Source organism: Intestinirhabdus alba, from assembly GCF_009711095.1.
Taxonomy (GTDB): Bacteria; Pseudomonadota; Gammaproteobacteria; order Enterobacterales; family Enterobacteriaceae; genus Intestinirhabdus; species Intestinirhabdus alba.
Genome location: NZ_WMJZ01000011.1, coordinates 1 through 57,671, shown reverse-complemented (window position 1 = coordinate 57,671; position 57,671 = coordinate 1). Strand labels below are relative to the sequence as shown.

Annotated in this window: 51 protein-coding genes and 3 pseudogenes (1 of these 54 running past the window's edge); 46 read left to right on the top strand and 8 right to left on the bottom strand. The window is 59.2% G+C overall.

Going from position 1 to position 57,671, the window contains the following annotated elements:
* The 6 genes from pabC to ptsG form a co-directional block, all read left to right on the top strand.
* Positions 1–55: the end of an aminodeoxychorismate lyase gene (pabC, locus tag GJV78_RS09785; protein ID WP_155108168.1), read on the top strand. It extends 761 nt beyond the left edge of the window; only the last 55 of its 816 coding nucleotides appear in the window; the start codon falls outside the window, past its left edge; it ends in the stop codon at positions 53–55.
* Positions 52–1,074 carry a cell division protein YceG gene (gene yceG / locus GJV78_RS09780; protein WP_155108167.1) on the top strand — a complete coding sequence of 341 codons (1,023 nt, stop codon included), beginning with the start codon at positions 52–54 and terminating at the stop codon, positions 1,072–1,074. The genes pabC and yceG overlap by 4 nt, the downstream gene beginning before the upstream one ends.
* Positions 1,064–1,705 carry a dTMP kinase gene (tmk, locus tag GJV78_RS09775; protein WP_155108166.1) on the top strand — a complete coding sequence of 214 codons (642 nt, stop codon included), beginning with the start codon at positions 1,064–1,066 and terminating at the stop codon, positions 1,703–1,705. Before yceG ends, tmk begins: the two co-directional genes overlap by 11 nt.
* On the top strand, positions 1,702–2,706 hold the full coding sequence (gene holB, locus GJV78_RS09770) for a DNA polymerase III subunit delta' (protein WP_155108165.1): 1,005 nt from the start codon (positions 1,702–1,704) through the stop codon (positions 2,704–2,706). The genes tmk and holB overlap by 4 nt, the downstream gene beginning before the upstream one ends.
* A gap of 10 nt (positions 2,707–2,716) precedes the next feature.
* Positions 2,717–3,514: a metal-dependent hydrolase gene (locus tag GJV78_RS09765; RefSeq protein ID WP_155108164.1), complete on the top strand. Its 798-nt coding sequence runs from the start codon at positions 2,717–2,719 to the stop codon at positions 3,512–3,514.
* A 292-nt stretch (positions 3,515–3,806) separates the two neighbouring features.
* Entirely contained in the window at positions 3,807–5,240 is a 1,434-nt protein-coding gene (ptsG, locus tag GJV78_RS09760) for a PTS glucose transporter subunit IIBC (protein ID WP_155108163.1), read from the top strand.
* 222 nt (positions 5,241–5,462) lie between these two features.
* Here ptsG and fhuE read toward each other — a convergent pair.
* Positions 5,463–7,618: pseudogene (fhuE, locus tag GJV78_RS09755) on the bottom strand (ferric-rhodotorulic acid/ferric-coprogen receptor FhuE).
* 669 nt (positions 7,619–8,287) lie between these two features.
* Here fhuE and hinT point away from each other — a divergent pair.
* The 11 genes from hinT to GJV78_RS09700 all read left to right on the top strand — a co-directional run bounded on the left by hinT (position 8,288) and on the right by GJV78_RS09700 (position 18,927).
* A complete protein-coding gene (gene hinT / locus GJV78_RS09750) occupies positions 8,288–8,647 on the top strand; it encodes a purine nucleoside phosphoramidase (protein ID WP_167519500.1) in 360 nt (119 codons plus the stop codon).
* Between the two features lie 2 nt (positions 8,648–8,649).
* Complete coding sequence (locus GJV78_RS09745; protein WP_155108161.1) at positions 8,650–9,021, top strand: YcfL family protein; 372 nt, start codon at positions 8,650–8,652, stop codon at positions 9,019–9,021.
* Between the two features lie 13 nt (positions 9,022–9,034).
* Positions 9,035–9,670, top strand: a complete 636-nt coding sequence (gene lpoB / locus GJV78_RS09740; protein WP_155108160.1) for a penicillin-binding protein activator LpoB — start codon at positions 9,035–9,037, stop codon at positions 9,668–9,670.
* A complete protein-coding gene (gene thiK / locus GJV78_RS09735; RefSeq protein WP_167519499.1) occupies positions 9,651–10,472 on the top strand; it encodes a thiamine kinase in 822 nt (273 codons plus the stop codon). The genes lpoB and thiK overlap by 20 nt, the downstream gene beginning before the upstream one ends.
* A gap of 11 nt (positions 10,473–10,483) precedes the next feature.
* Positions 10,484–11,524 (top strand): beta-N-acetylhexosaminidase, encoded by a 1,041-nt coding sequence (gene nagZ / locus GJV78_RS09730; RefSeq protein ID WP_167519491.1) that lies wholly within the window; start codon positions 10,484–10,486, stop codon positions 11,522–11,524.
* A 118-nt stretch (positions 11,525–11,642) separates the two neighbouring features.
* Positions 11,643–12,185, top strand: coding sequence for an alpha/beta hydrolase YcfP (ycfP, locus tag GJV78_RS09725; RefSeq protein WP_155108157.1), 543 nt, complete (start codon positions 11,643–11,645; stop codon positions 12,183–12,185).
* Between the two features lie 1,288 nt (positions 12,186–13,473).
* On the top strand, positions 13,474–14,502 hold the full coding sequence (pdxA, locus tag GJV78_RS09720) for a 4-hydroxythreonine-4-phosphate dehydrogenase PdxA (protein ID WP_155108156.1): 1,029 nt from the start codon (positions 13,474–13,476) through the stop codon (positions 14,500–14,502).
* Positions 14,503–14,638: 136 nt separating this feature from the next.
* Entirely contained in the window at positions 14,639–16,357 is a 1,719-nt protein-coding gene (locus GJV78_RS09715) for a four-carbon acid sugar kinase family protein (protein WP_155108155.1), read from the top strand.
* A 406-nt stretch (positions 16,358–16,763) separates the two neighbouring features.
* Positions 16,764–17,771, top strand: coding sequence for a 2-keto-3-deoxygluconate permease (locus GJV78_RS09710; RefSeq protein WP_155108154.1), 1,008 nt, complete (start codon positions 16,764–16,766; stop codon positions 17,769–17,771).
* Between the two features lie 5 nt (positions 17,772–17,776).
* Positions 17,777–18,145: a PTS glucitol/sorbitol transporter subunit IIA gene (locus GJV78_RS09705; RefSeq protein ID WP_155108153.1), complete on the top strand. Its 369-nt coding sequence runs from the start codon at positions 17,777–17,779 to the stop codon at positions 18,143–18,145.
* Between the two features lie 137 nt (positions 18,146–18,282).
* Positions 18,283–18,927 (top strand): YecA/YgfB family protein, encoded by a 645-nt coding sequence (locus GJV78_RS09700; RefSeq protein WP_155108152.1) that lies wholly within the window; start codon positions 18,283–18,285, stop codon positions 18,925–18,927.
* 72 nt (positions 18,928–18,999) lie between these two features.
* Here the strand turns inward: GJV78_RS09700 and tyrP are convergent, their stop codons facing one another.
* Positions 19,000–20,211 (bottom strand): tyrosine transporter TyrP, encoded by a 1,212-nt coding sequence (gene tyrP / locus GJV78_RS09695; RefSeq protein WP_167519490.1) that lies wholly within the window; start codon positions 20,209–20,211, stop codon positions 19,000–19,002.
* Positions 20,212–20,407: 196 nt separating this feature from the next.
* Between tyrP and GJV78_RS09690 the strand changes: the two genes are divergently transcribed.
* Positions 20,408–20,647 carry a YecH family metal-binding protein gene (locus GJV78_RS09690; protein WP_155108150.1) on the top strand — a complete coding sequence of 80 codons (240 nt, stop codon included), beginning with the start codon at positions 20,408–20,410 and terminating at the stop codon, positions 20,645–20,647.
* A gap of 254 nt (positions 20,648–20,901) precedes the next feature.
* Here the strand turns inward: GJV78_RS09690 and ftnA are convergent, their stop codons facing one another.
* A complete protein-coding gene (ftnA, locus tag GJV78_RS09685) occupies positions 20,902–21,399 on the bottom strand; it encodes a non-heme ferritin (RefSeq protein ID WP_155108149.1) in 498 nt (165 codons plus the stop codon).
* A 173-nt stretch (positions 21,400–21,572) separates the two neighbouring features.
* Entirely contained in the window at positions 21,573–21,893 is a 321-nt protein-coding gene (yecR, locus tag GJV78_RS09680) for a YecR family lipoprotein (protein WP_155108148.1), read from the bottom strand.
* Positions 21,894–22,470: 577 nt separating this feature from the next.
* On the opposite strand from yecR, the gene GJV78_RS09675 reads away from it, so the two are divergent.
* Positions 22,471–23,109, top strand: coding sequence for an RpiB/LacA/LacB family sugar-phosphate isomerase (locus GJV78_RS09675; RefSeq protein WP_155108147.1), 639 nt, complete (start codon positions 22,471–22,473; stop codon positions 23,107–23,109).
* Between the two features lie 89 nt (positions 23,110–23,198).
* Here GJV78_RS09675 and GJV78_RS09670 read toward each other — a convergent pair whose 3' ends face one another.
* A complete protein-coding gene (locus tag GJV78_RS09670) occupies positions 23,199–24,623 on the bottom strand; it encodes an MFS transporter (RefSeq protein WP_155108146.1) in 1,425 nt (474 codons plus the stop codon).
* Positions 24,624–24,835: 212 nt separating this feature from the next.
* On the opposite strand from GJV78_RS09670, the gene azuC reads away from it, so the two are divergent.
* The gene (gene azuC, locus GJV78_RS09665) at positions 24,836–24,919 is read left to right on the top strand and encodes a stress response protein AzuC (protein ID WP_155108237.1); all 84 of its coding nucleotides are present in this window, start codon (positions 24,836–24,838) and stop codon (positions 24,917–24,919) included.
* A 315-nt stretch (positions 24,920–25,234) separates the two neighbouring features.
* On the opposite strand, the gene GJV78_RS09660 is transcribed toward azuC, so the two are convergent.
* Complete coding sequence (locus tag GJV78_RS09660; protein ID WP_155108236.1) at positions 25,235–25,738, bottom strand: non-heme ferritin-like protein; 504 nt, start codon at positions 25,736–25,738, stop codon at positions 25,235–25,237.
* A 1,097-nt stretch (positions 25,739–26,835) separates the two neighbouring features.
* Here GJV78_RS09660 and otsB point away from each other — a divergent pair.
* Both otsB and otsA read left to right on the top strand, forming a co-directional pair.
* Positions 26,836–27,639, top strand: coding sequence for a trehalose-phosphatase (otsB, locus tag GJV78_RS09655; RefSeq protein WP_167519488.1), 804 nt, complete (start codon positions 26,836–26,838; stop codon positions 27,637–27,639).
* Positions 27,614–29,020, top strand: a complete 1,407-nt coding sequence (otsA, locus tag GJV78_RS09650) for an alpha,alpha-trehalose-phosphate synthase (protein WP_155108145.1) — start codon at positions 27,614–27,616, stop codon at positions 29,018–29,020. Before otsB ends, otsA begins: the two co-directional genes overlap by 26 nt.
* Positions 29,021–29,026: 6 nt before the next feature.
* Here otsA and uspC read toward each other — a convergent pair whose 3' ends face one another.
* Positions 29,027–29,455 carry a universal stress protein UspC gene (gene uspC / locus GJV78_RS09645; protein ID WP_155108144.1) on the bottom strand — a complete coding sequence of 143 codons (429 nt, stop codon included), beginning with the start codon at positions 29,453–29,455 and terminating at the stop codon, positions 29,027–29,029.
* Between the two features lie 778 nt (positions 29,456–30,233).
* Between uspC and flhD the strand changes: the two genes are divergently transcribed.
* From flhD to bglB, 21 genes are all read left to right on the top strand, one after another.
* Positions 30,234–30,584: a flagellar transcriptional regulator FlhD gene (flhD, locus tag GJV78_RS09640; protein ID WP_167519487.1), complete on the top strand. Its 351-nt coding sequence runs from the start codon at positions 30,234–30,236 to the stop codon at positions 30,582–30,584.
* A gap of 3 nt (positions 30,585–30,587) precedes the next feature.
* Positions 30,588–31,166: a flagellar transcriptional regulator FlhC gene (gene flhC, locus GJV78_RS09635; RefSeq protein WP_155108142.1), complete on the top strand. Its 579-nt coding sequence runs from the start codon at positions 30,588–30,590 to the stop codon at positions 31,164–31,166.
* A gap of 125 nt (positions 31,167–31,291) precedes the next feature.
* Positions 31,292–32,179 carry a flagellar motor stator protein MotA gene (gene motA / locus GJV78_RS09630; protein WP_167519486.1) on the top strand — a complete coding sequence of 296 codons (888 nt, stop codon included), beginning with the start codon at positions 31,292–31,294 and terminating at the stop codon, positions 32,177–32,179.
* Positions 32,176–33,105 carry a flagellar motor protein MotB gene (motB, locus tag GJV78_RS09625; protein ID WP_155108141.1) on the top strand — a complete coding sequence of 310 codons (930 nt, stop codon included), beginning with the start codon at positions 32,176–32,178 and terminating at the stop codon, positions 33,103–33,105. Before motA ends, motB begins: the two co-directional genes overlap by 4 nt.
* Positions 33,106–33,109: 4 nt before the next feature.
* Complete coding sequence (gene cheA, locus GJV78_RS09620; protein ID WP_167519485.1) at positions 33,110–35,167, top strand: chemotaxis protein CheA; 2,058 nt, start codon at positions 33,110–33,112, stop codon at positions 35,165–35,167.
* A 19-nt stretch (positions 35,168–35,186) separates the two neighbouring features.
* Complete coding sequence (gene cheW / locus GJV78_RS09615) at positions 35,187–35,690, top strand: chemotaxis protein CheW (protein WP_155108140.1); 504 nt, start codon at positions 35,187–35,189, stop codon at positions 35,688–35,690.
* 426 nt (positions 35,691–36,116) lie between these two features.
* On the top strand, positions 36,117–36,686 hold the full coding sequence (locus tag GJV78_RS09610) for a Csu type fimbrial protein (RefSeq protein ID WP_155108139.1): 570 nt from the start codon (positions 36,117–36,119) through the stop codon (positions 36,684–36,686).
* Between the two features lie 87 nt (positions 36,687–36,773).
* A complete protein-coding gene (locus GJV78_RS09605; protein ID WP_456237475.1) occupies positions 36,774–37,241 on the top strand; it encodes a Csu type fimbrial protein in 468 nt (155 codons plus the stop codon).
* 16 nt (positions 37,242–37,257) lie between these two features.
* Positions 37,258–38,016, top strand: a complete 759-nt coding sequence (locus GJV78_RS09600; RefSeq protein WP_155108137.1) for a fimbrial biogenesis chaperone — start codon at positions 37,258–37,260, stop codon at positions 38,014–38,016.
* The gene (locus tag GJV78_RS09595) at positions 37,992–40,379 is read left to right on the top strand and encodes a fimbria/pilus outer membrane usher protein (RefSeq protein WP_155108136.1); all 2,388 of its coding nucleotides are present in this window, start codon (positions 37,992–37,994) and stop codon (positions 40,377–40,379) included. The genes GJV78_RS09600 and GJV78_RS09595 overlap by 25 nt, the downstream gene beginning before the upstream one ends.
* Positions 40,379–41,344 carry a Csu type fimbrial protein gene (locus GJV78_RS09590; RefSeq protein ID WP_155108135.1) on the top strand — a complete coding sequence of 322 codons (966 nt, stop codon included), beginning with the start codon at positions 40,379–40,381 and terminating at the stop codon, positions 41,342–41,344. Before GJV78_RS09595 ends, GJV78_RS09590 begins: the two co-directional genes overlap by 1 nt.
* Positions 41,345–41,424: 80 nt before the next feature.
* The gene (gene tar, locus GJV78_RS09585; RefSeq protein ID WP_155108134.1) at positions 41,425–43,092 is read left to right on the top strand and encodes a methyl-accepting chemotaxis protein II; all 1,668 of its coding nucleotides are present in this window, start codon (positions 41,425–41,427) and stop codon (positions 43,090–43,092) included.
* A 95-nt stretch (positions 43,093–43,187) separates the two neighbouring features.
* Positions 43,188–44,054 (top strand): protein-glutamate O-methyltransferase CheR, encoded by an 867-nt coding sequence (gene cheR, locus GJV78_RS09580; protein WP_155108133.1) that lies wholly within the window; start codon positions 43,188–43,190, stop codon positions 44,052–44,054.
* Entirely contained in the window at positions 44,051–45,100 is a 1,050-nt protein-coding gene (locus GJV78_RS09575; protein WP_155108132.1) for a protein-glutamate methylesterase/protein-glutamine glutaminase, read from the top strand. Before cheR ends, GJV78_RS09575 begins: the two co-directional genes overlap by 4 nt.
* A gap of 17 nt (positions 45,101–45,117) precedes the next feature.
* Entirely contained in the window at positions 45,118–45,507 is a 390-nt protein-coding gene (gene cheY, locus GJV78_RS09570; protein ID WP_155108131.1) for a chemotaxis response regulator CheY, read from the top strand.
* A 10-nt stretch (positions 45,508–45,517) separates the two neighbouring features.
* A complete protein-coding gene (gene cheZ / locus GJV78_RS09565) occupies positions 45,518–46,162 on the top strand; it encodes a protein phosphatase CheZ (RefSeq protein ID WP_155108130.1) in 645 nt (214 codons plus the stop codon).
* A gap of 201 nt (positions 46,163–46,363) precedes the next feature.
* Positions 46,364–47,512 (top strand): flagellar biosynthesis protein FlhB, encoded by a 1,149-nt coding sequence (gene flhB, locus GJV78_RS09560; RefSeq protein ID WP_167519484.1) that lies wholly within the window; start codon positions 46,364–46,366, stop codon positions 47,510–47,512.
* On the top strand, positions 47,505–49,583 hold the full coding sequence (gene flhA, locus GJV78_RS09555; RefSeq protein WP_155108129.1) for a flagellar biosynthesis protein FlhA: 2,079 nt from the start codon (positions 47,505–47,507) through the stop codon (positions 49,581–49,583). The genes flhB and flhA overlap by 8 nt, the downstream gene beginning before the upstream one ends.
* Positions 49,580–49,975, top strand: coding sequence for a flagellar protein FlhE (gene flhE / locus GJV78_RS09550; protein ID WP_330998797.1), 396 nt, complete (start codon positions 49,580–49,582; stop codon positions 49,973–49,975). Before flhA ends, flhE begins: the two co-directional genes overlap by 4 nt.
* Positions 49,976–50,362: 387 nt before the next feature.
* Positions 50,363–51,943, top strand: coding sequence for an MFS transporter (locus GJV78_RS09545; RefSeq protein ID WP_155108128.1), 1,581 nt, complete (start codon positions 50,363–50,365; stop codon positions 51,941–51,943).
* Between the two features lie 4 nt (positions 51,944–51,947).
* On the top strand, positions 51,948–53,087 hold the full coding sequence (bglB, locus tag GJV78_RS09540; RefSeq protein ID WP_155108127.1) for a beta-galactosidase BglB: 1,140 nt from the start codon (positions 51,948–51,950) through the stop codon (positions 53,085–53,087).
* 238 nt (positions 53,088–53,325) lie between these two features.
* Here bglB and argS read toward each other — a convergent pair whose 3' ends face one another.
* Positions 53,326–55,059, bottom strand: a complete 1,734-nt coding sequence (gene argS, locus GJV78_RS09535; protein WP_167519482.1) for an arginine--tRNA ligase — start codon at positions 55,057–55,059, stop codon at positions 53,326–53,328.
* Between the two features lie 190 nt (positions 55,060–55,249).
* Between argS and GJV78_RS09530 the strand changes: the two genes are divergently transcribed.
* The 3 genes and pseudogenes from GJV78_RS09530 to GJV78_RS24120 form a co-directional block, all read left to right on the top strand.
* Entirely contained in the window at positions 55,250–55,825 is a 576-nt protein-coding gene (locus tag GJV78_RS09530; protein ID WP_155108126.1) for a VOC family protein, read from the top strand.
* A gap of 359 nt (positions 55,826–56,184) precedes the next feature.
* A pseudogene (locus GJV78_RS09525) lies at positions 56,185–56,461 on the top strand (copper homeostasis protein CutC); the annotation flags it as partial.
* 1,100 nt (positions 56,462–57,561) lie between these two features.
* Positions 57,562–57,671 (top strand): annotated as a pseudogene (locus GJV78_RS24120) (type VI secretion system tip protein VgrG); the annotation flags it as partial.

Below are 57,671 nucleotides of genomic sequence, written 5' to 3'. Positions count from 1 at the left end.
GCGAGCGCTGTTTAATTTTTTAGCCCCACTTTGCGAGCATCCGAATTCGTTATGAAAAAAGTTTTAGGTGTTGTCCTTTTACTGCTGGTGATCCTGGGTATCGCCGCGGGTCTGGGAATAGGGAAAGTTCGTCAGCTGGCGGACAGCAGGCTATTGATTGATGATGAAATGATTTTTACCCTCAGGCCGGGCACCGGCCGGCTGGCGCTGGGGGAGAGGCTGTATGCAGACAAAATTATCAACCGCCCGCGGGTATTTCAGTGGCTGCTACGCATTGAGCCGGATCTGGCGCATTTTAAGGCCGGCACCTACCGGCTGACGCCGGGAATGACCGTTCGCCAGATGCTGCAGCTGCTTAAAAGCGGAAAAGAGGCGCAGTTTCCGCTACGGCTGGTGGAAGGGATGCGCCTGAGTGATTACCTCAGGCAGCTGCGGGCGGCACCGTACGTTAAACACACCCTGAGCGACGACGACTACGCGACCGTGGCCCGGGCGCTGAAGCTGGAGGAGTCCGGGCGGCTGGAGGGTTGGTTCTGGCCTGACACCTGGATGTATACCGCCGGAACAACCGACGTGGCGCTGCTTAAGCGCGCCCACCAGAAGATGGTTAAGGTTGTCGACAGCGTCTGGGCGACCCGGGCGCAGGGGCTGCCCTATAAGGATCGGGAGCAGCTGGTGACCATGGCGTCCATTATTGAAAAAGAGACGGCGGTTGCCAGCGAGCGCGACAGGGTGGCCTCGGTGTTTGTGAACCGCCTGCGGATCGGGATGCGTCTGCAGACCGATCCAACGGTGATTTACGGCATGGGGGAGCGCTATAATGGCAACCTGACCCGCACCGATCTGGAGAGGCCGACCGCCTATAACACCTATACCATTTCCGGCCTGCCGCCCGGACCGATCGCCATGCCGGGGGAGGCCTCGCTGAAGGCGGCGGCCCATCCGGCGAAAACGCCGTATCTCTATTTTGTGGCCGACGGCAAAGGCGGCCACACGTTCAATACCAACCTCGCTGGCCATAACCGGTCCGTGCGGGACTACCTGAAGGTGCTTAGAAATAAAAATGCACAGTAATTATATCGTCATCGAGGGGCTGGAGGGTGCCGGAAAAACCACCGCGCGCGAGGTGGTGGTCGACACCCTTAAAGCGCTGGGCGTCCGCGATCTCATCTTTACCCGCGAGCCGGGCGGTACGCAGCTTGCGGAAAAGCTGAGAAGCCTGGTGCTGGATATTAAATCCGCGGGCGACGAAGTGATTGTCGATAAAGCCGAAGTGCTGATGTTTTATGCCGCCCGCGTACAGCTGGTGGAAACGGTTATCAAACCCGCGCTGGCGAGCGGTGCCTGGGTTATCGGCGATCGTCACGATCTCTCCACCCAGGCCTACCAGGGCGGCGGGCGCGGCGTCGATCGGCAGATGCTGGCGACGCTGCGCGACGCGGTGCTCGGCGACTTCCGGCCGGATCTGACGCTCTACCTTGATGTGACGCCGGAGGTGGGGCTGAAGCGCGCCCGCGCCCGCGGCGAGCTGGATCGCATTGAGCAGGAGTCTTTTACGTTTTTCAATCGCACCCGGGCGCGCTACCTGGAGCTGGCCGCGCAGAGTGATGATATTCTTACCATTGACGCCACGCGGCCGCTGGAAGAGGTGAAAACGGCGATTCGTGCTGCCGTCACGACGTGGGTGAAGGAGCAGAACCCATGAAATGGTATCCGTGGCTGCGCCCGGACTTCGAAACCCTGGTGGCGGGCTATCAGGCGGGAAGGGGCCACCATGCGCTACTAATTCAGGCGCTGCCCGGCATGGGCGACGATGCGCTAATTTACGCCCTGAGCCGCTGGCTGCTGTGCCAGCGGCCGGAGGGCCATAAAAGCTGCGGCCGCTGCCGTGGCTGCCAGCTGATGCAGGCGGGCACCCATCCCGATTACTATTCACTGGCACCGGAAAAGGGCAAAAGCGCGCTGGGCATTGACGCGGTGCGTGAAGTCAGCGAAAAGCTATACGAACATTCCCGCCTTGGCGGAGGAAAGGTCGTATGGATCGCCGATGCGGCGCTGCTGACGGACGCCGCTGGCAATGCGCTGTTGAAGACCCTTGAGGAGCCGCCCGCTGAAACCTGGTTCTTCCTCGCCAGCAGAGAGCCAGCCCGTCTGTTGACCACCCTGCGCAGCCGCTGTCGGCTGCACCACCTGGCACCGCCGCCTGAGCAGTATGCCGTGGGCTGGCTTGCGCGAGAAGTGACAGCGTCACAGGCGTCGCTGCTGACGGCGCTGCGTCTGAGCGCAGGCTCGCCGGGAGCTGCGCTGATGCTGCTGCAGTCCGACGGCTGGAGCCAGCGCGAAACCCTGCGCCAGGCGCTGGCGGAGTGCCTGCAGAGCGGAGAGTGGTATACGCTTCTGCCGGCCCTGAACCATGAGCAGGCACCCGCCAGGCTACACTGGCTGGCGACGCTGCTGCTGGATGCGCTCAAGCATCAGCAGGGCGTGTCGCACTCTATTAACGTTGACGCCGTGCCGCTGATTACCACCCTTGCCGACCTGATATCCGCAGCGCGCCTGCAGGCGATACTCAGCGATCTGTGCCGCTGCCGTGAGCAGCTCCTCAACGTCGCCGGCGTCAACCGGGAGCTGCTGTTAACCGATCTTCTTCTCCGTACAGAGCACTATCTGCGACCGGGGGTCGCGCTGCCTGTTTCCCATCTTTGAGAGAGACATTATGTTGTTAGTCGACTCGCACTGCCATCTTGATGGCCTTGATTATCACTCCCTGCATAAGGATGTGGACGACGTGCTGGCGAAAGCCGCCGCCCGCGACGTGAACTTTTTTCTGGCGGTGGCGACCACCCTGCCGGGCTACCGCAGTATGCGTGAGCGGGTTGGCGAACGTCATAACGTCGTTTTCTCCTGCGGCGTACATCCGCTAAACCAGGATGAAGAGTATGACGTGGAGGCGCTGCGCCGCCTGGCCGCGGAGGAGGGCGTCGTGGCGCTGGGTGAGACCGGGCTGGACTATTTCTATACCCCGGAAACCAAAGCGCGACAGCAGGCGTCGTTCATCAACCATATCCGCATCGGCCGCGAGCTGAACAAGCCGGTGATTATCCATACCCGCGACGCGCGGGCGGATACCCTGGCCATCCTGGGCGAAGAAAACGTGACGGATTGTGGCGGCGTACTACACTGTTTTACAGAGGATAAAGAAACGGCGGGTAAGCTATTGGATCTGGGTTTATATATCTCATTTTCCGGGATTGTGACCTTCCGTAACGCCGGGCAGCTGCGCGAGGCCGCGCGCTATGTACCGCTGGATCGTCTGCTGGTGGAGACCGATTCGCCGTATCTCGCCCCGGTACCGCATCGCGGGAAAGAGAACCAGCCGGCGATGGTTCGTGACGTTGCGGAGTTTCTGGCTGAGCTGAAAGGCGTTGCCGTTGCGGAGCTGGCGCAGATCACCACTGAAAACTTCGCCCGTCTGTTCCACATCGACGCCTCCCGCCTGTGCTCTGCTCGCTGAGCTATTTTTTTTAAGCTCGTAATTAATCATTAAAGATAATACTATTCACCGCCTGAAATTGGGCGGTGAATGAGCGTTTAGAAACAACAAGAAACGTTTTTTGTCACATTGTGCAACTTTACCGGTCGTCAGGACTTGAAACGTGATAGTCATCAAACAAAATCAGCATTAATTATTTTAGTCTGCGTAATAAATAAAGGGCGCTTAGATGCTCTGTACACGGCGAAGTCTCTCCCCCTTCGCCCGGGCGTGAAAACGTAAAAAGCACCAATACTCAGGAGCACTCTCAATTATGTTTAAGAATGCATTTGCTAACCTGCAAAAGGTCGGTAAATCACTGATGCTGCCGGTCTCCGTACTGCCTATCGCAGGTATCCTGCTGGGCGTCGGTTCCGCAAACTTCAGCTGGCTGCCAGCCGTTGTGTCCCATGTGATGGCGGAGGCAGGCGGTTCTGTTTTTGCTAACATGCCGCTGATTTTTGCCATCGGTGTCGCCCTGGGCTTTACCAATAACGACGGCGTTTCCGCTCTGGCCGCCGTGGTTGCATACGGCATCATGGTGAAAACGATGGCCGTGGTTGCGCCGCTGGTGCTGCATCTTCCTGCGGCAGATATCGCTGATAAACACCTGGCGGATACCGGGGTGCTCGGCGGGATCATCTCCGGCGCGATTGCGGCGTATATGTTTAACCGCTTCTACCGAATTAAGCTGCCTGAGTATCTTGGTTTCTTTGCGGGCAAACGCTTTGTGCCGATTATCTCCGGCCTGGCGGCGATCTTTACCGGGGTCGTTCTGTCCTTCATCTGGCCGCCGATCGGCAGTTTAATTCAGTCCTTCTCCCAGTGGGCCGCCTACCAGAACCCGGTCGTGGCGTTCGGTATTTATGGCTTCATTGAACGCTGCCTGGTGCCGTTCGGTCTGCACCATATCTGGAACGTTCCCTTCCAGATGCAGATTGGTGAATACACCAACGCGGCGGGTCAGGTCTTCCACGGCGATATTCCTCGCTATATGGCGGGTGACCCGGAGGCGGGCAAACTCTCCGGCGGCTTCTTGTTTAAAATGTACGGCCTGCCCGCGGCGGCTATCGCCATCTGGCACTCCGCGAAGCCGGAGAACCGGGCCAAGGTTGGCGGGATCATGATCTCCGCGGCGCTGACCTCGTTCCTGACCGGTATTACGGAGCCGATCGAATTCTCCTTTATGTTCGTGGCACCGATTCTGTACGTGATCCACGCGATTCTGGCCGGTCTGGCGTTTCCGATCTGTATTCTGTTGGGGATGCGTGACGGAACCTCCTTCTCGCACGGTCTGATCGACTTTGTCGTTCTCTCCGGCAACAGCAGTAAACTGTGGCTGTTCCCGGTGGTTGGTATCGGCTATGCGATCGTTTACTACGTGGTCTTCCGCGTGCTGATTAAAATGCTGAATCTGAAAACCCCGGGCCGGGAAGAGGCCATTGAGGGGGCGAAGGCGGGCGTCACCAGCGAAATGGCTCCGGCTCTGGTAGCGGCCTTCGGCGGGAAAGAGAACATTACCAACCTGGATGCCTGCATTACCCGTCTGCGGGTCAGCGTGGCCGACGTCGGCAAAGTCGACCAGGCCAGCCTGAAGCAGCTGGGCGCTGCAGGGGTTGTGGTTGCGGGTTCCGGCGTCCAGGCTATTTTTGGCACTAAGTCCGATAACCTGAAAACGGAAATGGATGAGTATATCCGTAACAGCTAAGGCTCCGGCCAGGGGAGAACTGAGGCAGCCGGACGGCTGCCTCAGGTTGATGACAAAGAGGGAAAAAACGTGGTTTTTCCCTCTTTGTGGTTAGCAGCCGAAAATCAATATATTGATTTTCCTTATTTATTTTTGTGGTGATTATGGCCGGACGAGTTCGGCCTGGGTTTTGTCATCAGTCTCAGGCAGCCGGACGGCTGCCTTTTTTATGGCCGCGAGAAATCAGAAGCGATAGCTTGCCGTCACGCTGACGTTGCGCGGTTCGCCATAGACAATGGAACCTTCGATATTCGTGTCGTAGGTTTTATTGAACAGGTTGTTGATATTACCCTGCACGGCGAAGTTTTCCGTTACCTGGTAGCGGGTGAACAGATCCACCAGCGCATAGCTGCCCTGTTCTGCCCGGAAGGTGCCAAACGGGGTGACGGTATCCTTATAAACCCGGTTTTGCCAGTTAACGCCGCCCCCGACGGTTAGCTGCGGCACGGCCGGCAGACGGTAGCGGGTGAACAGCTTCACGCTGGTGCGCGGCAGGTTCGGATTCACCGCGTTGCCCCGAAGGTTAGCTGCCAGTTGTCGGTGATAGCGCCGTTGGCTTCAAACTCAACCCCTTTGCTGACCGTGCCGTCCACGGCCTTATAGGCGATTTCGCCGCTGCTGCCGGGGATCGGCACGCCGGTGGACTGGGCCAGATTATCCTGCTCGATGCGGAACACGGAGAAGGTGGTAGTCAGGCGGCTGTTCATCCAGTCTGATTTCAGGCCCACCTCGTAGTTGTTGCCGGTGACGGGCGCAAGGTACTTGTTGGCGCTGTCGCGCTCGTTCTGAGGATTGAAGATGGAGGTGTAGCTGGCGTAGGCGGACCAGCTGTCGTTAATGTCATAAACCAGCCCCGCGTAAGGCGTGGTGTGGTTTTTCTCCATGCGCCAGGTCAGCGTGTCAATACGCCAGTTGGTGTAGCGGGCACCGACGATCAGGTGCAGCGGATCGGCCAGTGAAATGCGCGTGGCGGCGTACAGCGACTTGATGTGGGTGGTATCATCTTCGGCCAGCGCCTGCGGGAGCCAGTCGGTTTCCGGGAAATTGCCGTTGAAGCCGGAGAAGCTGCCGATCTCATCCGGGAAAACGTTCGCCCAGGAGCTGAAATAGCGGTTATTTTGTCTGCTGTAGCCGCCGCCCAGCATCAGATTATGCTGGCGTCCAAACAGCTCGTAGCTGCCGTCGGCGAAGAGATCCAGCGAGTCCATTTTGCGTTTGCCGCTGTTCCAGCCGGTGCCGCCCACGTAGTCAAAGCCAGGGCCGTAGTTGCCGTACGGACCGACCAGCATACCGTTCTCTTTATTCACATAGGCGTCAACGTACATCGTTTTGCCGTCGATTTTCGCTTCGCTATGGGTGGCGTTCAGGGTTGCCTGCCAGCTGTCGGCAAAGCGCTGGTTCAGGGTGATAAAGACCTTGTTGCTCTCTTTATCGTTGTACGCCCAGTCCGGGGCGGTGCTGCGCGCGCGATCGTAGCGGTTGCTGCTGCCGTCGGTATTCCAGCGCGGCAGGCCGCCCCATGTAGGGCTGTCGGTATTGATATGCTGATATTCATAACCGGCGGAAAGCCGGGTGGTCGCCCCCAGATCGGCATCAATAATGCCGGAGAAAAAGGTCTTTTCGCTACGGTAGCGGTCGAGCCAGGCGTCATTATTCTGGTATCCGCCCACGACGCGGCCGCGCACGCTGCCGTCCGCCGTCAGCGGGCTCTGGAGATCCATGACGTAGCGCTGCTTGTTCCAGCTGCCGTATTCCGCAGACACATCGCCTTTAAACTCGCGGCTGGTGGCGTGTTTACGGACCATATTAATGGCGGCGGAGGGGTTGCCCGTCCCAATCATCAGGCCGTTGGCCCCGCGCACTACCTCCACGCGCTCAAACAGCGCGGTATCTGACTGGGCGTCGCCCATGTTCCAGCGGGCGTCGAACCAGGTAGGAATACCGTCAACCATATAGTTATCAATTTCGAAGCCGCGTGAAAAATAGCTGCTGCGATCGGAGTCGGCCTGGCTGCGGCTGATCCCTAAGGTGTTATCCATCACCTCGCCCAGGCTTTGTAACTGCTGATCCTCCATGCGCTGCTGGCTGACGAGGCTGACCGACTGTGGAATATCGCGCTGGGCCATCTCCATTTTTGTCCCGATGGCGGTGGTCTTTACGCTGTAATCCTGTTCTTCACCGGTTGTCTGGTCAGCGGCGACAGAACCGTCCACGATGACGGTATCTTCAGCGGCGAGGCTAACGGAAGGGGCCAGCGCCATAGCGATGCAGGCGGCCAATAGCGAGGGCGTAGCGCCAGGCTGGCGCTGGAGACAGCGAATATGAGTGGTGAAAGACATCGGAAAACCCTTGAGTAATATTGTTATGAGGTTAACGCCTGCGGCAGGCGATAAACTTTTTTCGATTTCTAACGTTTGCTAAGTGCAGAAATGAAAACGCGAAATATACGCATTTGTATTCACCAAGTAAATGTATGTCGGCAGAAAGATGAAAGGCCGTTTCACTTATCCCATAAGCGGCGTGAGTATAAAGGTCCGAAAGCCGCCATTGCGGTAGGTTTTCGCTTAATAAATCGTGGCTTAAGGTTGAAAGAGCGTGAGTAACTCGCTCATACTCTATACCCGTCATACTTCAGGCTGCATATGCGTTGGCTGCGGGTTACTCGTCTCGTCCATGAGACTCGCCCTGACGGGCCGCCGCTGCGCGGCGTTCAAATCTGCTCCCGACAGATTTGTCACTCACCCCGGTCACAATGTTTGCTATGCTCCCGGGGATGAATGAGGGACATCCCTGTCTCTCACCGCAGGCGACCTGCGGACGGGCAAATTCGTTCCTGACGAATTTGTCGCTCGCTTGCCGCGTGATTCGGCCTGAAGGCCTCACCCCTTCGGGGCCAGTCGGGGGCTGTTCAAAACGCGCTGCGTTTTGTCCTGCAACTCGAATTATTTAGGGTATATACTCAACCTGTGGCTCAGCGTAGCATGGTCATTTTCACAAAGGACAAGGTCGTGGCAGAAGAGACTATATTCAGCAAAATTATTCGTCGTGAAATTCCCTCGGATATCGTTTACCAGGATGAACTGGTCACCGCGTTTCGCGATATTGCCCCTCAGGCACCCACGCATATCTTGATCGTCCCCAATATTTTGATCCCCACCGTCAACGACGTCACCGCCGGGCACGAACAGGCGCTGGGTCGGATGATCGTTGTGGCGGCCAAAATTGCCGAACAGGAAGGTATTGCCCAGGACGGTTACCGCTTGATTGTCAATACTAATCGTCACGGCGGCCAGGAGGTGTATCACATCCATATGCACCTGCTGGGCGGACGCGCGCTTGGCCCCATGCTTGCGCAAAAAGGGCTGTAGCGATGAGACGAGGATGTCTGGCGCTGTCGCTGACGCTGCTGCTCGTGGGCTGTGGCTCGACGCCTGAAATTGCGGTCAGCGATGAGCAGACGCTGGTCATGGAGTCAACCCTGCTGGCCGCCGGCATCACGGCGCAAAAGCCGTCGCTGTCGACCTCCGGTATAAGCGCCTCTGCATCCTCAACCCTCTATAACGAGAGGCAAGAACCCGTTACCGTCCATTATCGTTTTTACTGGTATGACGCCAGAGGGCTGGAGATGCATCCTCTGGAAGCGCCGCGCAGCGTGACGATCCCGGCGCGTTCGGCGGTCACGCTGTACGGCAGCGCCAGCTCTCTGGGGGCGCGCAAGGTCAGACTTTATCTTTACTTGTAAGGGGTGAAATTTGATGACAAAAACAGGTCGCTACGCTCTGATTGCCGCGCTGGCGATATTCCTCACCGGCTGTGAGTTGCGCAATGAGCCAGCGCCGGTCGAAGAGGTGGAAATAACGCCGCCGCCGCCGCCCCAGCAGCAGGTGCCGGTAGTGCCGACGGTCCCGCCGATGCCGGGACAGCCGGACGCGATTGAGCATGAAGATCAAACCGCGCAGCCCGCGCCGCGCGTACGCCATTATGACTGGAACGGCGCGATGCAGCCGATGGTAGGCAAGATGCTACAGGCCGACGGCGTTACCGCAGGCAGCGTGCTGCTGGTGGACGGCGTCAATAACCGCACCAATGGCTCCCTGAATGCGGGCGAGGCGACCGAAACCCTGCGCAACGCGCTGGCCAACAACGGCAAGTTTACCCTGGTCTCCTCGCAGCAGCTGTCAATGGCCAAGCAGCAGCTGGGGCTGTCGCCCCAGGACAGCCTGGGCACCCGTAGCAAAGCGATTGGCATTGCCCGCAACGTCGGCGCGAACTATGTGCTCTACTCCAGCGCATCCGGCAACGTCAATGCGCCATCGCTGCAGATGCAGCTTATGCTGGTGCAAACCGGTGAAATTATCTGGTCAGGTAAAGGTGCGGTCCAGCAGCAATAAATCTCTGACGCGCGACGAGGTGCTGTCGCGCTATTTTCCGCATTATCATCCCGTCGGGTCGGCTGAAACCGGGTTAAGCGGCGGCGGCATTATCCTCGAAAGCGGTGCCCGGCGCGTCGTTTTGCGTCAGCACCACGATCCCTGCGCGCCGGCGTCGCGTCTGTTGCGCCACTACCGGGCGCTTTCGCGTCTTCCGGAAAGCCTTGCGCCCGCGCCCTGTTTCTACGCCGGGGGCTGGATGGCGGTGGCCTGGCTGCCGGGCGAGGTGAAAGCCGACATGCCGGAAGCCGACGCGCTGGCCGGTTTACTGTATCATCTGCACCGGCAGCCGCGCTTCGGCTGGCGCATTACGCTGCTGCCGCTGCTGGAGCAATACTGGCAGGGTGGCGATCCGGCGCGGCGAACGCCGTTCTGGCTGCGACAGCTAAAGCGTCTGCGGCGGGCGGGGGAGCCAAATCCCCTGCGGCTGGCACCGTTGCATATGGACGTCCATCCCGGCAATCTGGTGCATACGCCAGCGGGGCTGCGGCTTATCGACTGGGAGTATGCTGGAGACGGCGATATCGCGCTGGAGCTGGCGTCGACCTGGGGTGACGAGGCGCAGCTTCAGAGGCTGGTGGAGGCCTATGCCCGGCGCGCCCGCCTGCGGCCCGCGCTGCTCTGGCGGCAGGTCCGGCGCTGGCGTCCCTGGGTCGCAATGCTGCAGGCAGGGTGGTTTGAGTATCGCTGGCGGCAGACCGGCGAACAACAGTTTATCAGGCTGGCCAATGAAACCTGGCGTCAGCTGTTAGCAGAAGGTTAGAGGAGATCGGTGTGGGTCCAGTTATGTTGGATGTTGAAGGGTTTGAACTGGATGCGGAGGAGCGTGAAATCCTGGCCCATCCGCAGGTCGGAGGGCTGATCCTTTTTACACGTAATTATTACGATCCGGCGCAGCTGCGCGAGCTGGTGCGTCAGATCCGCGAGGCGTCGCGCCATCGCCTGGTGGTGGCGGTCGATCAGGAGGGCGGCCGGGTGCAGCGCTTCCGCGAAGGTTTCACCCGCCTGCCCGCCGCCCAGGCGTATGCCGCGCTGCTTGGGCTGGAAGAGGGCGGAACGCTGGCCAGGGAGGCCGGATGGCTGATGGCCAGCGAAATGATTGCCATGGACATTGATATCAGCTTTGCGCCGGTGCTGGACGTCGGGCACATCAGCGCCGCCATCGGCGAGCGCGCATATCATGCCGACCCGCAGAAGGCGCTGGCGATGGCGCGCTGCTTTATTGACGGCATGCGCGCGGCGGGCATGAAAACCACCGGCAAGCACTTCCCCGGACACGGCGCGGTGGCCGCCGATTCCCATAAAGAGACTCCCACCGACCCGCGCTCCGAGGCGGAAATTCGCGCTAAGGATATGTCGGTATTCCGTTCTCTGATTAGCGAGGGCAGGCTGGATGCGATTATGCCAGCACACGTGATTTACCGTGACGCCGATCCGCGCCCGGCGAGCGGATCGCCCTACTGGCTGCAGACGGTGCTACGTCAGGAGCTGGGCTATGACGGGGTGATTTTTTCTGACGATCTGTCGATGGAAGGGGCGGCGGTGATGGGCAGCTATGCGCAGCGCGCGCAGGCGTCGCTGGAGGCCGGTTGCGATATGATCCTTGTCTGTAATAATCGTCAGGGGGCGGTGAGCGTGCTGGACAATCTGCCGCCGACCGGGGCGGAGCGCGTGGCCCGCCTGCATCATACCGGCTCGTTTTCACGCCGTGAGCTGATGGACTCTGCGCGCTGGAAAACGGCCAGCGTCCGGCTTAGTCAGCTGCACGATCGCTGGCAGGAAGAGAAAGCCGCTTATCAGGCCCGTACAGCGTGAAGATCGCCGCGGTCGTATGATTGTCTGGCTCCGGAAGTGCGGCGGGCGGCCCGGCCCTGCGAAGTCAAAGAGCCAGGCTGAAACTCCCTCCGGGAGACGTTGAGTGTGAGGATGCGAAATGATTATCTATCTGCACGGTTTTGACTCGAACAGTTCGGGAAACCATGAAAAGGTGTTGCAGCTGCAGTTTATCGATCCGGACGTCAGGCTAATCGGCTACAGTACGCGGCATCCTAAACACGATATGCAGCATTTGCTGAAGGAAGTGGACAAGATGCTCCAGTTGAACGTCGACGACAGGCCGCTAATCTGCGGCGTCGGCCTCGGAGGCTATTGGGCGGAGCGGATCGGCTTTCTGTGCGATATTCGTCAGGTGGTGTTTAACCCGAACCTGTTCCCCCAGGAGAACATGGAGGGCAAAATCGACCGCCCCGAAGAGTATGCGGATATCGCCACCAAGTGCGTCGCCAACTTTCGCGAGAAAAACCGCGACCGCTGCCTGGTGATTCTCTCTCGCCGTGATGAAGCGCTGGACAGCCAGCGCACGTTCGGGGCGCTGCGCCCGTATTATGAAATCGTCTGGGATGAAGATCAGACGCATAAGTTCAGCACTATTTCGCCCCATCTGCAGCGTATCCGGGCGTTTAAAACGCTGGGCTAGTCGGCGCGTTAACCTGACCACAGGGCCAGCCTGCGGGCTGGTTTTTTTGCCGCAGTGAAATATCCGCCGCCTTTATCCTGCGGCTATTTTAAAAAAATGCGCCGGTGCGCTTTTTTAATTTTCTGCGGGCGACGGGCGCGCTTGTCTATACCCTAAATAATTCGAGTTGCAGGACAAAAAGCAGCGCGTTTTGAACAGCCGTAGCGCTGGCCCCGAAGGGGTGAGGCCTCAGGCCGAATCACGCGGCAAGTGAACGACAAATTCGTCAGGAACGAATTTGCCCGACCGCAGGTCGCCTGCGGTGAGGGACAGGGATGTCCCTCATTCATCCCCGGAAGCATAGCGAACACGGTGACCGGGGTGAGTGACAAATCTGTCGGGAGCAGATTTGAACGCCGCGCAGCGGCGGCCCGTCAGGGCGAGTCTCTTGGATGAGACGAGTAACCCGTAGCCAACACACATCCAGCCTGAAGTATGACGGGTATATATCGTTCAACCGCTAATTTCCCCGTTGCAAATCACTTTGCGCCAGATATTTCTCCAGCGCCCGCTTTTTAATTCGAGGGGGCTGTATTTTCTCCTGTGGGGAAACGTCCTCTTTTTATCGCGGCAGTTAAGTTTATTCTCAGGTTCCTGCACGACGGTATGTTGCCGCAGCTGGCACGGTCCGGCCTGCAGGAGATTCTGCCTGAAGCTTCACGCCTTCCGGGCGCGCTTCGTGGCTTTTCACAGCGCCCCGCGTTTCATTATGTATTGCGAATTGTTCAGGGAATAACAGGACCCGGCGGCATCGCTATTTTTATGTAGTGAGGCAGTTAAAGTCCGTCTGCAGGATAACAATTACCAGGCCTTTTCTGAATATATGTTCAGTGAATGAATATATGTTAGATCACGTTTTTGCCATCAAAAAATGACCTTAGCTTTTTTATGTGATTGCAATCACTTATCAATCAATATTCATCGGTTAGCCTCTTGCGCATATGATGTTCTATTGAACATATGATCATATGCCGTGTATAGCCTAAATAATTCGGGTTGCATGTGAAGGGGTGAGGCCGCGGGCCGAATCACGCGGCAAGTGAGCGACAAATTCAGCAGGAACGAATTTGCCCGATCGCAGATCGCCTTCGGTGAGGGACAAGGATGCCCCTCATTTATCCCCGGGAGCAGACTTGAACGCCGCGCAGCGGCGGCCCGTCAGGGCGAGTCTCATGGATGACGAGTAACCAGAAGCCAACACACCTGCGGCTTGAAGTATGACGGGTATAATCCACTAAGAGGCCAGACAATGACTGTAGATAAAAAACCTGTAATTGCCGTGACGATTGGCGATCCCGCCGGCGTTGGTCCGGAAATTAGCGTCGCGACGCTAATGGAAAAGGCGGTGTATGAGGAGTGCCGCCCCTTTCTTATTGGCTCCGTGCCGATCGTTGAGCGGGCGATGAAAATACAGAACTGCCACTTTCCGATCCATCGTATTAGCCACCCGCAGCAGGCGAAATTTACCTGGGGCACGCTCGATGTGATGGAAACCGGTGAGTATGACTGCGACAGCATCGAGTGGGGCAAGGTGCAGAAGCTGGCGGGCAGAATGTCGCTCGACTATGTGCTGAAATCCATTGAGCTGGGCAAGGCGGGGCTGACTGACGTGGTTGCGACCGCGCCCATTCATAAAGAGGCCATCAAGCTGGCGGGCTGTAAGCTGCCGGGACATACCGAAATTTATCAGGTGGAAACCGGTGCCGACTACGGCCTGACCATGTTCCACGTTCACAACCTGCGCGTCTTTTTCGTCAGCCGCCATATGGCCCTGAAAGAGGCCTGCGATTACGCCACCCGGGAGCGCGTGCTGGAGTGCGTGCGCCAGATCCATCATGAATTTAGCGCACTGAATATTGAAAACCCGCGCATTGCCGTTGCGGCACTGAACCCGCACGGCTCCGATAACGGCCTGTTTGGCCATGAAGAGGCGGATAACCTGATTCCGGCAGTGCGGGACGCACAGGCGCTGGGCATCAACGCCATTGGTCCCGTACCGGCGGATTCCGTCTTTCACCTGGGCAAACAGGGCAACTACGACGCCATTTTGTCCCTGTATCACGATCAGGGGCATATCGCCTGTAAAACCCTGGATTTTGAACGCTCGATCACCATCACCTTCGGCCTGCCGTTTATGCGCAGCTCGGTGGATCACGGCACGGCGTTTGATATTGCCGGAACGGGTAAGGCGAGCACCATCGGCATGCTGGAATCGACGCTGGTCTCGGCGCGCTACTGGAAAATGAAACAGCAACAGGGCGTTTTATACCCTAAATAATTCGGGTTGCAGGACAAAACGCAGCGCGCTTTGAACAGACCCAGGGCTGGCCCCGAAGGGGTGAGGCCCTGGATCGAATAAAGCTAACGCACAGGCAACCTGAAGTATGACGGGTATATCTGCTGAGGGATCGACAATGGAAAAATATCTGTTAATTGCGAAAGGAAGTAAAGGCTGGGGCGGGCCGCTAAAGGTCGCTCTCGGCCAGCCGAAGAAAATCGCTTATATCACCGGGGGCATTCGCCCTGCGGTGGTGGATCGCCTGAGTGAACTGACCGGCTGGGCGTCGGTGGACGTTTTTAAGTCCGGCGAACCGGCGGAAAGCGAAATCGGGATCATGGTCATTGACTGCGGCGGAACGCTGCGCTGCGGGCTGTATCCGAAACGCGGCATCCCCACCGTTAACCTGCACCCAACCGGCAAAAGCGGCCCGCTGGCGGAGTTCATCCGGGAGGATCTCTACGTTTCCGGGGTGACGCCCGCCTGTATTGAAATGGTCTGGCCCGCCGGGGAAGGGGGGAAGCTTGGCATCGTGGCGGACGACCTTACCGGGGCGACCACCGTAGGGGTTTTGCTGGCGCGAAGCGGCCTGAAAACGGCGGCATTTTTTGATAGCGACTCGTTTGCGCGCAACGCCGTGGACTATCCGGCGATGGTGATAAGCAGCGACAGCCGGCCGCTGCCGAAAGCGGAGGCCCAGCTGCGGGTAAGCGCCGCGGTGCGGCAGCTGAAGGCGCGCGGGGCACACTGGTTTACCAAGCGCATCGACACCACTCTGCGCGGCGGAATTGGCTACGAAATCGACGCCATGCTGGATCTGCTGCCCGAAGCGACGGTGGCGGTGGTGGTGCCGGCGATGCCGCAGTCCCGGCGTATTCTGGTTGGCGGCTACTCGGTGATTGATTCGGTGGCGCTCTCCTGCACCGACGTGGCCCGCGACGTACGCACGCCGGTTACCGACTCCTGGGTGCCGGGGCTGCTGGCGAACCAAACCCGGCATCAGGTCGGCCACATTACGCTCTCAAAGGTTATTCAGGGCGATGCGGCGATCCTGGAGCAGCTGCGGGCGCGCCAGCAGGAAGGGGCGCGGCTGATCGTCGTTGATGCCATTACGCTCGACGATGTGGACGCCATCGCCCGGGCGGTGGTGGCGCTGAACTGGAACGTGCTGGCGGTGGATCCGGGGCCGTTTACCGAGCGGCTGGCCCTGCGCCGCGGCCTGATGCATGCGGAAATCCGCGCCGAGCCGCAGGCGCAGCCCGAGAGCGCCCGGCGGGGGGCGGTGGTTATCGTCGCCGGAAGCGCAACGCCGGTAACGAAAAAACAGCTTCGCCATGTGATCGAGCATAACGAGCGGGTATGCCACATTCCGGTGGATGCCGAGCTGCTGGTCGACCGCGCTAACGCGGCGGAGATCGAGATCGGCCGCGTTGTTCGTCAGGCGCAGAAGTGTGCGACCGACCATAAAAACGCGCTGTTTGTCTTTGAGTCGGCGCTGACCGGCAGGCTGCTGGATCTTCAGGAGGAGGAGCGGCGGTTTAATCTCGCGCCAGGCCAGGCGGCGGAAAATATCAATAAGGGGCTGGGCCGTATCGTTAAAGAGATGCTGAACGGCGGGCCAGAGGCGATTAAAGGCCTGTACATGACCGGCGGCGATACGATGGTAAACGTACTAAAGGAGCTGGGCGCGACGGGAATTGAAATGATTGACTACGTTATTCCGCAAACGGATCTGGTGCGTATTATTGGTGGCGAATATGCCGGGCTGATCTGCGTAGGAAAGGGAGGGTTAACCGGCCCGGAAGAGATTATCAGCACCATCGTTGAATCTATTTATAAAGAATCACAGCACTAACAGTCTGGCCATTAGGGCTATTTGGCTTGTTATTTTCAACCTGGGTTTTGAACGCCCTTCAGGGCGGCCCGGAGGATGAGCTTCGCGAATCATCCACACGAACTGCGGATACGCTCCGGTATTAGCGCGCTGTCCGCCATAATTCAGGCGGTATGTACGCAGGCGCTCTGAGACGTGCCCAGGCGGGGGAAGCGTTAGCCCGGCGACGGGAAATAAATGAGGAATATCCCAGGCTCTCACCCGAATTAGCCTGCGGCAGGGCAAACTCGTGGTTGATACATTTGCCGTTCGTCCGCCGCCGTTATGCAGGCGAATTACCGGTGGAGAATATACGATGCGACGCGAACAACGTTCGGGCAGTGCGTCGTAAATAACTTACCTGTGTACTCTGGATGCGAGTTATTTTATGAAAATTAATCTATTCGAGAAAATGAATAAAGTGCCCGGCGGGCTGATTATTATTCCGCTTCTGGTGGCTATTCTGCTTAATACCTTTGCCCCTCAGGTTCTGGCGATCGGCGGGCCGACCACCGCGCTCTTTAAGGTCGGCTCCAGCGCCATGATGGGAATATTTCTGCTGATATGCGGAACATCAATCAATATTCGTCAGGCGGGGCTGCCCTTATATAAGGGGGCGGTGCTGCTGGCGCTAAAATGTATTGCCGGGGCGCTGGCGGTATGGATCGTGGGCACCACGTTTGGCCCGGCGGGTTTTCTCGGCATTTCCACGCTGGCTTTTGTCGCCTGTCTGACCAGCTCCAACAGCTCGCTCTATATCGCTTTATGCAGCAACTACGGCGACGCCAGCGATGCCGGGGCGATCTCGGTGTTCTGCATAAAGGACGGTCCCTTCGTCACCATGATGGTGCTCGGGGTGAGCGGTCTGGCGAATATTCCCTTTGCGGCGCTGCTGTCGATGCTGATCCCGCTGCTGATCGGAATGCTGTGGGGCAATCTTGATGAGCGCTTCAAGCAGCTCTGCACGGCCTCCCAGCCGCTTATTATTATCATTATGTCGTTTGCCATCGGGGCAAACTCCAGCATTAACACGGTGTTCAGCGCCGGGCTGTCCGGCATTCTGCTGGGCATCATTTCGGCGCTGACCGGCATTCTCTTTTTCTTTCTCTATAACCTGTTTCTGAAGAGGAAAACGGCGCTGGGCGCAGCGTTGGGAACCACTGCCGCCAGCTCCGCGCTGACGCCGGCGATGGTGGCGCAGGCGGATCCCTCGCTAATGGTGTATGTCGACGCCGCGACGGCACAGCTCGCCACCGCCAGCATCATTACCATGTTGACCGCGCCGGTCCTGGTGGCCTGGTTTGATAAACGGCTAAAGGCGCGGATGCCGGAACCGGTAAACATAGCCGCGCAGGAGAAGCCGCTGCCGCTCGCCTCTGCGCCCGATAAAGAGTAGAGAATATGGCGGAATCCCTGTATCACCTGGAGATTATCTCTGTCGGCCGGTTTGTTGCGCGCGCTTTGCAGCAGCAGAGGCTTATTCTGTTCGCAGACCCTGTACCGGCGGCTATTGCCGATTACTGCGCCGTGCATCGTCCCGGAAAATTAAGCGGCGCTCTGCTCCCGGGGCTGCATATAAAAATCAATGAGTCGGTCCGGCAGATCACCGCCGTCGGCAGCGTCGCGACGGCTAATCTGCAGCGGCTGGGGCATATTACGTTAAGTTTTAATGGTGCCGCTGAGGCGGAGCTACCCGGTACGGTGCACCTGAGCGGGCCGACGCCGGCAACGATCCTCCCTGGCGATCGAATCACTATCTGTCGTCGCTAAGATAAGCGTGCCCGCATTGGCTTTCCCGCCGCCCGTTATGCCGTTCTGTGAACTGCGGGCGGCGCAACAGGTATCCGTTATCCCCTCTGCCATGTAAGATGGGCGCTGGCACGTCTATTTCACTGAGGAAAAGCGTTATGAAAACGGGACCGTTAAACGAAAGCGAGCTTGAGTGGCTGGACGAAGTACTGACGAAATACAATACGGAATATGCCATTCTGGACGTCGCCGAGCTGGATGGTTTACTTACCGCCGTGCTCAGCGCCCCCGAATACATTGCACCGGAGCAGTGGCTGGACGCCGCGTGGGGCGGGCCGCAGCATGTGCCACGCTGGTCCTCTGCGGAAGAGAAGCAGCGCTTTACCGCGCTGGCGCTTCAGCATCGGGACGACACCGCCGAGCGGCTGAACGACTTTCCGGAGCAGTACGCGCCGCTGTTCGGGCTGCGTGAAATCGACGGCCGCGAAATCGAAATTGTGGAAGAGTGGTGCTTTGGCTATATGCGCGGCGTGGCGCTTTCAGACTGGTCGGCGCTGCCTGACGCTCTGCGGCCGGCGCTGGAGGCCATCGCGCTGCACGGCAGCGAGGAGAACTTCGAGCGTCTCGACAGGCTGTCGCCGGAGGCATTTGCGCAGAGCGTGGACGCCATTCGCCAGGCGGTGCTGGATCTGCACGCATACTGGATGGCGTACCGACAGGCGTTGTCGGATGTCAGATCGGATCGGGATGAACCCTGCCCGTGCGGCAGCGGCAAGAAATATAAGCAGTGCTGCCTGCACTGACTGCAACCACGGCACCTGACCTGAAGCGGGCAACGGAACGGCGTCCGACGGTGGGACGCCGTCTGCCCCTTCTTAACCCACCTGCGGCAACAGCCCGGCGGCAATGCCACACTGGACGCCGATGGCCCCAATGCCGCAGACAAACACCACCGCTAATGCCGGCGCGCCGCCCGCCACGCGGTAGTTCGCCTGCGGATTGTGCTTGCGGCTTCGCCACGCCAGCAGGGCCGGGAGCAACAGCGCCAGCACCGCCAGCGCTACCCCCGCATAGCCCAGCGCCATAACAAACCCGCGCGGATAGAAAATAGCAAACGCCAGCGGCGGCAGGAAGGTTATCAGCCCGGTCTGCAGGCGACCGCCCGGTGAATTGCGGCGTTGAAGCAGATCCGCCAGATAATCAAACAGCCCCAGCGCCACGCCGAGGAACGAGGTGGCCAGCGCCAGATCGGCGAACAGATGCACCGCCAGCTCAACGTGCGGCGAGGCGACAACCTCCCTCAGGGCCTGCAGCAGGCCGTTTAACCCGCTGTGGCTGGCCAGCAGCCCGCTAAAAATGGTGGAGTGAATGCTGCCCAGCGTCGCCAGTTGCCAGAAGATATAGGCCACCAGCGGGATAGCGCTGCCAATAATAAAGACCCGGCGCAGCCTGCCCGTGTCGCCGTGGAGATAGCTGATGATGCTCGGTACGCTGCCGTGAAAACCAAACGAGGTGAATATCACCGGGATGGCGGAGAGCGCCAGCCCCTGCTGCAGCGGCAGGGTGAGCAGATTGACGGCGTGCACGTGCGGCATCAGCAGGGCCAGCATCAGCACCAGAAAGATAATTTTGGCGCTGAAGAGAAAGCGGTTGCAGAGATCCACCAGCGAGGTGCCGACGCAAACCACCCCGCCGGCCACAAAGGTGAACAGCAGTGCGCCCGCCTTCGGAGAGACGGAGACCCCGAACCCGTCGCTGAGGCTGGCGGCGATCAGCTCCCCCGCGCCGCTGATGTAGGCGGCGGTAAGGGCGTACATCAGAAACAGCATACTCAGCCCGGTGAGCCACTGACCGTAGCGCCCGAGGTAGCGCTTCGCCAGGGTGCCGAGGCCGGTATCCGCCGGAACGTGCTGGTAGACCTCAAGCAGCAGCAGCGCGGTATAACACATCAGCAGCCATAGCCCAACCAGTAACGCCAGCGTGACGCCGAAGCCGATGCCGGCCGCCGCCAGCGGCATGGCCAGCATACCCGCCCCGATAGTGGTTCCGGCAACGATAAAAATACTTCCCAGGGTTCTGTTTTTCACGCTTTCCTCTGTCCTGGCGTTATACATCAGAGATATCTGCGGCGCAGGGTAAAGGAATCCGCTATTTACGTCAAATGCACGTTACAAATACTGTACATATAACTTTACGGTAAAGGGCCGGCAGGAAACCTGCGTTAGCGCAAAGCGCGGCGCGGCGTTCTCTGTCAGGCTACGGGCTTTATTTTCAGGAGGGGATATGAGTTCCATTCACGGTCACGAAGTATTAAATATGATGATTGAATCCGGCGAGCAGTATTCACACGCCAGCCTCGAAGCGGCGATCGTTGCGCGGTTTGGTGAACAGGCGCGTTTTCACACCTGCTCGGCGTCTGAGCTGACGGCGGGGGAGCTGGTGGCGCTGCTGGCGGCGAAGGGTAAATTTATTCCCCGGGAAGACGGTTTCACCACCCACGAAAGTAAAATTTGCCGCCATTAATAAAAAACGGTGAGGCGTGGCCTCACCGTTGAGACTGATGACAAACCCCAGGCCGAACTTGTTCGGCCATAATCACCACAAAAATAAACAAGGAAAATCAATTCATTGATTTTTGGCTGCTAACCACAAAGAGGGAAAAACCACGTTTTTCCCTCTTTGTCATCAATCAGAACGGTGAGTCGTGGCCTCACCGTTCTGACGTATCACCCGGCCCCAGCGCCTGTACTGACCGCAGGCCGGGGAAACCTCCGGCCTTACTTCTCGCCGTCGAGAGTGGCAAGCTCTTTATCGATAAAATAGAGCCCTTCACCGCTTTTACCCGCCAGGGTTAATTTATCGATAACGGATTTAAATAACTTCTCTTCTTCATGCTGTTCGGCAACGTACCACTGCAGGAAATTAAAGGTTGGATAGTCCTGGCTGGTCATGGCGGCGTGGGCCAGCTCGTTAATTTTTTGGGTAATCAGCTGCTCGTGCTCATAGGTGGTGCGGAATAACTCGTCCAGAGAGTTATATTCGGCAAACGGTGAGGCGACGGTATTAATACGTGGCAGGCTGCCGGTGTCGGTCAGATAGTCGAACAGGCGCTGCATGTGCGACATCTCCTCCTGGGCGTGGCGACGCAAAAAGGCTGCGGCACCCTCAAAGCTGTGGTAGCTGCACCACGCGCTCATCTGCTGATAAAGCAGGGATGAGTATAGCTCCAGGTTCATTTGCTCATTGAGTTTATCAATCATTTCCATTTTAAGCATAGTTGGCTCCGCAGACATTATTTATTCGTAAAGTGGCGTCACTATAATTTGTTATTTAATTATTTGCAAAAGGTAAAATAATAAATACAGAAGATAACAATACGAATGGGAATAAAACGTATTACCGCTTGCGAAATTAAAACCGGTCAGGCAGACCCGGCCGGACGGTGGAATTAACAGGGCGTCGTTTTCGCGCTTCGACACTGCCAGGCGAGGGTGATTTGATGATTCAGACACAGCGGCCCGGCATACAGGCTGCAGGTGGCGACCGGCAGACCAAACGCCAGCGCATCGGCGTAGCCCAGCCGTCGGCACTCGCGGGCGGCGGTGGCATGGGTAACGCAGGTATCGGTTCGTGCGTTTTGCAGCGGCAGCTGGTTATAGGTCAGGCGAACCACGCCGCTGACCGGGCTGACTTCGCTGACCCTCGCCTCTCTGGTGAAGGTACAGCCGGACAGGAAGCATAGAGAAAGCGTAAAGAAAAGAATTTTCATAATAACACCCTGCATGATCGGTGACGGACAATTCTAACGCTGTCCCGGCTGAATCAATGGCCCGAATAGCTGGCTATACCCGTCATACTTCAATCTGCATGTGCGTTGGCTACGGGTTACTCGTCTCATCCATGAGACTCGCCCTGACGGGCCGCCGCTGCGCGGCGTTCAAATCTGCTCCCGACAGATTTGTCACTCACCCCGGTCACAGTGTTTGCTATGCTCCCGGAGATGAATGAGGGACATCCCTGTCCCTCACCGAAGGTGACCTGCGGTCGGGCAAATTCGTTCCTGACGAATTTGTCGCTCGCTTGCCGCGTGATTCGGCCTGAGGCCTCACCCCTTCGGGGCCAGCGCTACGGCTGTTCAAAACGCGCTGCGTTTTGTCATGCAACTCGAATTATTTAGGGTATAAATTGTGACGACCGATTCCAACGGCGGCAAAAGTGTGAGGCTCTTTCAAATTTATAAAACTATTTTTCAGTAAATTTGAAATCATGTTTATGTCGTAGTAATGTTGCCTGAACGTTATGACTCACGGCGGGGATCTCCCCCAGCGCATTCAGGAGAAAAGAGAATGAAAATTGCACTGATGATGGAAAACAGCCAGGCCGGCAAAAACGCCATCGTTCATAAGGAACTCAGGGCGGTTGCGGATGAGAAAGGCTTCCCGGTGTTTAACGTCGGGATGAGCGATGAGAACGACCATCATCTGACCTATATTCATCTGGGCATTATGGCCAGCATTCTGCTGAACGCCCGGGCGGTTGACTTTGTCATTACCGGCTGCGGCACCGGCCAGGGGGCGCTGATGTCCCTGAACATCCATCCGGGCGTGGTGTGCGGCTACTGTATCGATCCGGCCGACGCCTTCCTGTTTGCCCAGATCAACAACGGCAACGCGCTCTCCTTACCGTTTGCCAAAGGCTTTGGCTGGGGCGCGGAGCTGAACGTACGCTTTATTTTCGAAAAAGCGTTCACCGGCCGCAGCGGCGAGGGCTATCCGCCGGAGCGTAAAGAGCCGCAGGTGCGCAATGCGGGCATCCTGAACCAGGTGAAAGCGGCGGTGGTGAAAGAGAACTATCTCGATACCCTGCGCGCTATCGATCCTGAACTGGTGAAAACCGCCGTTTCCGGCCCGCGCTTCCAGCAGTGCTTCTTTGATAACTGCCAGGATAAAGAGATTGAAGCCTTCGTGCGCGAAATCCTCGCCTGATCTCTCCCTCCCGCTTCAGGCTGCATGTGACTCGTCTTATCCCTGAGCCGCTGTACAGTCCGGGATAGTAACGGCCGCTGGATTGGCCGTTACGTTTTCTTCGCCGAAACCGCGCTGCCCGCGCTCTTCGTCAGCCGCAGCGTATCCACCATTCCCACCAGACAGATCAGCGCGATAACCACGAAGGCGAGGCGAAAGCTGATGCCCGGAATGGCGGAGATATCCAGCCAGTCGCTGACCGCAGCCCCGACGCGGATGCCGATGGCCCCCAGCGAAATCCCCAGCCCTACCGCCAGCTGCGTGGCGGTGCTGAACAGCGTGTTGGCGTAGCTCATCTGCTCCGGAGGAACGTCGGCAAAGGCCAGCGTACTGACGCCGGTAAACTGGATGGAGCGGAACACCCCGCCCAGGTAGAGTACCAGCAGAATTGCCCAAACCGGGGTGCCGGGAGTCAGTAGCGCGCAGGCCAGCAGCGTCAGCACGTTCAGCGCGCCGTTAATCAACAGCAGCTTTTTAAAGCCCAGCCAGCGGATCAGCGGCGTGGTGGCGGGCTTAATGGTCAGATTGCCGACGAACACCGCCAGCACCAGCGAACCGGCCTGAAAGGCGTTCATGCCAAAGCCGACCTGGAACATCAGCGGCAGCAAAAAGGGCACCGCGCTGATGGAGGCGCGAAACAGCGAGCCACCGTACATCGTGACGCGAAAGGTCGGCACCCGCATCGCTTCCAGGCGAATCATCGGATGGCTGGCGCGCTGAAAATGGCGCAGGGCGAACAGAAGGGCGAGCGCACCGGGCACCAGCAGGCCGACGATAAGCCAGCCCTGGGGCCGCTGTGCGCCCATCAGCTCCATGGCGTAGACCAGGCTGACCATCGCAACCGAGGTGGACAGGAAGCCGGGCAGGTCAAAGGGGCGGCGGGTATTATCTTTAATATCGGGAATGATGCGCAGGGCCAGCGCCATGGCCAGCAGGCCCAGCGGTACATTGATAAAGAAGATCCAGCGCCAGTTCGCGTAGCTGGTGATAAAGCCGCCGAGCGGCGGCCCGATAATGGGGGCCACCAGCGCGGGCCAGGTCAGGGTGGCGATAGCGGTAATAAGCTGCGGTTTTGGCGTGGTGCGTAGCACCGCCAGGCGGCCGACCGGCACCATCAGCGCGCCGCCGACCCCCTGCAGGATCCGCATCGCCAGGAAAGTCATCAGATTGCCGGAAAGGCCGCACAGCACCGAGGCGAGGGTAAATATCGCCAGCGCAAGGGTGAAGATCCTGCGCGCGCCAAAGCGGTCGGCAATCCAGCCGCTGGCCGGAATGAGCACCGCCAGGGTGATCAGATAGGCGCTGATGCCAATATTGAGATCGACCGCCTCAACGCCGAAGCTCCTGGCCATCTCCGGCAGCGCGGTGGCAATCACCGTGCCGTCGATAAACTCCATAAAGAACGCCCCGGCGACCAGCAGCGCGGCGGGGGAAAGTCCGCCCTGTCGGGGCTTAACGGCTATTTTTTCACGCATAGTTAACTTGCCATATCAAAAAAAATTTAAAATTTCAGCGAAAACTGTAAAAGCGTATCTTATTGATTTAAAAAAGCAGAGACGAAAAAGTGCAGCTATTGTAGAGAAAATAAAACGTGACCTGTATCACGAAATACTTGATCTGTGTGATTCAGATCATATTATGTGCCTACAAAAAGTGACGCCTGCCTGATTGTTTAACGGAGCCTAATATGAAGCTGCGCAAGATCCTGAAAAGCATGTTTGAAAGCTACTGCAGAACCTTTAAAGATGTCCCGCCGGGAGCCATGTTCTGATAAAAAATCGGCTCCGCCGGTTTTTTCATCGCCAGCACCGGCAACATTTTCCCCCGCGTCTGGGCTGCTGAGACGCAGAACGTTAGCCGCCTCGCTCATTGTCTCACCGCTTTCGCCGCCGGGCGCGTAACACCGGCCGCCGGCTTATACAGGGCGAGGCTATCGCCAGGGGGCCGGGAACCGGCGCGGGCGGGCAGGAGCCATAAAAATAGACCTCTGTTTCAAAAATGGAAACTCTTTTTGCGTCTCTCGCGAAGAAGGGGAGGAAAGGGGCTGGGGGCTAAGGCGCTACCCGCGGGCGGGCAGCGCAGGACGTTAGTGCGGACGATGGCTCGCCATGCTCAGCAGGCGCTGGTCGGTCTGGGCCAGGCAAAGCCCCGCCCGTTTTGCGCGGCGCACTTCCTCCAGCAGCGTTTGCAGTAGCAGGCCGTTCTGCTGCTGCTCGACTTCGAGGTTATGCAGAAAATTAAAGGTTGCAGCATCGCTCATTGCGCTGGCCTCATCGGCCAGCCGGGAGAGCGTATCGGCGCGTTGGCGGAAATCTTCCAGCGTCTTCTGGAACAGCTCCTCCAGCGAGTTTAGCTCCCCGCCGCTTACTTCAAAGGCTTTTACCACCGGGTTAGCCCCGACGCTTTTCATAAAATTGAACATGCGCATCATCTGGGTCACATTGCTTTGCGCCTGGGCGCGCAGCAGGACGGCGGTGCCGCTCAGGCTGTGCTCGGAACACCATTCGCTCAGGTGCAGATACAGATTGGACGCATGAAATTCGAGATTCATTTGTGCATTAAGCTTATAAACAAAACCGACGTCGGCCATCATAGTGTCCTTAACTATCCGTCATAAAGGGGAGGAGATACCCGTCATACTGTAAAGCTGCCTGCCCGTTGGCTGCGCCTGTGCTCAGAAGCTATGCAGAGTCGGTGCTGACCCGTTTATCGCTTGCCGTCTGTTTCTGGCTGGTGGCCTCATCCCCTGGGACGGCCCGGCGGCTTTTCAGAATAGGTTGCGCAGCGTCATGCAGCCTCATTGACTCAGGGGCTGGAATTAAATTTTCCATGTCTCTGCAAGGTTTAGCAGGTTATTCAGGTTCCGCCACTTTTCACCGGCTGGCTTTCAGATAAACTGCCTTAAAATTCGCGATGAATTTATTTTTAAGAAAATGCTTATTTTGTTTTTTATCGTATGAGAAGAGGGGTAAATGCCGCATTTGGCGCATCATCTTTAATAGATTTTGATTTTAATAGACTGATTTATAATAATTTATTATTTTTTAATGGTTTCTTACAAACTGGCGAATATTTTTTATCTGTTAGCCTTGCCACCAATCTCATTAACCTTCTGATCCGTCCGCAATTGCCAAAAACTTTTCTTTTATTTTCTCACTGTTTCTGCAGGTGCAGCATCTGGCCGTTTTTTTTGCAGATCAAACAACCACCGGAAATTATTCTGGCTCGTCGTTAATTACCTGGACGGGGAACCGACTCTACCCGTCATACTTCAGGCCGCCTGGGCGTGGCTCTGGAGGGTAACGCTTTGTGCGCCATGACGACAGCGCGGGAGGGCTTCCCCGACGGGGTGGGGCATCGGAAAAGTCCCATATATGGCGGTCCGCAGGGTGATGATTACCCGCCGTCATTATCCTGATTCTGTTGAATTTTTCGTCGCCCATGCGGCAGGTGGGCGGCGGATAAGGCCGCTGGCGGCAGCGGTTTGCCGGCGATGCGCAGGCAAATAGCCGCCCGTGGCGCAGAATCCGGGCCGCCGATTTTTATCGCTGCCACTCCGGCCGCCGCTGCCCGCGCGCGCTGGCGACCTCCTCAGCGGATGGCGGGCGTAGTCACACTGGCTATACTTACATGCGTTATACAGTGCGATCCGCGCGCTGCTGTTAAAACCATAAGGAGGATAACCGGGTGGCAGAACCGTTAACCGTAATCCCTGATTTATCCGCAAATTATGCTTATTTTTTCGATCTGGACGGAACCCTGGCCGCGATCCAGCCGCAGCCCGACCAGGTGGTTGTGCCTCAGAAGATCCTTTCACTGCTTCATCGCCTGGCAGAGCACAATGCCGGCGCGCTCGCCTTGATTTCAGGGCGCTCAATGGCCGAACTTGACGCGCTGGCGAAGCCGTTTCGCTTCCCGCTTGCCGGCGTGCATGGTGCAGAGCGCCGCGACATCAATGGCAGGACGCAGGTGGTGCAACTGCCTGCGGAGCTGAAGCGCGAGGTTAGCGCGCGGCTGCACGCCGGGATGGCGGGGCTGGATGGCATCCGGCTGGAGGTAAAAGGCATGGCCTTTGCGCTGCACTATCGTCAGGCCCCGCAGCATGAGGCGATCCTGCAGGCGCTGGCCCGGCGCATAACCCAACGCTGGCCACAGCTGGCGCTACAGCAGGGGAAATGCGTCGTGGAGATCAAGCCCGCCGGTGCCAGCAAAGGCGAAGCCATCGCCGCCTTTATGCAGGAAGCCCCCTTTGCTGGCCGGGTCCCCCTCTTTTTTGGCGATGATTTAACCGATGAAAATGGCTTCAGCGTGGTTAACCGCCTCGGCGGCCTCTCCGTCAGGGTGGGGGAGGGAGAGACCCAGGCGAAATGGCGGCTGGCTGGCGTGCCGGAAGTCTGGCACTGGCTGGAGTGCGTAGTAAATCCACAACAAAAACAAAAAGTAATGAATGACAGGAGTGAAGGCTATGGGTCGTTTAGTCGTAGTATCTAATCGAATTGCCCCCCCGGATAATAAAGCCAGCGCCGGTGGCCTGGCGGTCGGCGTGCTGGGCGCGCTGAAAGCGGCGGGCGGGCTGTGGTTCGGCTGGAGTGGCGAACTGGGAAACGAGGAGCGACCGTTGCAGGAGGTGACCCGGGGCAACATTACCTGGGCGTCCTTTAACCTGAGCGAACAGGATTATGAGGAGTATTACAACCAGTTCTCCAACGCCGTCTTATGGCCGGCCTTTCACTATCGCCTCGATCTGGTGGCATTCCAGCGTCCTGCCTGGGAGGGATATCTGCGGGTTAACGCGCTGTTAGCCGACAAGCTTCTGCCGCTGCTGAAAGAGGATGACATCATCTGGGTGCATGATTATCACCTGCTGCCTTTTGCCAGCGAGCTTCGCCGCCGCGGCGTGAATAACCGTATCGGCTTCTTCCTGCATATTCCTTTCCCGACGCCGGAAATTTTTAACGCGCTGCCGCCGGCGGAGACGCTGCTTGAGCAGCTGTGTGATTTCGATCTGCTGGGGTTTCAGACCGAAAACGATCGTCAGGCCTTTCTGGAAAGCCTCGCCAGCCAGTCCGGGGTGACCGACCAGAACGATCGCCAGCATTCGGCCTGCGGCAAGACCTTCCGCACCGACGTTTATCCTATCGGCATCGAGCCGGAGGAGATTGCCCGCCAGGCGGCCGGTCCGCTGCCGCCGAAGCTGGCGCAGCTGAAAGCCGAGCTGAAAAACGTTAAAAATATCTTTTCAGTGGAGCGGCTGGACTACTCGAAAGGGCTACCGGAACGCTTCCAGGCCTACGAGGCCCTGCTGGAAAATTATCCAGAGCACCGCGCTAAAATTCGCTACACGCAGATCGCCCCGACCTCCCGCGGGGAGGTGCAGGCCTATCAGGACATCCGGCATCAGCTTGAGACGGAGGCGGGGCGTATTAACGGCAAGTATGGCCAGCTGGGCTGGACGCCGCTTTTCTGGCTGAACCAGCATTTTGACCGCAAGCTGCTGATGAAGATTTTCCGTTACTCTGACGTAGGGCTGGTTACGCCCCTGCGCGACGGGATGAATCTGGTTGCCAAAGAGTACGTGGCGGCCCAGGACCCGGCGAACCCCGGCGTGCTGGTGCTGTCGCAGTTCGCCGGGGCGGCCAACGAGCTTACCTCCGCGCTGATCGTGAACCCTTACGATCGCGACGAGGTGGCCGCCGCGCTCAATCGCGCCTTAACCATGCCGCTTGCCGAGCGGATATCGCGCCACGCGGAGATGCTGGATATTATCGTTAAAAATGATATTCATCGCTGGCAGGAGCGCTTTATTGACGATCTCAGACAGATCCCCCCGCGCGGCGAAGAGGGCCTCCGGCAGACCCACGCGGTCTCCTGATACGGGCTAATCGCCCGCCAGCGCAACCAGCAGCACGTCCGCCTGGCTTGAACTGACCACGCTTTTCGCCGAGCAGGAGGCTCGCGAAAAGAAGCTGTGGTTGTGATTGCCGCAAACCACCAGATCGACATCGTGTTTGCGGCACACGTTCAGAACATGCTCGCTCAATTCCCCATAGCAAATGAACGTCTGCCCGACAGGGTAGTCCGCCTTTTCAATGAGCTTATCGAGAAAGATCCGTGTCTCTTCATGCATCACTTCGCGGATATTTTCCAGCATCGGCCCGGCGAAGTGGTTATAGAGTTCCGGATCGGCGGCAAGTGTAATCAGGCTGATGCGGGCGTTGAGGGGGCGGGCGATAGTGATGGCCTTTTCCAGCAGCCGCTGGCTTTCAGGAGCCACGGCCACGGCGACGAGAAGATGGGTATAGCGCATATCTCGCTCCTGGTTGAGGGTAACAATCTGATGCGTTGATGCAGCACTACTCCTTTTTGCTTATAAGTGCAACGTTCAGTACCACGAAAAAGATGTTGTCAGCTCCGGGGATTAATTAATTTTGTTAATGATTTAACGCTTATTTCAGCAGCAGGCATATGTGAATTTGTAAGAATTAAAGAGTTTTTATTCAACGCGGAAATGAATACCTATTAAATTCACAAGATAAATTAAACTGTGCTGTTTAATAATCCTGATGTATTTATTCCTGCTATTGTTATGTAAATTATTGTTTATTAAATAAAACAATGAAATAGCGTCTGAAAAACAGATTAAAGTGCGGTAATGGTTTCTTTGAGGAGATTTTAGTCAACATAAATTGTTGCTATTCTGCTCTCTCCCGTAGAAGTGGGGAAAAAAATAGCGCGACTGGTTGAAAAACAGGCAAAATAACAGTGGGCCTGATGGTTTTGAACGGATAATTTAATATGTTTTTGTGATTCATGTCACATATATTTCACCTTTATAGCGCGGTTTTATTGTATGTATCCAGACTGACGGGTAGAGTTGCGTCGAATTAGGAAAAATCTTAGTTATTTGTAAGAAAGAATTAAGGTGGATGTACTTCGTTACCGGCAACGTCAGGCGATGCGACGTCACGCTTTGGTTTGATTAATTCTAACTGCTTCATTTAGTTAAATTTTCCGGGTTTTCCGGCAACATCACGGGGTGCGGTTTACCGCATTAAAAATAAAGTTGGTTATTCTGGATGAGAATAATGCACACATCCGAACTGCTGAAACACATTTATGACATCAATTTGTCGTATTTACTTCTTGCACAGCGTCTGATTGCACAGGACAAAGCGTCCGCGATGTTTCGTCTCGGTATTGATGAAGAGATGGCCAACACCTTAGGCGCGTTGACCCTGCCGCAGATGGTAAAGCTGGCTGAAACCAATCAGCTTGTCTGCCACTTTCGCTTTGACAACCATCAGACAGTTACCCGTCTGACCCAGGATTCACGGGTCGACGATTTACAGCAAATTCACACCGGCATCATGCTTTCCACGCGGCTGCTGAACGAAGTGAATCGCGGCGGAGAAGCTACCCGTAAAAAAAGGGCCTGAGCGATGAGTGAGAAAAGTATTGTGCAGGAAGCACACGATATCCAGCTGGCAATGGAGTTGATCACTCTGGGTGCCCGTTTGCAAATGCTGGAAAGTGAAACGCAGTTAAGCCGCGGCCGGCTCATCAGACTGTATAAAGAGCTGCGCGGCAGCCCTCCGCCGAAAGGTATGCTGCCTTTTTCCACCGACTGGTTTATGACCTGGGAGCAGAATATTCATGCTTCCATGTTCTGCAACGTCTGGCAGTTTCTGCTGAAAACCGGCCTGTGCAGCGGCGTGAACGCGGTGATTAAAGCCTATCGCCTCTATCTTGAACAGTGCCCTCAGGCGGCAGAAGGGCCGGTGCTGGCGCTGACCCGCGCCTGGACGCTGGTGCGATTTGTGGAAAGCGGGCTGCTGCAGCTGTCCGGCTGCAGCAGCTGCGGCGGTAACTTTATCACCCACGCCCACCAGCCGGTGGGGAGCTTTGCCTGCAGTTTATGCCAGCCGCCGTCCCGCGCCGTAAAAAGGCGTAAACTTTCCCGGGAAGCTGCCGATATTATTCCACAACTGCTGGATGAACAGATCGAACAGGCTGTTTAACCGATACGGTGTGGATGAGTCCCTCCAGCAGCGGTAAGCCATTACCGCTGCTTTTTTTTATCCCGCTATCGCGTTATCGCCCCGACCGTTTATCCGGCCATGATTAACAGTGGAAGGATGATGTCGTGCTTATCGTAATAGGTTACCTGGTCGTTATTGGTACAGTACTCGGCGGTTATATGATGACCGGCGGCCACCTTGGGGCACTCTATCAACCCTCTGAGCTGATTATTATCGGCGGCGCGGGCGTTGGGGCGTTTATCGTCGGCAATAACGGCAAGGCGATCAAAGGAACGCTGAAGGCCCTGCCAATGCTGTTTCGCCGGTCGAAATACACCAAAGATATCTATATGGATCTGCTGGCGCTGCTCTATCGTCTGATGGCTAAATCGCGCCAGCAGGGCATGTTTTCGCTGGAGCGGGATATTGAAAACCCGCAGGAGAGCGAGATTTTTTCCGGCTATCCGCGCATTCTGGCCGACGCCATGATGCTGGAGTTTATTACCGACTATCTGCGTCTGATCATCAGCGGCAATATGAACACCTTCGAGATTGAAGCGCTGATGGACGAAGAGATTGAAACCCATGAGCATGAAGCGGAAGTGCCGGCCAGCAGTCTTGCTGCGGTTGGGGACTCGCTGCCGGCGTTCGGCATCGTCGCGGCGGTGATGGGGGTGGTACACGCGCTGGCGTCAGCCGACAGGCCGGCGGCGGAGCTGGGGGCGCTGATCGCCCACGCGATGGTCGGCACCTTCCTCGGCATTCTGCTGGCCTACGGTTTTATCTCACCGCTCGCCAGCGTACTGCGCCAGAAAAGCGCGGAAACCACCAAAATGATGCAGTGCGTGAAGGTCACGCTGCTCTCCAGCCTCAATGGCTACGCGCCGCCCATCGCCGTTGAATTTGGACGTAAAACCCTTTACTCCAGCGAGCGCCCTTCGTTCACAGAGCTGGATGAACACGTCCGCGCGGTAAAAAATCCGGCCCAGCAGACGACGACTGAGGACGCATGAAGAACCAGAACCATCCTATCGTCGTGGTTAAGCGGCGTAAGTCAAAAGGGCACGGCGACGGTGCGCACGGTTCCTGGAAGATCGCCTATGCCGACTTTATGACGGCGATGATGGCCTTTTTCCTGGTGATGTGGCTGATCTCCATCTCCAGCCCAAAGGATCTGGTTCAGATCGCCGAGTATTTCCGCACGCCGCTGGCGACGGCGGTCACCGGCGGCAGCCGTATTTCACACGATAACAGCCCGATCCCCGGCGGCGGCGACGACCACGCCAGGCAGGAGGGGGAGGTCAAAAAGCAGCCCAATATCGACCTGCTGAAAAGACGCCTGGAACAGAGCCGCCTGAGTAAGCTGCGCGGCGATCTCGATCAGCTGATTGAGTCCGACCCAAAGCTGCGCGCCCTGCGTCCGCATCTGAAAATCGACCTCGTTCGGGAAGGGCTGCGCATCCAGATTATCGACAGCCAGAACCGGCCAATGTTTAAGATCGGCAGCGCGGAGGTAGAGCCATACATGCGCGATATTCTGCGCGCGATTGCGCCGGTGCTGAACGGCATCCCTAACCGCATCAGCCTCTCCGGTCATACCGACGATTATCCCTATGCCAACGGTGAGCGGGGCTACAGCAACTGGGAGCTGTCCGCCGATCGCGCCAACGCCTCGCGCCGCGAGCTGGTGATCGGCGGGCTGGACGATGGAAAAATGCTACGTGTGGTCGGTATGGCCGCCACGATGCGCTTAAGCGATCGTGGCCCCGACGACGCGATAAACCGCCGTATCAGTCTGCTGGTGCTTAACCGGCAGGCGGAAGAGGCGATATTGCATGAAAACGCTGAAAGCCAGAATGAGCCGGTAAGTGTATTACAACAGCCTGCGGAGAGTTCGCAGGCAAGCGTTCCCACATCGCCACCAGCCAATCCGAGGTGATAGCGTGAGCATGGACATTAGCGATTTTTATCAGACATTTTTTGATGAGGCTGACGAGCTGTTGGCTGACATGGAGCAGCATCTGCTCGATCTGGTGCCGGAGGCACCGGACGCCGAGCAGATGAACGCCATCTTCCGCGCGGCCCATTCCATTAAGGGCGGCGCGGGGACCTTCGGTTTTACCATCTTGCAGGAGACCACGCACCTGATGGAGAACCTGCTGGATGAGGCCCGACGCGGCGAAATGCAGCTGAATACCACTATTATTAACCTGTTTTTGGAAACGAAAGATATTATGCAGGAACAGCTTGATGCCTATAAAAGCTCAGAAGAGCCGGATGCCGCAACCTTCGAATACATCTGTAGCGCCCTGCGCCAGCTGGCCCTGGAGGCGAAAGGCGAAACTGCCCCTGCGGTAACCAGCGGCGTCAGGCTGAGCGTCGTGGAAGAGGAGACGCCGGAGGCGGAGAGCGCCGAAAGCGCCGCCGAACGACCGGCACCGGAGCGGCTGCGAATTGTGCTCTCCCGCCTGAAGGCGAGCGACGTCGACCTGCTGGAGGAGGAGCTGGGCAACCTGGCGACCCTGACGGAGGTGGTCAAAGGCCCCGATTCGCTGTCGGCGACCCTCGACGGCAGCGTAGCGGAAGAGGACATCATCGCCGTACTCTGCTTTGTGATTGAGGCCGATCAAATCGCCTTTGAAAAGGTAGCCGCCGATGCCCCGGCCCCCCAGTTGGCAGCAGAATCTGGATCTGAACCGGAACCGGCGGCAATGCCGGTGGCGCAGCCCCAGGCCGCTGTGCCGGCGGCGAAAGGGCGTCCCGGCGAGGCGCGCGGCGGGCGCGGCGATCGCGAAAAGCCGGCCCGCAGCAGTGAATCCACCAGCATCCGCGTGGCGGTGGAGAAGGTCGATCAGCTGATCAACCTGGTCGGCGAGCTGGTGATCACCCAGTCGATGCTGGCGCAGCGCTCCAGCGCGCTGGACCCCGTCAACCACGGCGACCTCATTACCAGCATGGGACAACTGCAGCGTAACGCCCGGGATCTGCAGGAGTCGGTGATGTCGATCCGCATGATGCCAATGGAGTACGTGTTCAGCCGCTTCCCCCGGCTGGTGCGCGACCTGGCGGGCAAGCTCGGCAAACAGGTCGAACTGACGCTGGTGGGCAGCTCGACAGAGCTGGATAAGAGCCTGATTGAGCGCATTATCGATCCGTTAACGCACCTGGTGCGCAACAGCCTCGATCACGGCATTGAGCTGCCGGAAAAACGCCTTGAGGCCGGCAAGAATAGCGTTGGCAACCTGATCCTCTCCGCCGAGCACCAGGGAGGCAATATCTGTATTGAAGTGACCGACGACGGCGCGGGGCTGAACCGGGAGCGTATCCTGGCCAAGGCCATCGCTCAGGGAATGGCGGTTAACGAAAATATGACCGACGACGAGGTCGGAATGCTGATCTTCGCGCCGGGTTTCTCCACCGCCGAGCAGGTGACCGACGTCTCCGGGCGCGGCGTTGGCATGGACGTGGTGAAGCGTAACATCCAGGAGATGGGCGGCCACGTTGAGATCCAGTCGAAGCAGGGGGCCGGCACCACCATCCGGATCCTGCTGCCGTTGACCCTGGCGATCCTTGACGGCATGTCCGTGCGGGTGGCCGACGAAGTCTTTATCCTGCCGCTGAACGCGGTGATGGAATCACTGCAGCCCCGTGAAGAGGATCTGCATCCGCTGGCGGGGGGCGAGCGGATGCTGGAAGTGCGCGGCGAATACCTGCCGCTGGTGGAGCTGTGGAAAGTCTTTGACGTGGACGGCGCGAAAACTGAGGCCACCCAGGGCATTGTCGTGATCCTGCAGAGCGCCGGACGCCGCTATGCGATGCTGGTCGATCAGCTTATCGGCCAGCATCAGGTGGTGGTTAAAAACCTGGAGAGCAACTACCGCAAGGTGCCAGGCATTTCCGCCGCCACGATTCTGGGAGACGGCAGCGTCGCGCTGATCGTCGATGTCTCTGCGCTGCAGGGGCTAAACCGCGAACAACGTATGGCGATCACCGCCGCCTGAATGAGTAAGAAGGAAAAATATGACCGGTATGACTAATGTAACCAAACTGGCCGGCGAACCGTCAGGCCAGGAGTTCCTGGTATTTACGCTGGGGGACGAAGAGTACGGCATCGATATTCTGAAGGTGCAGGAGATCCGCGGCTACGATCAGGTCACGCGTATCGCCAACACCCCGGACTTTATCAAGGGAGTTACCAACCTGCGCGGCGTCATTGTGCCGATTGTCGATCTGCGGGTGAAGTTCTGCGAAGGGGAGGTGGAGTATAACGACAACACCGTGGTGATTGTGCTTAACCTTGGGCAGCGGGTGGTGGGGATCGTGGTCGACGGCGTGTCGGACGTACTCTCCCTGACCGCCGAGCAGATCCGCCCGGCACCGGAGTTCGCCGTGACGCTCTCCACCGAGTACCTGACCGGCCTGGGCGCGCTGGGCGATCGGATGCTGATTCTGGTCAACATCGAAAAGCTGCTTAACAGCGATGAAATGGCGCTGCTGGATATTGCCGCGTCGCACGTTGCCTGACCTTATCTTCCGGCCCGCCCCGCGCGGGCCGGACCTTCTGAGCCCTGTGCTCTGTTCCATCCCCCGCTGATTTACCGTACCCCGCTTTCCGTTTTCCGCCGTCTGCGTCGGCCACCCCTGGCCGAACGGCATCGGCCATTCGCTGGTTTTTTACCTGTCAGGGCTTTGCTTTGTGATTTTTATCACATAAAAAAGCGATATATCTTTGTTTTCCCGACAGAAATTTCCGCTTCCTAGATGTTAACTAAATGATGTAAATAGTGTTTTTATGTAAATAATGCATTGGCTCTATTTTGCAGCGCGGCGGTGGTTGATCTGCTGTCTATAAACTAAATTTCTGATTATCTGCTCGTTTTATCCGGTCTGCGCCCTTTGCACCCGCTGGCGCTGGCGTCTACCGAACGCGGGATTGTTGGAGATGAAGTCATGAACAGAATTTATCAACTGCTGGGAACGGCTGGCCTGGCGCTGCTGCCGGTCGCGTTCGCCTCTGCGGTGACCAGCAATGGCACCATCGGGGTGACGCTGACGCTGACCAACGGCTGCCTGATTAACGGCTCCCCCAGCCAGAACGGCATTAACTTCGGTACCCTGAATTTTGGCACCCATCCCGCGACTTTTTCTGAACTGACTACCCAACTGACCGGCGCGACCGGCGGCAACACCTTCGCTATCCAGTGCACCACGGCGAGTTACACGGTGCAGATCGTCGGCAACGCCAACACCACCGCGCCGACGCAGGTGGTTGGCACCACCGGCACGCCCCCGCGCTACCTGGTGAATGCGGCCAATCCTGCCCAGGGCGTCGCCTACAGCCTCTACAGCGACAGCGGATTCAGCAACGTCATCGCCAACAACACGCCGATTCCAAAAGCGTCCACCACGTCGGGAGTGGACAACTACACCCTGTACGGGCGTATTCAGGGCGGAGGCAACAGCGTCACCGTGGTTCCCGGCACCTACACCGACACCATTAACGTCAGCGTAATTTACTGACGGTCAACCCCAATGAGCCGCTTTTTGACGGGCCTCCTGCGCGGAGGTGGGGCGCGGCTACGCCTTTTTTCAGGCGCGCTGGGGCTGATGGCGCTGCCGGCGCTGGCGGTGACCAGCCAGTCGTTTCAACTGAGCGCCATCGTCACGCCGGGGTGTTTAGTCACCACCGGCAGCGGCGGCGCGCTGGGGACGCTCAATTTCGGCAGCTTCAGCGGTGCTGACAGCCGCCAGGTCAGCGCCAGCTTTGTGCCCAATGCCTCCCTGTCGCTCGCCTGTACGCCCGGCGTGGCGCTCAGCATGAGCATTGACGGCGGGAGCTATTACGCCACCCAGCGCAATATGCAGCGTACCGGCGGCAGCGAGCGGGTGCCCTATCGGCTCTACAGCGCCGCCTCGCTGGCGGCGAACAGTGAGATCGGCATTAACCAACCGGTGTCGGTGAGCATCGGCGATAGCAACGCTATTGCGCTGCCGATCTTCGGTGTCGCCACCCTGACCGGCCTCAGTCCGGCGGGAAATTATACCGACAGGCTTACCGTGACCCTGTCATGGTAGCAAAGGGAGAAGGGCAATGAAGAGTAAGAGAACAACGTGGGGAGCGATATTGGCCCTGAGCGGGGCGCTGTTTGTCCAGGGAGCGCACGGCGCGGCAACCATTCTGCTGTGGCCTATCGATCCCTGGCTGGCGGCCGACAGCCGCGCCGGCGAGCTGTGGCTGCAAAATCAGGGGAACGAGGCGGTCACCATGCAGGTGCGCATTGTGCGCTGGCGGCAGGAGGAGGGTTTCGAGCGCTACCAGAACCAGCAGGAGGTGGTGGCCAGCCCGCCGATTGTACGCATTGAAAAAGGCAGCAAACAGCTTATCCGGCTTATTAAGCAGAGCGCCATTCCCGCCGGAACGGAGCAGGCCTGGCGGATTGTCGTCGATGAAATTCCCCGTCCGGAGGACGGGGCCGCGCCGCAGATGGGGCTGAAGGTGCAGATGCGCTACTCTCTGCCGCTGTTCGCCTATGGCGAGGGGATCCCGACGTGGCCGGCGGGGGAGCATCCCGCCAGGGCGGACGTGTCGCAGCTGCGCTGGCGGGTGGTGCGGGCGGAGGGCGTGCCGCAGCTGGAGGTGCGCAACGGGGGCAAAGTGCACGTACGCCTGAGCAATGTGTCGCTACGGCAGGGCGGGGCGCAGCATTCGATGGCGGAAGGGCTGCTTGGCTACGTGCTGCCCGGAAGCTATCGCCGCTGGCCGCTGCCAGCCGGCGTCACGCAGCCTGACGGTATCACCGCGGCAATTAATACCCAGGACGGCAAATGGTTGTCCGGTCCCGCCCGCTGAGCGGCATCGTGATGAGCCTGCTGCTCTCCTGCGCCAGCCTGTGCCGCGCCATGCCCGGCGACGATACGCTGCCGCCGCCGCCCGACGCCCGCGTCATCGGCGAGCAGGCGGTGTTCCACCTGACGCTGACCATCAACCACTACGACACCGGGCTGGTGGTGCCGGTCATCCGCCGCGACAATGCGTTCTATGTCGCCAGCGGCGATCTGCAGCGCGCGGGCATTCCGGCGGAGCATCTCCCGGCGGGAGAGGTCAACGTCTCGCAGCTGGCGCAGGTTAAAGCCGACTATGACAGCAGCGGCCAGCGTCTTTTGCTCTCCACCCCGCGCGACTGGCTGCCCGAACGGAGGGTGACGTTTAACGACGAGACGCCGCCGGAGGGGGCCCGCCACGGCAGCGGCGCGCTGCTCAACTACGATTTCTATACCCGCCGGGACGACGACGGCGACGTGCAGGCTTCGCTCTGGCACGAGCTGCGATTTTTCAGCGATCCCGGCACGCTTTCCAGCAACGGCTACTTTCGCCGCAGCCTGAGCGGCGATGACGATCGGCAGGCGGGCTACGTCCGCTATGACACCGTGTTTACCGCCACGCACGAAGAGGACGCCACCCGCTGGCAGGTGGGGGATGTTATCAGCGACGCCCTGAGCTGGAGCACCAGCGTGCGGGTTGGCGGTCTCTCCTGGGGGCGGGATTTTTCACTGCGCCCGGATCTGGTCACCTGGCCGCTGCCGACCTTCTCCGGCGAAGCGGCGGTGCCAACGGCGGTGGATCTGTTTATTAACGGCTACCGCACCGGGTCGACCAGCCTGCAGCCCGGCCCTTTTACCCTGACCAATCTGCCGTGGATCAACGGTGCCGGAGAGGCGGTGCTGGTCACCCGTGACGCGCTCGGCAGGCAGGTGAGCACCACGCTGCCGTTCTACGTCGCCAGCAGCCTGCTCAGGCCCGGCATCAGCGACGGTGCCGTCACGCTCGGCGCGCTGCGGCGCAACTACGGGATCGATAACGTCGACTACGGCCCGATGGTCGGCAGCGCCACCTGGCGTCACGGGGTGACGGAGGCTCTGACTCTGGAAGCCCACGGCGAAGGGGCGGCGTCGCTGGCGCTGGGCGGGGGCGGGGCGCTGGTGAAGCTTGGCCGCTTCGGCGTGGTCAACGGTGCCTGGACGGAGAGCCGGATGCGGGGAGAGGGCGGTCACCAGCTCGACTGGGGCTATCAGTACAGTACGACGGCTTACAGCCTCGCCACCCAGCACAGCCGCCGGGAGCGCGGGTTCGGCAACCTGGCGCTCTATGACCAGACAACGTCCGTCGACCAGCGGGACCCGCCGCTGGTCTCCCTGAGCCAGCGCAGCGATCGCTACTCGCTCTCCTTTTCGATGGGGACGCTGGGAAATATCGGCGCTGCGTGGATTGATATCCGCAGCTTCGATGCGCAAAAAACCGGGCTGCTGAACCTCTCCTGGAGCCGCGGCCTGTGGGGCGGTTCCAGTATCTATCTTGCCGCCAGCCGCGACGACGCGCAGGGCGACTGGACCCTGGCGATGTCGCTGCAGATCCCGCTGGGGGAGCGCGATAGCGCGGCCGTCAGCATCGAGCGCACGCCCGATGCCGGGCAGACTCAGCGTATCAACTACAGCCACGCGATGCCGAGCGACGGCGGCTTTCGCTGGGATCTGGCGTGGGCGCGCCAGTCGCAGGCGCGTAGCTATCAGCAGGGCACTCTGGGCTGGCGTAACGGCAGCGTGGAGCTGCAGGGCGGCGGCTACGGCGAAAGCGACGCCATGACCTGGTGGGGAGAGGCGATGGGCGCGCTGGTGCTGATGGACGGCCAGCTGTTCACCGCCAATAAAATTAACGACGCCTTCGCGGTGGTCAGCACCGGCGGCCACCCCGGCGTGCCGGTGAACTATGAAAATCAGCCGGTCGGCAAAACCAACGCCCAGGGCTATCTGCTCATCAGCGGCGTGTCGGCCTACTACCCGGCCAGCTACAGCATTAATACGCTTAATCTGCCCGCCGATACCCGGCTGAAGGAGAGCGAACGGCGGGTAGCCCTGCGCCGGCAGAGCGGCTACCTGGTGGATTTCCCGATGACCCAGGCGCGGGTCGCCAGCGTTATTCTGCATGATGAAAACGGCAGGCCGCTGCCGGTTGCCAGCCAGGTGAGCCGGGCGCAGCATCCGCCTGCGGTGGTGGGCTATGACGGCATTGTCTGGCTGGAGGAGCTTGCTGAGGTCAATCCGCTGCAGGCCACTACCCCGGACGGCAGGCGCTGCCGGACGAGCTTTACGCTTCCCGCCAATCCGCAGCACCGGCTGCAGACCCTGGGACCTTTCACCTGTCGGAGCGGCGGCTGATGGTTCGCCGGGTGCTGTGGGTGTGGGCGCTGCTGCTGCTGACGCCCGGCGCGTGGGCCGCCTGCAGCACGTCAGCGGCCAGCGCGGCCTTCGGCAGCGTTTCATCGTTTTCGGTCAGCGGCGGCGAACAGGCTACCAGCGCCAGCCTGCTGGTGCAGTGTGACGTGGTGCTTGGCCTGCTCAACAACGATACCATTACCCTCACCCTGACCGGCGCGACGGTCACCGCCAGCGGACGCGCGGCGCTGAAGCGAACCGACAATCCCGCGGTGACGGACGTCATTCCCGTGCGGGTATGCGGGCAGGCCAACTGCCTGAACAACAGCGAAATTGCCGTCAACGGCAGCTATACCTGGAGCGGCAGCGCGCTGTTAGCGCTGCCTGGCTCCTCGCGGTTTACCCTGCCGCTCTGGTTTCGCACCGTCAGCGGCCAGAACGTTAGCGCCGGGCCGTATCAGGTCACGCTTAACTTCAGCCTCTATTACAACGTCTGCCAGATTGGGGGACTGGGGGTGTGCCTCACCCCCCAGACCGGCACGCTGGCGACGACCCTGCAGCTGACCCTGACGGTCACCAACGACTGTATTACTCTCGCCGCGCCGAACGTCAATTTCGGCAGCGCGCCGCTGGCAAAAAGTTTTCCGGCAATCTCGCAGACGGTCACCATCACCTGCACCAAAGGCAGCGCCTATACCGTGGGGATCAACAACGGTAGCTACGCCAGCGGCAGCGTCAGAAATATGGCGAACGGCAGCGCCCGGCTGAGCTATGAGATCTACAAAGGCAGCGGCACCAGCCGCTGGGGAAGCGTCGGCACGGAGCGCTGGGCCAGCAGCGCCTCGTCGACGGTCAGCGGCGACGGCCTGCAGCGCGGCTACGACTATACCGCAAGGATCCTTGCGGGTCAGACCACCCCGCCTGCCGGCACCTATAGCGACACGCTGGTGGTCGATATCGCATTCTGAATAATTTTCCCTTTCTCAAATGTAAAGTTTTTCCTCCGCGTGCCGATAAGCTGAATAATTCGTTTTCAGAAAGGTGCCCTATGTTTAATCGTATCCGTGTCGTCACTCTGCTGATGATAGTGCTTGGAACTTTTGCCCTGATGCAGCTGATTTCCGGCGGGCTGTTATTCTCTTCGCTTCATAAAAACCAGAACATCTTTATTTCGGCCAGCGAAATACGTCAGCAGCAGAGCGAGCTGATATTAATGTGGGAAATGATGCTGCAGACGCGCGTCAACCTGAGTCGTTCATCGGCACGGATGATGATGGATACGACCAACAAGCAGAGCAGCGCGAAGGACGACCTGCTGAACCAGGCGAAAAAGACGCTGGATCAGGCGGCGCGCCACTACGCCATTTTTAATACGCACACCCCACAGCCGGAGATGGCGGAGGGCAACGCCAGGGTGAAGGAGACATATCGGCTGTACCATGCGGCGCTGGCCGAGCTGATCCAGTTCCTGGATAAAGGCAATATGGACGCCTTTTTCGCCCAGCCAACCCAGAAAATGCAGGATGCCCTCAGCGAAGCCTTAAACCACTACGCCGACATGAGCGAAAAACTGTATCGCCAGGCGTTTGACGAAAGCGTGGAGGATTACCATTTCGCCGAGTGGCTGCTGGGCGTGCTGGTCGTGGTGCTGGTGACGGTGCTGCTGGTGGTCTGGTTTGGGCTACGCAAAGCCCTGCTTAACCCCCTGTCGCGCGTCATTGCGCATATCCGGGAGATTGCCGGCGGCAACCTGACCAACTCGCTGAACATTACCGGACGCAATGAAATTGGCGAGCTGGCGTTCAGCGTGTCCCATATGCAGCGCTCGCTGATTGAAACCGTCACCCAGGTGCGGGAAGGCTCAGACGCCATCTACGCCGGCACCAGCGAAATCGCCGCCGGCAACACCGATCTCTCCTCCCGCACCGAGCAGCAGGCGTCGGCTCTTGAAGAGACCGCCGCCAGCATGGAACAGCTGACCGCCACCGTGAAGCAGAACGCCGATAACGCGCGGCAGGCCTCGCAGCTGGCGCAGAGCGCCTCCGATACCGCCCGCCACGGCGGCGAGGTGGTCGACGGGGTGGTGAAAACCATGCATGAAATTGCCGACAGCTCCAAAAAAATCGCCGACATCACCAGCGTCATCGACGGCATCGCCTTCCAGACCAATATCCTGGCGCTGAACGCGGCGGTTGAAGCGGCGCGCGCCGGAGAGCAGGGGCGTGGGTTCGCCGTGGTGGCTGGCGAGGTGCGCAATCTGGCAAGCCGCAGCGCCCAGGCGGCAAAAGAGATCAAAACCTTAATTGAAGACTCCGTCGCCCGCGTCGACACCGGCTCCTCGCAGGTGGAGAGCGCCGGGGAGACGATGACGGATATCGTCAACGCGGTGACCCGCGTCACCGACATTATGGGCGAGATCGCCTCCGCCTCCGATGAGCAGAGCCGCGGTATTGACCAGGTGGCGCTGGCGGTTTCGGAGATGGATCGCGTCACTCAACAGAACGCTTCGCTGGTGCAGGAGTCGGCCGCCGCCGCCGCCGCGCTGGAGGAGCAGGCCAGCCGCCTGACCATGGCGGTATCGGCGTTCCGCCTGGTTTCACCACCGCAGGCAGCCGCGCCGCAATCGGCAGCGCCGCTGGCTTCACGCCAGCGGACGGTAAAGCCGCAGCCGGCACCGCAAAGCGCCGCGCGGGAGGAGGATTGGGAAAGCTTCTGATGGCGCGTTTAAAACACAATGGACTGGAATAACACACCTGTCGACGCCGCAAGGGGCGGCGTCGGTTATACCCTGAATGGAATAAAGAAAGCGCTATGACATCAACTCTGCCCGATGGGCAAACGTCATTACTAATCCAGATGACCCAGCGCCTTGCGCTGTCCGACGCGCATTTTCGTCGAATTTGTCAGCTCATCTACCAGCGTGCAGGGCTTGTGCTGGCGGACCACAAGCGGGACATGGTGTATAACCGCCTGGTTCGCCGCCTGCGCACCCTGGAGCTGGACGACTTTGGCCGCTACCTCGGTATGCTGGAAGCCAACCCGAACAGCGCGGAATGGCAGGCGTTTATCAACGCCCTGACCACCAACCTGACCGCGTTCTTTCGCGAGGCTCACCACTTTCCGGTGCTGGCGGATCACGCCCGGCGACGCGGCGGCGAGTACCGCGTCTGGAGCGCGGCCGCCTCAACCGGGGAGGAGCCTTACAGCATCGCCATTACCCTTGCCGATACGCTCGGCCTGGCACCGGGCCGCTGGAAGGTTTTCGCCAGCGATATCGATACCGAAGTGCTGGAGAAGGCCCGCAGCGGAATTTACCGCCTTGATGAGCTGAAAACGTTGTCGCAGCAACAGCTACAGCGCTACTTCATGCGCGGCACCGGCCCGCACGAGGGGCTGGTGCGGGTGCGCCAGGAGCTGGCGAGCCACGTGGAGTTCTCCTCCGTGAATCTGCTGGATAAGCAGTACAACGTGCCGGGGCCGTTCGACGCTATTTTCTGCCGCAACGTCATGATCTACTTCGACAGGACGACACAGCAGGAGATCCTGCGTCGTTTCGTTCCTCTCCTCAGGCCTGATGGCATTTTGTTTGCCGGCCATTCAGAGAACTTTAGCAACCTCGTGCGCGAATTTAGCCTCCGCGGACAGACGGTATATACGCTAAGTAAGGATAAAGCATGAGAAAAATCAGGGTGTTGTCGGTGGATGATTCGGCGCTGATGCGCCAGATCATGACGGAGATAATTAACAGCCACAGCGATATGGAAATGGTCGCGACCGCGCCCGATCCGTTGGTCGCCCGGGATTTAATCAAAAAATTTAACCCGGACGTGCTAACGCTCGACGTTGAGATGCCCAGAATGGACGGACTGGACTTTCTTGAGAAGCTGATGCGCCTGCGCCCGATGTCGGTGGTAATGGTCTCATCACTGACCGGGAAAGGTTCGGAGGTCACCCTGCGGGCGCTGGAGCTGGGGGCGGTCGATTTCGTCACCAAGCCGCAGCTGGGCATTCGCGAAGGGATGCTGGCCTACAGCGAAACCATCGCCGAGAAGGTGCGCACCGCGTCGCGCGCCAGGGTGAGCGCCCATAAGCCTACCCCGGTCCCGGCGACGCTGAAGGCCGGGCCGCTGCTCAGCTCCGAAAAGCTGATTGCCATCGGGGCCTCCACCGGCGGCACCGAGGCGATTCGCCACGTGCTGCAGCCGCTGCCGCTCTCCAGCCCGGCGGTGATCATTACCCAGCATATGCCGCCCGGCTTTACCCGCTCCTTTGCCGAGCGGCTCAACAAGCTCTGCCAGATTAGCGTAAAAGAGGCGGAGGACGGGGAGCGGGTATTGCCGGGCCATGCCTATATCGCCCCCGGCGACAGGCATATGGAGCTGGCGCGCAGCGGGGCGAACTATCAGATCAAGATCCACGACGGCCCGCCGGTTAACCGGCACCGGCCGTCGGTCGACGTGCTGTTTCATTCGGTAGCGAAATATGCCGGGCGCAACGCCGTGGGGGTGATCCTCACGGGGATGGGCAACGACGGCGCGGCCGGGATGCTGGCCATGCATCAGGCGGGGGCCTGGTGTATTGCGCAAAATGAAGCAAGTTGTGTGGTGTTCGGCATGCCGCGTGAGGCCATCAATATGGGTGGCGTAAACGAAGTGGTCGATCTCAGCCAGGTAAGCCAGCAGATGCTGGCGAAAATCAGTGCCGGACAGGCAATACGCATTTGAATCAGGAGTAATACTAAATGGCGGATAAAGAGCTTAAATTTTTGGTCGTGGATGACTTTTCCACCATGCGTCGCATTGTGCGCAATCTGTTAAAGGAGCTGGGATTCAATAACGTTGAGGAGGCTGAAGACGGCGTTGACGCGCTCAACAAGCTGCAGGCCGGAGGCTTTGGCTTTGTGATTTCCGACTGGAACATGCCGAATATGGATGGCCTGGAGCTGCTGAAAACCATTCGCGCCGATGGCGCAATGGCCTCGCTGCCGGTGCTGATGGTAACGGCGGAGGCGAAAAAAGAGAACATTATCGCTGCGGCGCAGGCGGGGGCCAGCGGCTACGTCGTCAAACCGTTCACCGCGGCGATTCTGGAAGAGAAGCTGGGTAAAATCTTTGAAAAATTAGGCATGTGAGGGCATGACGATGATGCAACCATCCATCAAGCCCGCTGATGAACATTCAGCCGGGGATATTATCGCGCGCATCGGCAGCCTGACCCGAATGCTGCGGGACAGCCTGCGCGAGCTGGGGCTGGACCAGGCCATCGCCGAAGCGGCGGAGGCGATCCCGGACGCGCGGGATCGTCTGGACTACGTGGTGCAGATGACGGCGCAGGCGGCGGAGCGGGCGCTGAACAGCGTGGAGGCTTCACAGCCGCACCAGGATGAAATGGAAAAAGGGGCCAAAGCGCTCTCCGGGCGCTGGGACGAGTGGTTTGAAAACCCCATCGAGCTGGCGGACGCCCGCGAGCTGGTGACCGATACGCGGAACTTCCTTCGGGAGGTGCCGGAGCACACCAGCTTCACCAACGCCCAGCTGCTCGACATTATGATGGCGCAGGATTTCCAGGATCTGACCGGTCAGGTCATTAAGCGGATGATGGACGTGATCCAGGAGATCGAGCGTCAGCTGCTGATGGTGCTGCTGGAGAACATGCCGGAGCAGGGGGCGCGGCAGAAGCGCGAAAACGACAGCCTGCTTAACGGCCCGCAGGTGAACACCGCGAAGGCCGGCGTGGTCGCCAGCCAGGATCAGGTGGACGACCTGCTGGACAGCCTGGGATTCTGAACCAGCCGCCGCCTTGCCAAAGGCGGCGGTTTCCCGACCGAACGGCCATACAGCGTAAACCGCCGGGTAAAAGTTGCCCAAATCCGCACCGGCGGCCTCCTTAACGCCATAAACCCCGCCCTTTTTAGCGCTTACTCGCCCCATTGTCCGGGCGGCGTTCTGGCATCATTTCTCTCCGTCTGAGTATCCGGAGTCTGCTGCGTGTCTGAAGAGAGCGACGACAAAACGGAAGCCCCCACCCCCCACCGACTTGAAAAAGCGCGTGAGGAGGGGCAGATCCCCCGCTCCAGAGAGCTGACCTCCATGCTGATCCTGCTGGTGGGGGTATGCATCATCTGGTTTGGTGGCGATGCGCTGGCCCGACGGCTCTCCGGGATGCTATCGGCCGGGCTGCGCTTTGATCACCGGATGGTCAACGATCCGAATCTGATCCTTGGGCAGATAATCCTGCTGCTGAAAGGGGCGATGATGGCGCTGCTGCCGCTGATTACCGGCGTGGTGCTGGTGGCGCTGATCGCCCCGACGCTGCTCGGTGGGCTGCTGTTCAGCGGTAAATCGCTGCAGCCTAAATTCTCTAAGCTTAACCCGCTGCCGGGCATCAAGCGGATGTTCTCCGCCCAGACCGGCGCGGAGCTGCTGAAGGCGGTGCTCAAATCGACGCTGGTGGGCAGCGTGGTGGGTTTTTATCTCTGGAGCCGCTGGCCGGAGATGATGCGCCTGATGGCGCAGCCGCCGAGGGAAGCCATGGGCAACGCCCTTGACCTGATCGGGCTGTGCGCCCTGCTGGTGGTGATGGGGATGCTCCCGATGGTGGGATTCGACGTCTTCTTTCAGCTTTTCAGCCATATAAAGAAGCTGCGCATGTCGCGTCAGGACATCCGCGATGAGTTCAAGCAGAGCGAAGGCGATCCGCACGTTAAGGGGCGCATTCGCCAGATGCAGCGCGCGGCGGCGAGTCGTCGGATGATGGCGGACGTGCCGAAAGCCGACGTTATCGTCACCAACCCGACCCACTACGCGGTGGCGCTACAGTATGACGAAAACAAAATGAGCGCGCCGAAGGTGCTGGCTAAAGGGTCGGGCAGGGTGGCGCTGCGCATTCGCGAAATCGCCGCCGGACATAAGGTGCCGACCCTTGAAGCGCCGCCGCTGGCGCGCGCGCTCTACCGGCACGCTGAAATTGGACAACAGATCCCCGGCCAACTGTACGCCGCCGTGGCGGAGGTGCTGGCCTGGGTATGGCAGCTTAAACGCTGGCGGCTCGCCGGCGGCCAGCCTCCCCCGAAACCTGCAAATCTTCCGGTGCCCGAGGCGCTGGATTTTATGAACGAGAAGAAAACTGATGGCTAATCTGGTGACGATGCTGCGCCTGCCCGGCAACCTGAAAACCACGCAATGGCAGATCCTTGCCGGGCCGATCCTTATTCTGCTGATCCTGTCGATGATGGTGCTGCCGCTGCCGGCCTTTATCCTCGACCTGCTGTTTACCTTCAATATCGTGCTGTCGCTGATGGTGCTGCTGGTGGCGATGTTCACCCAGCGCACGCTGGAATTTGCCGCCTTTCCGACCATCCTGCTGTTTACCACTCTGCTGCGGCTGGCGCTTAACGTCGCCTCAACGCGCATTATTCTGATGGAAGGCCACACCGGCGGCGCGGCGGCGGGCAAGGTGGTCGAGGCGTTCGGCCACTTCCTGGTCGGCGGCAACTTCGCCATCGGCATCGTGGTGTTCATTATTCTCGTCATCATCAACTTTATGGTCATTACCAAGGGGGCCGGGCGTATCGCCGAGGTGGGGGCGCGCTTTGTGCTCGACGGAATGCCCGGCAAGCAGATGGCGATTGACGCCGACCTGAACGCCGGGCTGATCGGCGAGGACGAGGCCAAAAAACGCCGCGCCGAGGTGACCCAGGAGGCGGACTTCTACGGCTCGATGGACGGTGCCAGTAAGTTTGTGCGCGGCGACGCCATCGCCGGGATCCTGATTATGGTGATCAACGTGGTGGGCGGCCTGCTGGTGGGCGTGCTGCAGCACGGTATGAGCATGGGAAGCGCGGCGGAAAGCTACACCCTGCTGACCATCGGCGACGGCCTGGTGGCGCAGATCCCGGCGCTGGTGATCTCCACCGCGGCGGGGGTTATCGTTACCCGCGTCAGCACCGATCAGGACGTCGGTGAACAGATGGTCGGCCAGCTGTTCAGCAACCCGAGCGTGATGCTGCTCAGCGCCGGGGTGCTTGGCCTGCTGGGCCTGGTGCCGGGGATGCCGAATCTGGTGTTTCTGCTGTTTACCGCCGCCCTGCTGGGGCTGGCCTGGTGGCTGCGCGGGCGCGAACAGAAGGCACCCGCCGAACCGCAGGCGGCAAAAGTGCCGGAAACCAGCCCGGTGGTGGAGGCGACCTGGAACGACGTTCAGCTGGAGGATTCGCTGGGAATGGAGGTGGGCTACCGCCTGATCCCGATGGTGGATTTTCAACAGGACGGCGAACTGCTGGGGCGTATCCGCAGCATTCGTAAAAAGTTCGCCCAGGAGATGGGCTTTCTGCCGCCGGTGGTGCATATCCGCGACAATATGGATCTGCAGCCCGCCCACTACCGCATCCTGATGAAAGGGGTGGAGATCGGCAGCGGCGACGCCTGGCCGGGGCGCTGGCTGGCGATCAATCCCGGCACCGCCTCGGGTACGCTGCCGGGGGAGCGGACTACCGATCCCGCCTTTGGCCTTGAGGCCGTCTGGATCGAGAGCGCGCTGAAAGAGCAGGCGCAGGTCCAGGGGTTCACCGTGGTGGAGGCCAGCACCGTGGTCGCCACCCACCTGAACCATCTGATCGGCCGGTTCGCCGCCGAGCTGTTTGGCCGCCAGGAGGCGCAGCAGCTGCTGGATCGCGTATCCCAGGAGATGCCGAAGCTGACGGAGGATCTGGTGCCGGGCGTGGTGACGCTCACCACCCTGCATAAGGTGTTGCAAAACCTGCTCGATGAGAAGGTGCCGATTCGCGATATGCGCACCATCCTTGAGACCCTTGCCGAACATGCGCCGCTGCAGAACGATCCCCATGAGCTGACCGCCGTGGTGCGCGTGGCGCTGGGCCGGGCCATTACCCAGCAGTGGTTCCCCGGCAGCGACGAGGTGCAGGTCATCGGCCTTGATATGGCGCTGGAGCGTCTGCTGCTGCAGGCGCTGCAGGGCGGCGGCGGGCTGGAGCCGGGGCTGGCGGATCGCCTGCTGGCCCAGACCCAGGAGGCCCTGTCGCGCCAGGAGATGCACGGCGCGCCGCCGGTGCTGCTGGTCAACCATGCCCTACGCCCGCTGCTTTCACGCTTCCTGCGCCGCAGTTTGCCCCAGCTGGTGGTGCTGTCGAACATGGAGCTTTCCGATAACTGTCATATTCGTATGACCTCGATCGTGGGAGATAAATAGTGCGTTATTTACTTTGGCTGTTGCTGATTCCGCTGGCGGCGATGGCGGCCGGGGAGGGGGCGTGGCAGGCCAGCAGCATTGGCATTACGCTTAACCACCGCGGCGAGTCCATCTCCTCTTCGCCGCTGGCTCCCGGCCAGCCGGTCTCCGGGCTGATGACGCTGGTGGCCTGGCGCTATGAGCTGAACGGCCCGACCCCCGCCGGCCTGCGGGCGCGCCTCTGTTCCCTGGCCCGCTGCGTGGAGCTGGACGGCCAGAGCGGCACCACCATGGGCTTTAACAACGTGCCCGCCGCCGAGCCGCTGCGCTTTATCTGGGAGGTGCCGGGCGGCGGTCGGCTGATTCCGGCGCTGAAGGTGCAGCGCAACGAGGTGATTGTCAACTACCGGTAACCGACCTCCCGCCAGCCCGGGCGGCGGCGAAAAGCGCCGCCCTTCTAATTTTTGACCCTTCCTTTTAATTAACAAGAAACACTGTTTTATAAATCAGTGACACCCGTTGCCGGACCCTTTGCATTTTTGCCAGCCGGGAAAAAGAGGTGGCAAAAATGGCAAGGTTTCGCATTGTGTAAGCTCTTACTGTGGCCGTGTATACCCTAAATAATTCGAGTTGCATGAAGGCGGCAAGCGAGCGAATCCCCGGGAGCATAGTGAACTATGTGACCGGGGTGAGTGAGCGTAGCCAACGTACATGCAGCTTGAAGTATGACGGGTATAACCACTCCCTTTGGCGATGCCAACAGGTCGGGAGTTCCCCAACCATTTGCAGGGTGAACGGCGATGAAAACACGAAAAATTGGCCTGGTGAACTATTTAGCCTATGGTTCAGGCGACTTTCTGGGTGCGGGCACCACCGCGCTTACCGCAGCATGGCTTCTCTATTTCTATACCACCTTCTGTGGGCTGACGCCGATCGAGGCAACCTTTATTTTTGCCGCCGCCCGGGTGCTGGATGCGGCGATCAGCCCGCTGATGGGCTTTCTGACCGATAACTTCGGTTCCACCCGGCTGGGCAGGCGTTTCGGACGGCGAAAGTTCTTTATTCTGCTGGGTATTCCCTGCGTCTTCAGCTACTCGCTGATGTGGGTCGGCGACATGAGCTTCTGGTACTATCTGCTGACCTATCTGGCGTTTGATATGGTCTACACCATGATCCTGGTGCCGTACGAGACGCTGGTGCCGGAAATGACCGACGATTTCAAACAGAAAACGAAATTCTCCGGGGCGCGCATTTCTATGGCGCAGATGTCGGCGATTCTCGCCTCGTTCCTGCCGGGGATCCTGCTGACCGCCTTCGGAAAGAACAACCCGATCTCCTTTTTTTACGCCAGCCTGGTGTTTTCGGTGCTGTGCGCCCTGATGCTGGTTTTCGTCTGGTGTTTCACCTGGGAGCGCCCGCGCGAGGCGTGGTCCGGGGCCGCGCTGCGCGCCGAGGAGCAGAAGAAAAGCCTGAGCTTTAGCCAGAGTATGCGTCGGCTTACCGTTGAGCTTAGCTCCACCCTGCGCATCCGTATCTTCCGCCAGCACCTGGGCATGTACCTCGGCGGCTATATCGCTCAGGACGTCTTTAACGCCGTTTTTACCTGGTATGTGGTGTTCGTCTTGATGCAGGAGGCTTCCGTGGCGTCAAATCTGCTGGGCACCATGGCCATCTTCCAGTTTATCGCGGCCATCGCCATGATTCCGCTATGCATCCGTTTTGGACCAGCGCCGTCGTACCGGATGGTAGTGGTGCTGTTTGGCCTCAGCTCGCTCTCTTACGCGCTGCTGTGGTACGCCGGGCTGAGCGATGTTTATGCGCTGCTGCTGCTGGTCTCTGCGGCGGCCGGGCTGGGACGCGGGGGCATCAACTATGTGCCGTGGAATACCTACACCTATATCGCCGACGTGGATGAAGCGATCACCGGACAGCGCCGGGAGGGGATCTTCGCCGGGATCATGACCCTGACCCGCAAAGCTTCCCAGGCCGGCGCGGTGATGCTGGTGGGGATCGTGATGCAGACCTCCGGCTTTGTCTCGGGTCAGAGCACGCAGCCTGAGGCGGTCAGCCACACCATTCTGCTGATCCTGAGCTGCGGCACGCTCATCGTGCTGGCCTGCGGCTTCCTTATTTCCCTGCGCTTTAAGCTGAATCTACAGACCCACCGCACCCTGTGTGAAGAGACCGCCAGAATGCGCGAGTCGGATCGGGCGATGCCGGACATCACCCCGCAGGCCCGGGCCACCGTTGAGATGCTGACCGGTATGCCGTACGAATCGCTTTGGGGTAACAACAACATCGGCTATCTGAACCGCAACAAACCCGCCGCGCCGTCTCTTGAGCACGTTCCGGCGCTGAATTCGACACTGAACAGAGGTTAATACTATGAAAGTCTGGCCCGTCAAACATAGCCCGCTATTACGTCAGCCGGAGCGCTTTATTTCCCGGGAGGCGTTAAAGGATCTGATCCAGACGATAACGGGCAGTCTGGTTGCTATTCGTGATGAGACCGGCCAGTTTTTGCTGCGGCTGGACGACGGTCGGGTCATCGACACCAAAGGCTGGGCCGGCTGGGAGTGGACCCACGGCGTCGGCCTGTACGGAATGTATCAGTATTACCGCCAGACCGGCGACGTGACGATGCGCGAGATCGTCGACGGCTGGTTCGCCGATCGCTTCGCCGAGGGGGCTACCACCAAAAACGTCAACACGATGGCACCGTTTCTGACCCTGGCGTATCGCTATGAGGAGACGCGCAATCCGGCCTACCTGCCGTGGCTGGAGAGCTGGGCGGAGTGGGCGATGTATGAGATGCCGCGCACCCGCTGCGGCGGTATGCAGCACATTACCCTGGCCGAAGAGAACAGGCAGCAGATGTGGGATGACACCCTGATGATGACGGTGCTGCCGCTGGCGAAAATCGGTAAGCTGCTCAACCGCCCGGAGTACGTGGAGGAGGCGATCTGGCAGTTTCTGCTGCACGTGCAGAACCTGATGGACCGGAAAACCGGCCTCTGGTTTCACGGCTGGAGCGACGACGAGCGGCATAACTTCGCCAACGCCCGCTGGGCGCGCGGCAACAGCTGGCTGACCATCGCGATCCCGGATTTCCTGGAGCTGGTGGATCTGCCGGAGGGGAGCGCGGTGCGCCGCTACCTGGTGCAGGTACTGAACGCGCAGGTCGCCGCGCTGGCCGCCTGCCAGGACGAGAGCGGGCTGTGGCATACGCTGCTCGACGATCCCGACTCTTACCTCGAAGCGTCCGCCACGGCGGGGTTCGCCTACGGCATTCTGAAGGCGGTGCGCAAGCGCTACGTCAGCCCGACCTGTGCGGCGGTGGCGGAAAGGGCGGTCCGGGGCATCGTGGCGCATATTTCGCCCCAGGGGGAGCTGCTGCAGACCTCGTTTGGCACCGGCATGGGCCACAATCTCGACTTCTACCGCAACATCCCGCTCACCGCCATGCCGTACGGCCAGGCGATGGCGATTCTGTGCCTGACGGAGTACCTGCGTAACTACTACTGACCCTGACGGCGGCGTCCGGCGAAAGCAAAAAAGGCCCGGGTACGGGCCCAGGCTGAGACTGATGATAAACCCCAGGCCGAACTCGGTCGGCCATAATCACCACAAAAATAAACAAGGAAAATCAATTCATTGATTTTCGGCTGCTAACCACAAAGAGGGAAAAACCACGTTTTTTCCCTCTTTGTCAGCAATCTGAAGCCCGGGTACGGACCCAGGCTTCGCTGCTTATCGCGGCGAGCTACATGCGCTCTACGGTTTCAATACCCAGCGTGTCGAGACCCAGCTTCAGGGTCTTCGCCGTCAGCTGCGCCAGCTTCAGGCGGCTGTTGCGCACCTCTTCGCTTTCGGCGCTGAGGATCGGGCAGTGTTCATAAAAGCCGGAGAAGAGGCCCGCCAGATCGTACAGCCAGGCGCACATCACGTGCGGGGTGCCTTCGCGGGCGACTACGGTGAGCGTCTCTTCAAACTGCAGCAGGCGGGCCGCCAGCTGCGCCTCGCGCTCGTCGCGGATAACCACCTGCGCCGCGGCGAGGGCGCTTTCGTCAACCTGCGCCTTGCGGAACACGGAGAGCACGCGGGTGTAGGCATACTGCATATAGGGGGCGGTGTTGCCCTCAAAGGCCAGCATGTTGTCCCAGTCGAAGACATAGTCGGTGGTGCGGTTTTTGGAGAGATCCGCATACTTCACCGCGCCGATGCCCACGGCGTTGGCCAGTTTTTCCAGCTCGTCGGCGGGCATATCCGGGTTCTTCTCCGCCACCAGACGGCGGGCGCGCTCCAGCGCTTCGTCCAGCAGGTCGGCCAGCTTCACCGTGCCGCCGGCGCGTGTCTTAAACGGCTTACCGTCTTTGCCGAGCATCATGCCGAACATGTGGTGCTCCAGCGGTACGGAGTCCGGCACGTAGCCCGCCTTGCGCACGATGGTCCACGCCTGCATCAGGTGCTGGTGCTGGCGGGAGTCGATGTAGTAGAGCACGCGATCCGCGTGCAGGGTTTCATAGCGGTAGCGGGCGCAGGCGATATCGGTGGTGGTGTACAGGTAGCCGCCGTCCCGCTTCTGCACGATGACCCCCATCGGCTCGCCCTCCTTATTGCGGAATTCCTCAAGGAATACCACGGTGGCACCGTCGCTCTCCACCGCCAGGCCTTTGGCCTTCAGGTCGGCGACAATCCCCGGCAGCATCGGGTTATACAGGCTTTCACCCATTACGTCGTCCCGGGTGAGGGTGACGTTCAGACGATCGTAGGTGATCTGGTTCTGGGTCATGGTGATGTCCACCAGCCTGCGCCACATCTCAAGGAAGTAGGGGTCGCCGCCCTGCAGCTTCACCACGTAGTTACGCGCGCGTTCGGCGAAGACTTCATCTTCGTCATAGTGCTTTTTGGCGTCGCGGTAGAAGCCTTCCAGATCCGCCAGCGCCATGTCACCGGCGTTCTCCTGCTGCTGTTTTTCCAGCCAGGCGATCAACATGCCGAACTGGGTGCCCCAGTCGCCGACGTGGTTGGCGCGGATCACGCGATGGCCAAGAAACTCCAGCGTACGCACCGCGGCGTCGCCGATGATGGTGGAGCGCAGATGGCCAACGTGCATCTCTTTCGCCACGTTCGGCGCGGAGTAGTCGACCACCACGGTCTGCGGCGCGGGCTTCGCCACGCCCAGCCGTTCGCAGGCCAGCGCCTGCTGCACCTGTTCGGCCAGAAACGCCGGGTCAAGAAAAATATTGATAAAGCCCGGACCGGCGATCTCCACTTTACTGGCGATGCCGCTGAGATCCAGATGAGTCAGCACCTGCTCAGCCAGCTGTCGCGGGGCCATGCCCAGTTTTTTGGCTACCGCCATCATGCCGTTAGCCTGATAGTTGCCGAACTGAACTTTTGCTGACTGACGAACCTGCGGCTCGCAGTCGGCAGGCGCGCCTGCCGCAATCATGGCCTGACTGACTTTTTCTGAGAGAAGTGCCTGAATATTCACCGGAATACCTTACGTTTATGCTGCGGGTTGACCTTCACCGCGCCAGTTTAAGAATTTAGGCCGCGAGTATACTGCAAATGCCCGTTGCCGTCAGCACCGCGCGCCGGGCGACGTCCCGGAGAATTGCGGTTGGTTGACGCCCGGCGACGCGGTAAATTAGCGGGCCTGACCACCGATAAGAGCATTGACTATGGCGAACTGGCAAACCATTGATGAACTACACGATATTTCCGCGGATTTGCCGCGATTCACCCAGGCGCTGACGGCGCTTACCGAACGCCTGGCCCTCGATATCGCGCCGCTGGAGGCGGATCATATTTCCCTGCGCTGCCATCAGAACGCGACCGCCGAACGCTGGCGTCGCGGGCTTGAACGCTGCGGGGCGCTGCTGTCTGAAAACCTCATTAACGGCAGGCCCATCTGCCTGTTCAGGCTGCATGAGCCGGTCCGCGTGGCCCACTGGCGGATAAGTATTGTCGAGCTGCCCTGGCCGGGAGAGAAGCGCTACCCGCACGAGGGCTGGGAGCATATTGAGATTGTCCTGCCGGGGGAGCCGGAGACCCTCAACGCCAGAGCGCTGGCCCTGCTTGCCGATGAGGGGCTTTGCCAGCCGGGGATCTCGGTGAAAACCCGTTCGCCGAAGGGGGTGGGGGAACGCCTGGCGAACCCGACCCTCGCGGTGACCGACGGTAAGGTCACCGTTAAGTTTCACCCGTGGTCGATTGCCGACATCGTGACCAGCGAACGGGCGTCGTGCGGGGGCTGACCTCCGGGCAAAGAGCCGATGCCGTAGAGGGCTTATACCCTAAATAATTCGAGTTGCAGGACAAAACGCAGCGCGTTTTGAACAGCCCCGGGGCTGGCCCCGAAGGGGTGAGGCCTTCAGGCCGAATCACGCGGCGACGCAGTGACAAATTCGTCAGGAACGAATTTGAACAGCCGCAGGCTGCCTCTGGTGAGAGACAGGGATGTCTCTCATTAGTCCCCGGGAGCTTACTGGAGTAAGTGACTGGGGTGAGCGAGGACAAATCGGCTTAGCCGATTTGAACGCCGCTGGCGGCGGCCCTTCAGGGTGAGGCCCTTGGGCCGAATAAAGCCAACGCACATGCAACTTGAAGTATGACGGGTATAACAATAATTATGGAACTAATTGCCCGGGGAGAGGCTCCAATCATTATGGCCGGTTCCGGGGTTCGCGCAGCGAATCTGCCGCGCCTGCTTGCGGCGGGCGTGCAGGAAGTGCACCGCTCTGCGGCCAGGCGGCTCGACTCACCGAGGCGCTACCGCATCCGGAGCTGTCGATGTCCGGCGACGGGCGGGCGGATGAGTATTCCCGCCACCTGGTAGAGGGCGCAGAGGTGGCCCCATGAAGGCCATCATCAGGCGGCGTCCGGCCAGCTGATTTTACCGTTGCATCATGTCGCCCAATATGATGCTTGCTCGTACCAGGCCCCTACCATTTCAACAGGGGCCTTTTTTTATGCATCTGCTCCCTGACGCTGGCCCCTTCGCTCTGATAAACCGCCCCAGGCGGTATACAGGGCCGGCTGCCGCGACGCCGTTATCCTGATAAGCCGCCAGGAACTATTCTTCGGCAGCTTTAAACTTCTACGAACGGCTCACGCCAGCGCACCGGGCTGCCCCCATAACAAGTCGCCCGTCAGCGGCTTTTTGTCTTCAGAGGTTGCGATGGATAAGAAAATTTGTGCCGTGTGTCTGCCAGTGGACAAGTCCGCCGTGGTTATCGTCGCCATAATTAGCAACGAGGTGGCTGCTCCCCGCCGTAAACGGCGAGGGGTTGCGGAAGCCGTATTATTTTCCTGCCCTCTTTATTTTACTGGTTAATGTAATTTGCCGCTGCTGCACGCTATACGAGGCTGAAAGATTATTTACCTGGCGGATACGCTTTTTTTGCTGACTGAATAAGTTATATCCGCTGAATATAGCCGGCGGACGCCGATTATTTCCTGTAGCAACGGTCGGAGCGCTGTTATTTTTTAGTGTAGCCGTGCATTTCCCTTTAGGGAGGTAATGTTCTATTATCGCTGAGGCGGGCCGCACGCCGGGTGATAGCCGTTGAAGGCAAAATAATTAGTATTCGTCTCCATAAATAAAGCGACCCTTCAGGGTGAGGCCCCTGGGCCGAATAAAGCCAACGCACAGGCAACTTGAAGTATGACGGGTATATATCGCTGTTTCTGGCTGGCGCAATAAATACCGCCGAATTTTTTCGACCAGTGTTACCCGAAAACAGATATTAAAAATTTATTGAGTAACGGCAAATAATAGTACCGATAAATATAACCATGACGAGGGCGGAAAAATTTTCCGCGTTGTCCGGCGTCGCTGAGTAAAGGATCCGCTAATCCAGATCCTGACCTGATGCGCTTTGGTCTACAGCGACTGGCGGTAGCGTCCCTGAAAAACGGTAAACCGGCCCCGGACGCTTACCGAACCCTCATCGCCTGCCCTGGCCTGACTGACGATATAAGGAGTGTATCAATGAACCTGACGGAAGCTATGCAAAACGTAGTCAGCGGCAGCCTGAACCGCTACCGGCTGGATATTCCGTCCTGCGCTTCAGCCCTGGACGTGGAGCATTTCAGCGGCCG

Bases quoted from the DNA above. Each gene is read 5' to 3' on its own strand.
- yceG (WP_155108167.1), top strand. From the start codon at position 52: ATGAAAAAAGTTTTAGGTGTTGTCCTTTTACTGCTGGTGATCCTGGGT.
- tmk (WP_155108166.1), top strand. From the start codon at position 1,064: ATGCACAGTAATTATATCGTCATCGAGGGGCTGGAGGGTGCCGGAAAA.
- holB (WP_155108165.1), top strand. From the start codon at position 1,702: ATGAAATGGTATCCGTGGCTGCGCCCGGACTTCGAAACCCTGGTGGCG.
- GJV78_RS09765 (WP_155108164.1), top strand. From the start codon at position 2,717: ATGTTGTTAGTCGACTCGCACTGCCATCTTGATGGCCTTGATTATCAC.
- ptsG (WP_155108163.1), top strand. From the start codon at position 3,807: ATGTTTAAGAATGCATTTGCTAACCTGCAAAAGGTCGGTAAATCACTG.
- GJV78_RS09745 (WP_155108161.1), top strand. From the start codon at position 8,650: ATGAGACGAGGATGTCTGGCGCTGTCGCTGACGCTGCTGCTCGTGGGC.
- lpoB (WP_155108160.1), top strand. From the start codon at position 9,035: ATGACAAAAACAGGTCGCTACGCTCTGATTGCCGCGCTGGCGATATTC.
- ycfP (WP_155108157.1), top strand. From the start codon at position 11,643: ATGATTATCTATCTGCACGGTTTTGACTCGAACAGTTCGGGAAACCAT.
- pdxA (WP_155108156.1), top strand. From the start codon at position 13,474: ATGACTGTAGATAAAAAACCTGTAATTGCCGTGACGATTGGCGATCCC.
- GJV78_RS09715 (WP_155108155.1), top strand. From the start codon at position 14,639: ATGGAAAAATATCTGTTAATTGCGAAAGGAAGTAAAGGCTGGGGCGGG.
- GJV78_RS09710 (WP_155108154.1), top strand. From the start codon at position 16,764: ATGAAAATTAATCTATTCGAGAAAATGAATAAAGTGCCCGGCGGGCTG.
- GJV78_RS09705 (WP_155108153.1), top strand. From the start codon at position 17,777: ATGGCGGAATCCCTGTATCACCTGGAGATTATCTCTGTCGGCCGGTTT.
- GJV78_RS09700 (WP_155108152.1), top strand. From the start codon at position 18,283: ATGAAAACGGGACCGTTAAACGAAAGCGAGCTTGAGTGGCTGGACGAA.
- GJV78_RS09690 (WP_155108150.1), top strand. From the start codon at position 20,408: ATGAGTTCCATTCACGGTCACGAAGTATTAAATATGATGATTGAATCC.
- ftnA (WP_155108149.1), bottom strand. From the start codon at position 21,399: ATGCTTAAAATGGAAATGATTGATAAACTCAATGAGCAAATGAACCTG.
- yecR (WP_155108148.1), bottom strand. From the start codon at position 21,893: ATGAAAATTCTTTTCTTTACGCTTTCTCTATGCTTCCTGTCCGGCTGT.
- GJV78_RS09675 (WP_155108147.1), top strand. From the start codon at position 22,471: ATGAAAATTGCACTGATGATGGAAAACAGCCAGGCCGGCAAAAACGCC.
- GJV78_RS09670 (WP_155108146.1), bottom strand. From the start codon at position 24,623: ATGCGTGAAAAAATAGCCGTTAAGCCCCGACAGGGCGGACTTTCCCCC.
- azuC (WP_155108237.1), top strand. From the start codon at position 24,836: ATGAAGCTGCGCAAGATCCTGAAAAGCATGTTTGAAAGCTACTGCAGA.
- GJV78_RS09660 (WP_155108236.1), bottom strand. From the start codon at position 25,738: ATGGCCGACGTCGGTTTTGTTTATAAGCTTAATGCACAAATGAATCTC.
- otsA (WP_155108145.1), top strand. From the start codon at position 27,614: ATGGGTCGTTTAGTCGTAGTATCTAATCGAATTGCCCCCCCGGATAAT.
- uspC (WP_155108144.1), bottom strand. From the start codon at position 29,455: ATGCGCTATACCCATCTTCTCGTCGCCGTGGCCGTGGCTCCTGAAAGC.
- flhD (WP_167519487.1), top strand. From the start codon at position 30,234: ATGCACACATCCGAACTGCTGAAACACATTTATGACATCAATTTGTCG.
- flhC (WP_155108142.1), top strand. From the start codon at position 30,588: ATGAGTGAGAAAAGTATTGTGCAGGAAGCACACGATATCCAGCTGGCA.
- motB (WP_155108141.1), top strand. From the start codon at position 32,176: ATGAAGAACCAGAACCATCCTATCGTCGTGGTTAAGCGGCGTAAGTCA.
- cheW (WP_155108140.1), top strand. From the start codon at position 35,187: ATGACCGGTATGACTAATGTAACCAAACTGGCCGGCGAACCGTCAGGC.
- GJV78_RS09610 (WP_155108139.1), top strand. From the start codon at position 36,117: ATGAACAGAATTTATCAACTGCTGGGAACGGCTGGCCTGGCGCTGCTG.
- GJV78_RS09605 (WP_456237475.1), top strand. From the start codon at position 36,774: ATGGCGCTGCCGGCGCTGGCGGTGACCAGCCAGTCGTTTCAACTGAGC.
- GJV78_RS09600 (WP_155108137.1), top strand. From the start codon at position 37,258: ATGAAGAGTAAGAGAACAACGTGGGGAGCGATATTGGCCCTGAGCGGG.
- GJV78_RS09595 (WP_155108136.1), top strand. From the start codon at position 37,992: ATGGTTGTCCGGTCCCGCCCGCTGAGCGGCATCGTGATGAGCCTGCTG.
- GJV78_RS09590 (WP_155108135.1), top strand. From the start codon at position 40,379: ATGGTTCGCCGGGTGCTGTGGGTGTGGGCGCTGCTGCTGCTGACGCCC.
- tar (WP_155108134.1), top strand. From the start codon at position 41,425: ATGTTTAATCGTATCCGTGTCGTCACTCTGCTGATGATAGTGCTTGGA.
- cheR (WP_155108133.1), top strand. From the start codon at position 43,188: ATGACATCAACTCTGCCCGATGGGCAAACGTCATTACTAATCCAGATG.
- GJV78_RS09575 (WP_155108132.1), top strand. From the start codon at position 44,051: ATGAGAAAAATCAGGGTGTTGTCGGTGGATGATTCGGCGCTGATGCGC.
- cheY (WP_155108131.1), top strand. From the start codon at position 45,118: ATGGCGGATAAAGAGCTTAAATTTTTGGTCGTGGATGACTTTTCCACC.
- cheZ (WP_155108130.1), top strand. From the start codon at position 45,518: ATGATGCAACCATCCATCAAGCCCGCTGATGAACATTCAGCCGGGGAT.
- flhA (WP_155108129.1), top strand. From the start codon at position 47,505: ATGGCTAATCTGGTGACGATGCTGCGCCTGCCCGGCAACCTGAAAACC.
- GJV78_RS09545 (WP_155108128.1), top strand. From the start codon at position 50,363: ATGAAAACACGAAAAATTGGCCTGGTGAACTATTTAGCCTATGGTTCA.
- bglB (WP_155108127.1), top strand. From the start codon at position 51,948: ATGAAAGTCTGGCCCGTCAAACATAGCCCGCTATTACGTCAGCCGGAG.
- GJV78_RS09530 (WP_155108126.1), top strand. From the start codon at position 55,250: ATGGCGAACTGGCAAACCATTGATGAACTACACGATATTTCCGCGGAT.